Source organism: Halosegnis rubeus, assembly GCF_009184545.1.
GTDB lineage: Archaea > Halobacteriota > Halobacteria > Halobacteriales > Haloarculaceae > Halosegnis > Halosegnis rubeus.
The window spans coordinates 1-57,671 of sequence record NZ_QJOW01000006.1 but is presented as its reverse complement, the minus strand read 5'-3'; the positions used below and the strand labels follow the sequence as shown (position 1 = coordinate 57,671).

Sequence of the window (57,671 nt, the reverse complement as noted above, 5' to 3'; positions counted from 1 at the left end):
GGTACCTGACACGAGGACGTACTTGTCCTCGGCTGCCAGCCGCCCCACTGCCCGCATCACAGCGTCATGTGGGTCGCCATCGATCCAGATCTCGATGTCCTGCATCAGCTCGAGTTCGAAGTCACCCACATCAACCTCGGTCGTGCCGCCACTGAAGCGCCGTTGCAGTTCTTCTTCGACCTCGTCGACCCCCAAGCGATCCACTGTCGATTCAAGGACCAGTGTGGTGTCCTGACTCAGGTTGCGGAACTGTGGCTTGAATTCACTTCCGTCGTGGGCAAGCACTGGCTCGTCTTCCAGCTCGGTCTCGACCGCGTTGACAACGACGTTGATATCACCGGGGATTGGCATCCTGGGGCTCTGGAGGAACTGCTCGTAGAGATCCTCAATCGTCGTCGAAGATCGATTTTCCAAACGGTCCTGCACGACCGCCCAGATGCTCTGTTCAATTTCGAATGGGTCAGCCTCCATCGCCCGTTCGATATTCCGGTGCTTGAGCACTGGCTCTTCGGCAACGATGCTCTCTATCGGCGTCGCCGCCGCGTAGCCGAACTCATTCAGGAGGTCGTTCCCGTCGATCACCTCGCCGTAGGCGCTTGTCAGCCGCGATCGAAGCTCCTCTTTGTATTCATCGTGAAGGTCATCGATCTCCTCTCGGATCTCCTCACTGAGGTTCGGGTCGCCCTTGCGGATTTCGGCACCGAGGACTTCCTTTGCCTTGCCGAGGAACTTGTCCTGCTGGTCGCTCGGGGAGATCTTCTTGTCGTTGTTCGGCTGGATGAACACTAGCGAGTTACGCCATTGGCGGCCCGCTGGCTGGTTCTTGATGACTGCCGCGACGCTGTCTGCGTCCCAGGGTTCGTTCCGGACGACTAGCTTGATATTCTGGCTGTCAGGGACTGATCCCAGGTCTTTCGAAAAGCCCACAGCGTGCGTGCTCCCCCCGAAAATGGATTCTACGTTTTCGCCCAGCAGCTCCATGGCGTCGTCATCAGCGATATCCCTGGCAGCGTTCCGGACGAGCGACCGGGGGTTTTCATCCTCTCGGATGACGTAGCGATCGTCAGTCTCCCAGAGGTGATAGACCTCCCCCTGCAGGCGCTCGAGGTCGACGATGACGTCGTTCACTCGGTCACCCTGATGATAGGTACCTTGGATGATATCTCCCCTCGTCGCCCCCTCGTCCAGTCCGGGCGTGAGTGAGTAGATTAGGACCGTACTCAGGATCTCCCGGCCATAATCGATGTTCGCGTCCGCTAGACGGTCGTTGATATCGTCGTAACAGCGGTCCGGACGGGCGTGCTCGACGTTGATACGGGTGAGCTCGTCGTTGTACTCGACAGCGTCGACGGTCCCGTGGGTCAGAAGGTCCGTCTCCTCGTGTTTGTCCTTCAGGAGCTTGGCGAACAGGAAGAGCATCCCTCGAGTCGCGCCAGATTCGGTTTCCGCGAAGTACCGCGTTTTCAGCGCGTCGATGAGCTCCGGGTGGAAGGGATACGTCTGGTCCATGTCCTCGCGGAGTCCCTCTGGAAGGTCAACGTAATCCGTATCGGCATACGTCTCGATGTAGTCCTCAATGAGCGTCCTGACGCCAGCCTCGTCGGTGATCTCGCCGACAAGGCGGTGGCGGAGCACGTCCCGGATATCAACCTGGTTGGACATGTTCACCGGGACTGTCTCTTGCCGCGAGAGGATATCGTGGACCTCTGACCCTTCCCGGAGTACAGAGACAATGGCGAACAGTTCCGTCCCCGGACGGGACGTCGTCTCTAGGAGCGCCTGGAGAAACCCTTTATTCGCGCGCTTACGGCGCCCTTGAAGCGACCCGAACCAGTCCTCCAGCTCGTCGACCAGGAACGCGACCGTGCGGTCGCCGATGGCGTCCTGAATCATGTCGATGGGAGGGTAGCCACCGTCGTCGAACTCGTCCTCGTCGGGGTCGTAGTCCAGCGCGTCGAAGAACGGTTCCCACAGGTAGTCCGACTGGCTCTTCTGCAGCGAGACGACAATGGGGGTGGCCGAGTCGGGTAGTGCCTCGGCCAGCCCGTCGATGCGTCCTTCGGCCCAGTCGCCGACGGCCTCCGGGTTGGCGAAGGCGTGATAGAGCGCCACCATCTGGTGGGATTTCCCGGTCCCGTAGGGACCGTACATCTCGTGGATACGGTCAGTATCCTCACCGTTGAGTGTGCCCCGCAGACGCTTGAACGAGTCCTCTAGCCCCTGAGTGAGGAGCGTGCGCTGGAAGAACCGCGTGGCGTCGGATTCGAGCGTCTTTTCATCGCTCTCGACGTCGTAGAGGCGAATCTGCCCCTTGATTGTACCACTACCCTCGCGGAGTTCCTGGCTCAGCGTGACGTAGTCGCTGACTGTGTTGGGAGTTCCTTCAGTACTCATATCACCCAACACGACCAGCGAGCTAATATTAAAACTTTGGATACAAACTCAGAAGTAAATACAAAATTGTCGGGATTACGGCTATTCAAAAATTATTAAAGCAGTATAATAGACATAGTAATGTAATTAACTCTCTGAGACAGGCAATTCTCGGTCTACGCAAGTGAATTTCTATGGCGAAGAGGAACTCCCAGTCGGGGAAACCCGCGAGCGAGGAGGGTTTTTAGAACGGAGCGGGACTGGTCGGGGCTAGTCTTCGGTATAGTGCTCCAGCGAGAGGTCGAGCCCGACCATTTTGAGGTAGGTCTCGTCGTCGCTCGCGGCGGCGAGGCTCTCGCATAGCTCCGCGAGTTCGTTGCGGTCCCAGCGTTCGAGGTACTCTGCAGGGGACTTACCCTGTTCGTAGCGATACCGCAGATAGTGGGCTTTGTCCAGGGTGCTGGGTTCACCGTCACCTTCAACGGCGTTCTGGACGTAGGCTTGGCGCTGCTCGTCATTCCAGTCGCCGAGGACGAAGGTGTCGCCGTCCATCCGGAAGAGCTTCTTCTCCCGGAGCTCCTCCTCGGAGGCGTCGCTGCGACGCAGCAGCTTATTTAGGTCGTTGTATCCCGGCTTGTGGGCCCTACGAAGGTCCAGGAAGAGGTCCTGCTCACCGAGCGCATTGTTCTGGATGATGCCGTAGATCTCCTGGACGGCTTCTTTAGCGGTCATGATGTCGCCACCACGGCGGACTTCCCCGTGGTGTTTGGAGTACTCCGCGAAGCAGGCGCCCATCTCGATCACGCCGATGTCACCCTCCGTGAGGTCGCGGTGTTCCTCCAGCCCCGCCTGGATCTTATCGAGCTTGTTCAGGGTCTTGATGCGGAGGTCTCGCCAGGCGATGGGCGTTCGCTCCTCGGTCGGTCGGGCAACGATGACGATGTCGAAGGAGACCGCCTCGCCGCCGATGAACTTGTTCAAATCCGAGTTGATGGGATATGTCGCAGTCACCTCGAACCCGGTGTTACAGAGCGATTCGAGCAGTTCGCCCCAAGACTCCTCGTCGCTATGGTGATATGTGAACGCCAGCGTCCCGTCGTCCTTCAGCGCGCGGTTAATGACCTCCAGGGCCTGTCCCATCTCGTGCTCGAAGTCCTCTGCAGTCTTATCGAGATAGGGATTCGTGACGATTGACTCCGCACGCGGCGTCTTGTCCTGATCAAAACCGGGATACTCGTCTTCGAGCAGAATCTTTTGCCAGACGTAGAAGTAATCCGAGACCTCCGAGTAGATGATGTTGTCGTAGTACGGCGGGTCCGTGAGGACCAGATCGTACTCGTCCTCGTCCTCGATCGTCCGCATGTCGCCCTGGTGGACCTTGGAGTTCTGGCCGATTGGTTGGGCGAATTCGGGGGTTTCTATCGTTTCACCGTCAGTGACATACCGGTCAGTCGGTGCGTTCGCGTACTCCACGCCCTTCAGAATCATATCGAACATCGCGGTGAACGTCCCACTTCCCCACTTCGTTCCCCACACATTGTTTTCAATCGGATATGTGGGAGGAGCAAAAGAGTTCGTGCGGAACAGATCCCCGATCTTGTTATATGACGTGTTGTACGACACCATGAGATTCGTATAGCGCAGCGACTCTGACAGAGCGAGAATTAGATACTCTTTCAGATTTTGATCGCTGATTTTGTCGATAGAGCGCTGGAGTAGAGCGAAGCACAAGAGCTGCCTTTCAGAGAACATATTGCTCCACTGCGCATAATCGTATTCGAACACGTCATTACCGCTGATAGACGAAGAGGCCGTTATCGCTCCTTCAGGAATATCCTCTTGCGGGACATATTCTTTTAAATCGGTTCGAGTAGCCCACGTCTGTTTCGCCTCTTCGTATATGTTCTTATCCGGAGACTCTGCCTTTTTGTAGCCTTTGTACGCCGCCTTTTCCTCACCGCTTTCGTCGCAGTCCTCGCAGTAATATTCAATCGCGTACAGGCGAAGTTCGGGTGTCCCAAGCTGGTCGATTGCTTCAATGATTGATTCTTTCTGTCCACACTCGGGGCAATTATAATACCCGCCACGGGTCACGTTCCCGGTCTTCGGTGTCCATTCGTACGAACATTCGGTACAGGAACTCTCACTCTGCCAGTCGTCAACGAGTGTGACCGAGTCGCAGTTAGGGCACAGGACGTTGTCTTTACCGTCGTTCTCGTAACGCCCGGCGGCGACGCGGTAGTCTTTGAAAAGTGGGACCGTATACCCGCAGGAGACGCAGTCGAGCTCCTTCACCCAGAAGTTGTACATCACGTCCGCATCGTGACCGTCGCCGTGCTCGTGATCCGCGTTGGGACAGGGGGTGCGGTAGTACTGCGTGATCTCGTCGGCGACGTCGTCTTTGACCTGCTCGAAGGCAGCCTGAAGCTTCTCCGGATCGGTTTGGCCGGCTTCGAGCTCCTTCTTCGTGACGAACCACGCCACCGGGTTCAGATCGTAGCCGACTGTCTCCGCGCCAAAGCGGGAAGCTTCGACGAGGGAAGTGCCGCCGCCCATGAACGGGTCTAGAACCTTCTTGTCCTCAATACGGACGTCCTTGGGGTAGAAGTCCCAGAGCGGCTCGGGGTTTTCGATACTCGTCTCCCCGATCGCCGAGATGAGGTCCTCCTTGCTGAGGCCGTTAGCGCCGAGCGTCTGGTTCTCGCCGGGCTCATACACCGACACGTCCGACAGGTCGGTGGTGTCGTCAAGTAGCGAGTACAGCGAGATCGCTCGGAAGAGACAGCCCGGCCGTCGCGCCCACCACTTGTGCATGGTGTACACCGGTCGATAGTGCTGCTTGGCTCGACTCTCTTTCTCCGCGATCTCGTTGATCCGCTCGATTGGGAACCCCTCCTCGATAGGCAAGCCCGGGCGCCCGCGCTCCTCTTCTCCTTCTGGTAACTGTCCTGACATCGAGTGATCTATAGAGCAATTCCTTACCCGGACAAATAAAATACCAGCCTCCGGCGATCTTGAATGTCGTCGACTCGCATGTCTGCGGGTATATAAAGAGCCAAATCACGCCGGGACCGCACCCCACGGCATGGCAGCGTCCGAAGAAGACGAAACTGGTTTGCCCGTCCTTGTGGAGAGTTACTCCGTGGAGCTCCCTGTCGACCCGACCACGATGGATGCATCCGCGAAGGCGGTCCTCCGGGCCGTCGACACGCGGGGGCTTTTGCCGGCGGCGCTGCAGGCGACCGACATCGACGCGGACGGCTCGTGGGAACGCGACCGGCTAATCGCGGAACTCTCCCCAGTCGAACACGAGCGCCTTGCCGACCAAGTTCGCTATGCCGCTCCGCAGACCACCCACTACTTCCGGCTATCTGGACTGGAGCAGGTTTCGGCTCCGATGTTCGACGATCTCGTGGACGGATCGTCATATGGCGTCCAACTCCGTGCCGTCGATGAGCTGTTCGAACGGACCTATCTCGTCTTCAGCGTCCCCGATGGTGGCGCGCAGTCGCAGTTATCTGTCTCTGAGGGAGACCGTCACACGACTGTTGCAACGTTCGACTCGGGCTTCGACGTCTTGGCAGTCCGAGCTCCGACCCCAGAGAGCGCTGCGGCGACCAGCGGCAAGCTGGTTGGCATCGGCTCGATCGATTCAGCGAAGCGGCTTGACTTTCTTGAGCCCGAGTTCTTGGCGTCCTTAGAGTCGAGTCTTGTCCAGGGGTACCACCAGCTCACCCTCGGTGTACGTCGGCCGACTGCCAATACGGATCAGATCGAACTCTCGAGTGACGAACCGAGCGCGGGAGAGGATCTCCTCCAGGACGACGTCGTCCGTTCGCTTCTCGACCGTCCAGACATCCATCGGGTGTCCGGTCGGGGAGTACTCAGTCCAAGTGGTACTGAGTTCGATTCGGAATGCCGCCGATCTACCGTGGATATCGATTTCGCCAGTGGTGTAATTCACTATCGAACTGCGCCGCCCGAATCGACCATGGTGTCTGTTGATCGTACAATTCTGTCTCTATGAACCCGTCATCAGCCTAAGTTCGTCGACCACGGGGTCCTAATGACCGATCGAAAAGACGGCTGAAGATATCGAGAACATAAAGTTGTCAGCTGTAAATGTATTTAAACACCGTTTCTTCTCCAGTTACTCCCGAACATTAATGCCTCGCTCGGGTAACGGATGGAGTATGTCTCGCCGGCTGTTACTTACTGGACCTGATTTACCTGAGCTTGAATCACAGGCATTCGATATTCTTAGTGAGAGTGTGGGAACACAGCCTGAAAGTATTCTCTACATTAGTCAGCCGGAACACCCAGAGGACGCAACGAAAGATCGCTGGATGGAGTTTGGCCCCTCTGCTGGGCTCCGTGTCGACACGTTGGACAATCTTGCTTCACAGTGCTATGAACAGGATCAGTACAAGGGCCGGGTAACTCACGTTGACCGACCGCTCCTCTTCCGACTCGTCGAGCTTGGGGTCGAAGAGATCTCATCGTCTACGAATCCACTCAACACCGGCGACCAGTTCCCCCGAGCAGGGCTCGTCCAGGAAGCCGAGACCCTTTTCACCGAACTAGAGTTCGCTGGACTGCTCTCACCGGACGCAATGCGGCAGCGTCTCGAACAGGAGGGTGTGGGCGACCGCGCGGGCTACGTCGCCGAACTGGCGGAAGAGATCGAATCTGCCCGACAGACACTCCTTGCTGATGAACTCCCGGAAACATACCGTACCGAGCGAATGCACCACGCCACGACAGCAGAAACCTCGCTCACAAACGTATTCCCCTCAGTCGAGGCCGTTGTTCTCAGTGGGTTCACGCGATTCGACGCTCTAGAAGTAGACTTCCTCGAACGACTCGTTGACACCTGGCCGGCGATCGCTCTCCTCCCCAAGCAGATCGACGAGGACTCGGCCCCGGGTGTTGATACAGGCGCCAAACGAGCGCTAGAGACGTATTCCGACCTGGACTTCGTTCGACAGCACCACGATGAGCCTGTCTCGTCAACTCTCGAAGCGCGACGGCGCATCACTCGCAGTCTCTATCGGCATCCCCGCCAGTCGCCGGCAACCAGCGATATCAACGCGGCAGCGCTGGATCTGACGCTCACCGAACCGGAAACAGTCCCCGACGAGATCCGAACTGTCGCTCGAGATATCCGGAGTCGAATCGCGACAGGAACGTCGGCCGACGCTATCGGCGTCGTCCTCACGAATCCGGTGCAATACGCTGACCAGGTACGGGAAGCTTTCGAAATGTACGAACTCCCGTTCAATCTACAAACCGAGATTCCCCTTTCCGAAACAGCCCTAGGCGATGTCGTCCAGGCAGTCTGCCAACTCGCACAGGAACCTCGTAGCATCGACACGCTCCTCGATCTTCTCACGAACCCACTAGTCACCATTACGCGAACGGGAGAGAACCTCGATTACCACGAACTCGCTCGGGTAGCAGCTAGGGCAGAGACAAATCGGCTTGAATCGACTCTCGAACACGTTGACGGCAGTCTCGCGGCAACGGTCACTTCCCTGACTCGGGATGCAGCCGCTCTATCAGAGGTGTCACTAGAGGAACTCCCCGGCCAACTTGACGCCCTCCTTGAGCGTCTCGGCGTCTCAGCGGCACTAGAAGGTGAACAAAAACTCTCATCTCCACTTCGGGACCGTGAACTGCGTGCTCGTGACCGTCTCGACCGGATCCTTGAGACCCTCGCCCTTACAACACCGTTGGCGGACCCCGAAATCGGTGACAGCGTTGAGCGGCTTGAGCGCGCGCTCCATGGCGTCTCGATCCAGCAGAGCACACGGCCATCCGAGGAGAGCGTCGTTGTCTGTAGTCTCGCCGAAGCTACCCTTCGGGAGTTCGAACAGGTATACGTTCTCGGGCTGACGACGACACAGTTCCCCTCAGATCCGGAGCGAACCGCTTTCACACGACCCATCTACGAGTCACATCCAGACTTCGAGCAGACAGATGTCTCTACAGAGGCACGGTATCACTTGAGCGTACTCCTCGGGAGTACAGCATCAATTCATCTCTCCATCCCCCAGCAGAGTGCTAGTGGTGAACCACACGTCGAAGCAGATATCCTGACCGAACTTCGGCGGCTTGTCGATCTCTCGGAGGTGACTATCGAGCCAGCTGACAGCGAGCCAGGATGTCAAGAAGACGTGCAGCGGGCAGTCGGCGACGTGCTTCCCGAGACATCCGAAGAACGAGTCCACGACCTACTCACTGAAGCAGTCGAAGCCGGTTCGTTTAGCACCACCCAACAGGCCCGTGTTCAGGCTGGTATTGTTTGTGCCGCGGCACGAGCCGGTCCCGAACTGACGCCCTACGATGGCCAGCTCACAGAAGAGACCGTCTCCCAGATTCACGATACGCTCGACCGCGAGCCGTACAGTCCGAGTCGGTTGGAGACATATGCTGCTTGTGGGTTCAAGTACTACATGCGCCGCGTCCTCGGTATCGAAGCACCAGATCGCTTAACGCGGGAACCCGACGCGAGCGACCGGGGTTCGTACATCCACGACGTGCTCGAACACTACTACCTGTCGTTACAGTCGGGGGGAAGCGATCCAGTTCACCCAGGTGGCGACTTCGAAACGCGGCAACAACAGCTCCTCGACATTGCCCTTGAGCGGCTTGACGAAGCATTCGACGACCGCGCCCAGACATCGTTCCAAGAAGAATGGTTGACCTCCGTACTCGCGGGACTCGGAACTCCGGACACCAATCCGTACTATGGTCCTCATAAGACACAGGACAGTCGTCCTGTTGCGCGAGGGCTATTCTATCGGTTCCTCGACCACGAGGCGGACGAACCCGCAAAGACGACCGCCCGACCAACGTGGTTCGAAGGCCGGGTCGGTAATCCCTACGACGCAGGCACACCACTCAGCGACGACCCCGCAGAGATCGAGACACCACACGGCTCGGTCCCCATTCATGGACTCATCGACCGCGTCGAGACGGTCCCTGGAACAGACCCAACACAGGTTGTCGTTCGGGATTACAAAACTGGAAGCTCAATCCCCAGCGAAAGTGAGGCGCTGAGCGGGCTGAAATTCCAACTGCAGCTGTACGCGTTGATGGCCGAAGAGGCACTCGACGATGTCGAAGTAGTCGGTGGCGCGTACTACCAGGTCTCGCCTCCGAGTTCAGTCAATTCTCGCAGCGGACTCCTCACCTCACAGGAGATGGCAGTCTACCATGGGAGCGACGACGTCGATACGCCGCTACTCCGTCACTCCTACCCATACTTCGAGACACACGAGGCGTTCCGACGGTTCATCGAGGAGACAACCCCACAACGCCTTGGAGAACTCGCCTCAGGAATCGAAGAGGGTCGATTCCATCCGACAGTCCTCGATCCATCGGACGCCGGATGTCGATACTGTGACTACGCACACGTCTGTGACGTCCGCTCGCACCAGCGGAAGGAAGTTATCGAAGCAATCGACGACACGGGTGCGTCAGCGTACGTGCCGCTGAAAGCCAGGAATCACGATCTCGAAGACGTCGTAGGGGTGGAGTAACGATGGTCTCCTACGAGGACCTGACCGATGAACAGCAACGGGCTGTCGATGCCCTTGACCGGAATGTAACCCTCACAGCCGGGGCAGGAACGGGCAAGACCACCACGCTGACCGCCCGATACCTGGAGATGATCGAACAGTCGCTCGCGGAACAAACCGACGGCGGGACTGGTGAGGCCCAGCTGCTACCTGAGCACATCCTTACGACGACGTTCACCGAACGGGCAGCAAACGATCTCGAGGAGAGCGTCCGAACGGAAATCACAGATCGCATTGAGTCACTCGATGTCGGGGAGTTCGATGCCTGGCGTACGGTTGCGGATGAACTCGAGCAAGGGTACATCCACACGCTCCATGGGTTCTGTGCTCGGCTGCTGCGCGAACACGCGCTGACGATTGACGCCGTGGATCCTGGCTTCGATACGCTAGACGAAAACGAGACGACCGCACTGATCCACGATACGGTTGGTAGCGTCCTCGAAGAATACGAGAACCACGAGGCAACGCAAACGCTAGCCCGGCGGTTCTCTCGAAGCCAGCTCCAGGACGTCCTGACCGATCTGCTGGGCGAGCGACCGGAGAGTCTTGAGTGGGCTGATCGGTGGGCGGACGCCACGGAGGAGGAATACATCTCGTTCGTTGAGTCGGCCCTGCATCCGATCGATCCGGATGAAGCCGCCGAGCGGCTGGCCCACCCCGACTTCGTCGCGGCTGCGGCTACCCTGCGCGAGTTCGTTGAGGACCCCCCAGATATCGAGACCGGGGGACAGACCTGGCAGCGTGCGGAAGGAGTCGTGGATCGACTTGACGCTGGGTTCGATGATGGTGTTTCATCCCGAGCCAAGCAGTCGACGATTGCGGAGCTCAGTATGCACCTCACCAAGGGTAGTGGGGAACGCTACGCAGGCTATACGGGGGCCAACACGCGGTGGGGAGACCATCCCCGAAAGGCGGAGTTCGACAGCGCGTTTGAGACACTGGTCGAAACACTCCAGCCCGAGGAGTACGCCGTCAACGTGGATCTGGAGATCGAATCGAACAGCTTCCCGTTCGTCCAGGCGCTCGCAGAGCTGACCCAAATCGCGGCTGCTGAGTACGAGGAACGGAAAGATCGGCAGAACGCTGTCGACTTCACCGACCAGATTTCCTACACCGTTGACTTCCTCCAAGCACCGGAGAACGCCGACATTCGCGAGGAGTTACGGGAGCAGTTCGAGTACGTGATGGTCGACGAGTTCCAGGATACTGACCCACGCCAGTGGGACCTCATCAAGCTCCTGACGGCCAGCGACGGGGAAACGTTCGATGCCCAGAACGTGTTCGTCGTGGGCGACGTCAAACAGAGCATCTATCGCTTCCGAAACGCCGACGTCACGCAGTTCCGCGAAACGGCCACCACTCTCGAGCAGGTGTCCCAAGACGCTCGAAACACGGGTACAGAAAGCGATGATGACGACCAACTTTCGACGAACTTCCGAACGCTGCCGACGGTGCTGGAGTCGATCAACGAACTCTTCGAGGCCATCTTCGACGAAGACGGTGAGCCCTACGAAGCGGCCCCCCAATCCCTGACAGCCGATCGCGACGATCCAGCGGATCTCGGTACTGTGGAGTACCTCACGGTGCCAACCGATGCCGACCTCAGAGAACATCACTGCGATCACTACGCGGACTTTGCCACAGCCGAGCCGGAACACGACACAGAGTTGGAGGCGATGGCGCTCGCCGCCCGTCTCTCCCAGATACTGGCTGAACCACTTCAGGTCTACCCCGAGGAGGACGAAACAGATGACGATAGTAGCGAGAGTGAACCCGCTCCAGAACGCGGACTGAATAGTCAAGAAGAGACAGAGGGCAGTGATGAACCACCGGAGCCACGGGATATCGAACCGAGCGATATTGCTATCCTCATCCGCAGCCGCACCCACCTCAAAAAGTACGAACGAGCGTTAGAAGAGGCGGACGTCCCCTATTCGGTCGCGTCCGGGATCGGCTTCTACGAATCGACAGAAATCACCGCGCTGTTGAACCTCTTCCGGGCTCTCGCCGATCCAAGTGACGAACGCGCACTCTACGCAGCGCTTCGGTCGCCGTTATTCGGCCTCACCGACGACACGCTCGCCCAGTTGAAACTCCATGACGACTCTTTGTGGGACGCACTCGCGACGAGTGAGCATCAGGAACTCCAAGATGCCTACGAGTATCTCCAAGAGTGGCGTCACTTAGCTGGACTTGGCGACGAGGAACCCGCTGGATTCGACGGGTCGTGGGCCGCGTATCTAACGCGGATCCTCGAGGATACAGGCTACTTGGTGAGTGTCAGCGCCGACGAGCGTCCACAGCAGGCGATGGCGAACGTGGAGAAGTTCCGCGAACAGCTTCGCGGATGGAGCGACGATGGCGTTCGGAGTCTTACGACACTTGTGAGTCGGATCGAACGCCGCATTGAGCTCGGCGGCCGGGAGAGCGAAGCTGACACGACCGGGGAGGGCGCCCAGATTCTAACGATCCACGACGCCAAGGGAATGGAATTCCCGTTCGTCGTCGTCCCGGGGATCGGTCGCGAGTTCAAGGATGAAGCGGCCCTGGGCGGCGGGAAAGTCGAGTTCGAGCAGATTGGTGGCCAGCACGCAGTCGGAATGAAGGCACCAAGCCCGGACGACCCGTTCGAGATGGTGGATACGATCGCCCGTGACACGATTCGTGAGCGCCGTCGCGCCGAAGAACGCGCCGAAGAGAAACGCGTACTCTACGTGGCCTGCACACGAGCACGAGACCATCTGCTCCTGAGCGGCCTCCACGAGGCAGCTGGAGAGACCGAGGAACCAACGATGACGGATCTCGAGGAACCGGACCCTGAGTCAGCATCGAGTTGGCGCGACTGGGTGCAGCCAGAACTCCTCACCGAGGACGTGTGCACTGCCCTCGATTCCGATACCCACGTCCGGCGTACGTACGGTGACGGCACGTACACCGTGTCACTCCCGACACCGCCAGCCAAGCAGGTGCAACCTGATCCCGATATCGACCCCGACGTTGAACTGTCGCCGCGACCGCCCAAGCCAGATGTCAGCTTTCGGTTTTCGGCGACTGACCTTGCGTCACTCTACGGGGAGTATGGCGAACTCCAGTTCGACGAAGACACGGGGACCATCTACGTCGAAGAGACCGACGATAGCGAGACGAGTCCGGAGAATCGACACGGTGAAGAGGACCCAACAACCGGAGAGGCCGAATCGGACAGCCGCTCAACAGAGGAAACGAGTATCGAAACGGACGGCGTCGACGCGAGCGTATTCGGCGAGATGGTGCATCGACTCTGCGAACTGCGGCCGCCGGAAACTCACTGGCCGCATCTTATGGAACAGACGCTTGTTGACGAGGGGGCTACGGTCTCACTCTCACCCGAACTCCAGAACCGCGTGAGTACTCATGCCCAGCGCGGGATAGACTACGTTGACGAGCAAACCACGGACGTCGATGTAGAGCACCAGTACGACGAATTGTATGTTACTGCGGAATTCGAGCGCGGGGAGATATCGGGGTTCATAGACCACCTGATCATCACGCCTGACGCGTACCATATTATCGACTACAAGACAGGTGATGTCACACCTGAGGAACTGGAAGCTGACGCGGAGTATTACGAGAATCAGATGAAGGCCTATGCGATTGCGTTGAACCAACAGGAGACTGGCCGTAGCGTCCGGGTTTCACTCATGTTCACGACGCTCGATGACGCATGGGCCGTTGAGTGGTCACCTGATGAGATTGAGTCGATAAGAAAGGGAATCGGCGAGGAAATCTGGGGGCAATTCGAATCTATTGAGCGATAACGACCGCCAAGAGTGTACTTAAGTACAGGTGCTGATAGCCGCGTGCCGTTGAAGACTTTGCGGACGAAAAAAAAAACGAAAATCGCTCTTCCGTAAGAGATTGTTGATACAACTCTCCGGAGAGGAACCGGAACAAAAACTGCCCGTCTAATTTTCCAACGACCGGGTTCTAGTCTCACTCAGTTCATCAAAGAACCGAAAAACTGCTCGACATCAACAATGTGCTACACAAGAGCGTAGATCCGGTTCTCGTAACCGTCGGCCGACACGCATCGGCTGCCGATGCTCGGGCGGGTGGCGTGTGTTTTAATTAGACGTCCAGCTGCTTTGATATGTATGGGAACGCGGAAATCGCCGGTCGAGGTAGCCAGACAGGAGTTCAGCATCACGCCCGAGAATCCATACTACTGGGTGCGGCTGCTCAAACCCGTTCACAACGAGACGCTAGCGGAGGATCTGGACACGGAAGCAGTACGATATTCGCCGGCGGAGTTCCCGGGACTCATCTATCAGCCATTGTTCGGCGACGAGACGTTTGTCTTCATCAATCGGGGGGCAATCCTCGTCGACCTCACGAGTGCGACGGCTGAGGAGGCCGAAGACAGCATCGACGATCTCCTGTCAACGCTCGTGGCAAGGGGTGTCCTCGATGGGGCGAATCGCACAGAAATCGAGGCGATCTCGCCCGGGCAGTTATCGACGGACGGCGTCGCAGCGACTGAGGAGGAGGACGGAATCGATCTCACGGTTTCAATCCCCAACATCATGCAGTCGATGGTCCGCCGACCGTTGTTCGATCCCCGAGACCGGCTGGTCGTACCGGACACAGATCTGACACTTCTGTTCGACGATCTCGCCGATGGCGAACGTATTCGATACGAATACGCTGGCAATCAAGGGTTCCTCGAGCTGACGGCCTCCCCGGATGGAGCCACTTTCACCGGTATCGACACCGATGAGCACATCGGGCTTGTTTTCACCCGCGACCGACTCCGCTATCAGTTCGAGACGCCGGAGAGTCGCTTCTGTTCGGTATCGAACTCCGGGGCCATGATCCTGACGACCAGCTTCACTGACGCAACCGTGGTCGTCTACGACGAAACTGGAGCTCAGATCTTCGAGACAGACGTGGCGTCGATTGACGACGTGACAATCAGCCCGGACGGCCGGCAGTTCGGCTATGCTGGCCACATGGCGGATCTGAACCAGGAGGTCGTCATATTGTGCGAGCGCCTCGATGATGGAACGGTCGCACAGACGACGGTCACCGACTACGGCTCAATCGAGTACGATTCCGAACGCGGGGGGTTTCGGGTCGCCGAGCAGTCTAAAGACGTCTTCACGGCGCTGCTCGCACCGGACGGAACCGTTATGGAGGAATACGATCACGAGACCTCCCGTGGCAACGTCAACGAGTTGCTGACCCGACTCGCAAAACAGCCAACTGAAGACGACGACATTGTGGCCGACATCAGGGTGGCGGTTCAGGAGGAACCGGCGCTGTTTGCGCCTCACATCCCTTCATTCGTGAAGCGACTCGCGGACAATGAGTTTCCTCAGGGGCCGACGACAGACATTCCTCGCCTCTTCGAGACGCTCGCCAAGGAGACACCATCGGCGTTCGAGCCGACGCTCGACCAGCTTTTTGAACTGTTGGAACGCCCCGACGTGGGCCACCAGCCAGAGAGTGCCGTCGCCGTTCTCCAGCAACTGCTCGAGAACGGCGTAGCACAAGAGCGGATTGTAGAGCGACTGGACCGCCTCGTCGCGACCAACGATGAGGACCGCCAACGCTGGGCGCTGCAGGCGTTGCAGGGGCTCCCCGCAGCCGATCTTGTCGGGTACGAGGCAACTCTCGATCAGTTGCTCGAGTTGCTGGATCGAGAGATGCCACCGAAGATGATGCTACCGGTCACGGCAGTGTTCAGCGTCCACGAGCGTCAAGAGGGGGGTGCAGCGATCGCGGAGAACATCGTCGCCGCCGACAAGACCGACGTGCTGATGACACTCCTCCAGTACGGGCACAACCGGCGTGGAGGCGTCATTGGATCAGGGTTGACAGCCACCGTCTCTGCGTCTCTTGACGACTCGGAGACGAGTTCTGAAGAGCCAGCCGAGCGAAACGTTGACCTCGGTGGGCGCGAACTATACTATCTCAACCAGAGAGTCGCAACTCTTCTCTCGACAGTCGCCTCCAAGCGCCCCGATGCTCTCGTTCCCCACCTCGGTCGCCTGCTGTTGGACGTGAATACGGAAGGGGAGTCGATGGAGGTCGTTCGCAAAAACGCAGTCGACATCGTCGAAACGCTCGTCGAGCAGGACCCCGACAGACTCGAAGTGGCGGCCGAGCGAAACGCCGACCTGATCGTCAAGCTGCTCAACCACGACGAGGCCCGGGCGGGTACGCTCGGCGTCCAGTTGGCTGCGCTCGCCGGTACAGAGCGTACCCAACAGGAGATACGGCAGATCGCCGAGACGCCGTCACATCAGCTCTGGAACGACGCCACCGACGCCCTCGATCAAATCGGGTCTGACACCGATTCCGACCGCGACGCCCCCGACGGCTCTGGCGGTGACAGCGACGCCGTCCCGGAACCGCTGACGCGAGTCGCCCAGTTCCCGGTCGATTCGACGGTGGCGCTGTCTCTTCCCCGTCCCGAGGATATCGAACGGTATCGGGAGGACGCCAACAAGGAGCGAAGCGACATCGAGCGCCGTGGGGAGGAGGCCCAGCGCATCCACCGCAGTTACATCGCGGCACTCGAGAACGGAGCGGTGAGTCCACGGCTATCCGTGCTGGCCGACGTCGTCTTCGCGACGACGCCTGACGAGAACGTCACCGCAGCGTTCCCGACCGGGCCGCGGATTCGGGCACGTCGTGAGGAACTGGACATCCCTCGATCGGAACTCGCCGAGCAGGCAGGGTGCTCGGACAACCGGCTGCGGGCCATCGAGACGAACCAGGCTGACCCGCAGGCCCACGAACTCGACCGGATCGTCGGCGCACTCGAAGGGCGAGATGTGGAAGGGACGTATCCGGTACGAGACACTGTCCGTGAGGCCTGGATCGAATACGGAACCGCACTCGCCGAAGCACTCGGGCGGTTCCCGAAATCCGGCGAGATGGTCCACAGTCAGGATGTCGAGGGCAATCCCACCTTGAGTGAGGCGGACATCGGGTTCAACGGTTCGGAGTCCGTCTACTTGGACGTCGAGATACCCGAGGTCCCCCACTGGTCTGTCTTCGACGGCTGGGGCGAGCTCCTGGCCGCACTCCATGTCGACACCGAGTACCGGTCATCCGGAAGCCCCCTCCGTTCGACACTCATTGAGGAACTCCGAGAGATCGACGAGGTCATTGATGGCCGGCCGACGACGAGCGACATCGACGAACACAGCGAGTACTCCTATCACTACTACAAGAAGGAGTTCGGCGGAATCCGGGACGCGTTCGACGCTGCAGATATCAGTTGACTGTACTGTTCACTGAGGATTAGGTATATCCCCTAATTTCAGGGGCTGGCTGAATTAGACCGCTTGAAGACACGTCCGATGACATGCTTCGGCCTCTGCAACGAATGGACGGTCTCGGTATGGAGTTGACGAATTCTTAAAATGTGCAGTCTCTTTGTCGACATCTACCGGCCAACGATGGTACGCCAGCGACACGAATGGTTGCACCCTCTCAACAACATTATCGATCACTCTTACATATGGGAATTGATGATACAGTTCTTCCCAGAGAACCGTGCTTAGAATTCCACCGATAGTGTATTTTCTGGCTCAGCAACTGACCGGTTCGTACCCTGTCGTTGGCGGACTTGGATTCGCTGATCAGCGCTATCGATTAGTCCTTCGTCGTGGCTAACGACGATAGTTTGTTTGACACCAGCGGTTCGCATTGCTTCGACCACATCATTAAGACGGTCAACGTGACCGTCATCCAGATGCGCAGTTGGTTCATCTAGGATGAGAGGCGGCATTGGGACATCATCTTCAAACCCTTCTGTGAGAAGTCGATAGATTGCACCTCGGAGTGCGAGGTTGAAGACAGCGGATTCACCACCAGACAGTTTGGTTGGTGGAAGTTCGCCTCCACCTTTCTCAATAAGTGTAGCATCGTACTCCCGATCCAATTTGATATCGGCGTACGCGTCGTTGCGGTAGAGCGTGTCGAACATCTCCTGGAGTAAGTCTTCAAGACGGTGGACGTTTTGTTCCCGTAGGTCAGCTCGAAGATTGACGAACATCTCTTCCAACTCGGCGACCTGGCTATTGAGTGCAGAGACAGCAGTTGCTTCGCGTTGCCGGGTATCTCGTTTATCCCGAAGATTGTTCAACTCGGTTAGCTGTCGCCCGAGGTCCCCAAGATGTTCACTGACAGCGCGTTCAGTAGTTCGTAAGTCTTCGAGGTCTTCTTCCAGATCATCGAGATCATTGTCGATGTTAGCGACGGTCTCTTCAGCTTGGTTGAGTTTTTCTGGGTCGAATGACTCAACCGCATCAGAGTGGTCTCTAATCGCATCTTGCAGTTCGGTGTGCGTGTCGATGACCTCGTTAGCTTGGGTATCAAGTTGGTTCTTGGCTAGTTCACGGTCGCGTTCGGCGTTCGTGCGGTTATCTGTAGCCTCTTCGATTTGACTCAATACTTCCTTCCTGGCTAGAGCGCGGGTAAGGTGAGCAAGGGTACGTTCAGCTGCTCGGCTGAGAACGGCGGCAGTCAGGTGCTGCACGACTGCCTGGAACCGTTTTCGTTGAGCTGCTTGACGCTCTTCTCTGGCTTTGAGATAATGGTCGGCAGCCTTCTCGTGCAGTGGAGTCAGGTTCGTATCCGGGTCCACCTGTATTGCGCCAGCAGTCGCGTCAGCCCCTGAGATAGTGACGGTGAGATCCTCTCCGTACAAGGATTGGGCCGTCTCAAGGAGCTCCGCGGCTTTGTCTTGGCGGCTTTGTAAGTTTGTAATCCCCTCTTCGAGCGCTTCAGCCAGGTTTGCAGCGTAGTCACGCTCGTCTTCCCACTGCTCGCGTTGTTCGACGTTTGGTGCGCCCTCAACTGGTCGTCCACATTCGGGACATTTTCCCTCTTCGAGTAACCGGTCAGCCTGTTCGATTCGTTCACCGAGCCTGGCTACCTCGTCACGGTAGTGAGCCTGTTCGGCTTTCAGCCGCGCTATTCTGTGTTCTAGCGTATCGATTAGTGCCTCCAAAACTGCATCAGGATCGGTGCGCTCGGATGCAACGTCGAATGGTGAGTCTTCGATTTCGGCATGGAGCTGCTCGCGCTCGTCCGCTAACTCATTTCGGCCTTCTCGAACGTTAGCAATATCGGATAGTTTCGAGGAGGCATCAGTAAGAGCCGTCTCGACCGCGCGGTTGTGCTCTTGTGCATCCTGTTCGAGGCGATTGGCTTCCGAACGGGCGTCCGCCACGGCATCCTCGAACGCTTGCAGCCGATCCCGAATCTCACCGACAGTGGCTCTAGTTTGGTCTTGTGCAGCCGCAGCCACGTCGACTTCAAACGTTGCTGGATCAACATCGAGCCCGGAGGTGGGGACCCGAACTCGCGAAACATCAATTTCTACATCCGGATTGATCAGTGGGTCAACATCCTCTTCATCGACCTCCTCTGTGGTTTCGATCGTTCCACCGCCGTCACGAGATTCGCCAGTAACTGCGGGCGTAAGCGGTGCCGTTGCCGTTGAGATGTCTTCCAGCAGGTCATCAGTAGTTTGGGCTGTTCCCACCTTGGCCTCGTCATTTGCTCCGTCTACGATGGCAGCTGCTGTGTCGCGGGCTTCAGTTTCTGATTGTCGTAAACGCCCGTCCCCCGTTGCGTCCTCTAGCGCGTCTGTGGCGGCAGTACCGGCTCTCTCTGCGATCTCGTCGACGATGTCCTCGACCGCACCGAACTCCCTGCTGAGATCGCCTTTCCCAACTGATAAGAGGCGTTTTAGTTCGTCCTGATGTTGTTCGACTTTTGCCTCGGCAGATGTGAAATCCTCCTGTAGCGCCTGGTAGTCAGAAATTTCAGCCGCCAAGTCCGTCATATTCGTCTCTACAGCATCTTCTGTTTCTTCGACGTCTTGTTTGAACGCCTCCTGGTTTGTAACAATCTCCTCGGAGTCTGCTCGTTCGTTTTCTAATTCCTCGATTTCGTCTGTGATAGCTTCGCGCTCGTCTTCGATGGTTGATTCAAACCCGTGCAGTTGCTGTTTTCTGGATCGAATTCGAGGTTCGTTGTACTCGGCGATTTGGGTGGTGAGTTCTTCGACCTGATCATCTTTAGTATCAACAACGCGAGAGACGCCAGTTTCGATGCTATCCATACGTGCACGATACCGCTCCAATTTACTCATTTGGAGCAGGTTATCGATGATTCGCTGGCGTTGTTTTGGCGTAGCTTCAATAAGACGGGATACGTCTCCTTGTTGAACGTAAGCGCTGTTTAGAAAGTCTTCAGCGTTTAACCGGAGTTCTTCTTGAATCAGCTCATCGATAGCACTTATTTGATCAAGATCGGGTTGCCCAGGTGGAGTTGTTAAATCAGCGGACTGCGTCGTAGAGGCACGAATCCGGATTTCACGTGTTACTTCGTAGGACTCACCCCGATGGGCAAAAGACAACGTTACCTGTGCAGTATCCTCATCAGTTGTCACAACATCGTCCATAGTCGTTCCGGTTTCTAACGCATCGCTACCGTACAGTGCGAAGAACGCAGCTTCTAATAATGACGATTTCCCGGAGCCATTATTCCCGTACAGGACCGTGACGCCGTCTTCAAAACGAACTGATTCATCGGTAAAACAACGCCAGTTTTGAACGCGGATTCGTTGAAATTGCATGGTATTTTTGTGGAGGTTAGCTTAAAAACTAATTTCAGTCGTTGAGTTCCTCAAGCGCTTCTTCGAGCAGTTCTTCGTTACCGACATCGTCACTGTCGCCTGCGGCACGCGATGTCGTTCCAGATGCATAATCAGCGGGGCCGCTCTCGATGGCGTCATCGGGTGCATCGGTCTTGTCGACGTGGAACGCCTCAGGTGATTCTCGTTCAAGAAGTGCCGTGACTGTCTCTTGAGCGGTGTCAGCCATACCGCTATCAATGAATTGGTCAGTATTCATAGCCATCTCGAGAAGCTGGTCAGCAGCTTCAGTGACGACGATATCTTGACGTCGTTCTTCGACAGCAGCGTCGACATCAGCGAATTCGACTGCTTGATATTCCCGTTCGTCCTCGAGCAGGTCTCGACGATCGCTGACTCGCGTGACTAAGGCACCGAGCTCTGTGCCTAAGTTTTCGATTGGCCCAACAGGAATTCGCTCCTGAACGGCCTGTTCAGCCGTGTCGTCGCTGGCATCTATTGGCTCGGGGACTGGAGGGTCATCCTCGGCAGCCATCAGAGTCACCTTGAGAACAGCTCGATCGAGCGTGTCGATTTCCTCTCGAATCGTTCGTTCGACGGTTTCGATCCCGTCCCCGCGCTCGAGTGGAACATCAACATACACGAATTCGCGAGCACTTTCGATTACTCGGCGATCGATATGTTCTTGCGCATCAACATCTCCGTCCGCAGGAACCGTTACTAGCGAGTAGGTTCGTGGATCACGTTGGTCAGCTTTGGTTCGTTCAGTAGAACCAGCGTAGCTAATCGGAATGCGTTCCCGGGATGAAGAAGTGGCTGCGCCCTGCTCCGAATTAGTATCCGTCTTCGAATTGGCCGAGCCGCGGTCGGAATCTACGTCGGAAATATTCCTGCTAACTAGCCTGTAGTCGGCACCATGGTCGTCCCCGACGAGCATGAGATCGAAATCAACAGGACTCTCGGCGAGAATCCGCTGTGTACTCCAGTCACCGTGTCCGAAAGGCTTGAACAATCCGTGTCCGACCAAAATTGCGCTATCTGTCTGAGGAGCGTCAAATTGATAGTCGAGACGGTCACGTTGGCCAGGGGGGACGTAGTCGAGTCCATAGATTGTTGTGTCGTCGATGCGGGTTCCTTCGGCGTCCAGCCGAGTGGCTAGGTCGACTTCGACGAGCAGTTCCACCCAATTCCGATCGTGCGTGCGTTCGTGATTGCCGACGATCAATAGAAACGGGATATCGGCACGCTGTAGACGTTGAAGTTCCGTTAAGAGGGTCTGTAACGGTGTGATACCAGGTCGACTGGTGTGAAAAAGATCACCAGCATGAACCACGGCATCGACATCGTGCTCAATAGCAGACGTGATCACTTCGCTAAATGCGTCGGCGAAATCTTGGCGGCGGTCGTCAAGGTGATATTGTCGGAATCCCAGATGAGTGTCACTCGTATGTAACAGATATGCCATCTGTACAGCCATTCCGAGCCATATCGGATAAATACAGGGGTGAGATCCGCCTCAATCCACTCTTGTGTAGTACAGAAGACCGACCGAGCAACTGACTCGATGCATCCGATTCGGTTTCTAAAGTCACTACGGAACACCCCCGCTGAGCAGGTCAGAGAGTGGCGTAGACAACTAGCTCGACGATCTGTTCGGTCCAAAACTGATCCGAATAGATGGTTTCGCAAACACGCTTGATATGTCGATCGAGAATATCGAAGAGAGGAAACGATAGTTTCCGATACGGCTGGGACGCTAGCTCATTTCGTCGCCTCGTATTCAGCTGTGACTGCACGATCACGTCGCAGTTTCTCACGAACGTTCTCGCTTCGACAATCGACATCCAGACGTCGGCGTTGCCAATCCTCCCCAGATTTGCCGTTCCACACCCCGTATAGTGTTACCTTTGGGAGTCGCAGAACGCCGAACAGCACTGAGAGCGTGTAGAGCGCATCCTGCAGTTCGTCCCATGTAACGGTCACCTTCCGTGGAATATCAACTGGGAAGCTCACATGTTGCGCGAGTACCCCTTCCTCACGAGCCAGCTCGACGAACCCGTGGTCATTGCTAAGGAGAATTACTCGCTTTCGACTATCTTGGTCGTACTCCGCGTAGGCGTCTACGATGGCTTCGTCGCCCGTCTCACTCTCGATCGTATCCGCATACCGATGGTCGCGGAGACGGCGGTACTCGTAGAGCCCGAGGAATCCTTCACGGTTCGCCCCAGCCGGCTGATTGTCCAGCCGCGCGAACTCGGAGCCGAACGCATCCTCGAGGGTTCGCGTCTCGTAATGGTTGTAATGCCAGTTGAGTTCCTCGTAGATACCTGTCGCGAGGGCAAAGCCATTGACTGGGCTTCGTCCCTTGTCGTCACTGTAGCGCTCCGGATCCAGTCGGAGCACATCCGGCATCCGCCAGGCGAGGAGGTTCGTATCGATGCCCAGTGCCACAGGCTGATGGCCGGCGTCAAGGTCAGGATGTCCCTGTCGGCGGAAGAACGTCTCCACGTCCTCGCGATTTGCGATATTGACGAGGCCACCAGCAACGAGCGCTCGAATGTAGGTATCCTTGTCAGGCAGGTCGTCGTATGCCTGTTCGCCGTATGTCGTGTGGAGTTCCTCGCGGGAATCCTGGTACGTGAGCGCGCCCTGCGTGAATCGGACCGTGGTTGCGACGGGATCGGAAAGGTCGATCTCAAGGAGTTCTCCGATCTCCTCACACGGGTGCCGAACACTAACCGACGTACTGCCCTCCGTGTACAGCGCGTTGAGGAGATGCGTGATGTGGTGGCGAGCAAGTTGCATTAGAAGACCTCCTGAAAGTCGACGAGTTCGACTACTGGTCTGGGGACATCGGGGTACAAACGGCCGTAGAAGCGGTTGTTCGAGACGTAGAGATAGAAGACGTGGTCGGCCTCGAACTGAATCCCCGCTTGGAACGCGATCGCTGACATGAACTTTCGACCGGGAGTGACGTCAACCGCCGCCGTACCCCCTTCATCCTGTATCTGGGCAATCGGTTCACGGAAGTGCTCGACGATACCCCGAAAATCAGTCTCCGTCTCGAGGTGCGTCACGGAGAGGTCCGGGTCGTCACCGCCGTATTCGACGACCACACGCTCCATCATAGACGTGATGTCGTCGAACTGGTCACCGACGCCAGGATTATCCAGCACGTACAGTTCGTCGGGGAGGAATCCCTCTTCACAGGCCGCGATGAGAGGATTAATGACCGCCTCCAGGTTCGTGCTCATGGTTGTGAGCCACGCATCGACCATTACTCATCGACCTCCCGACTGAGCGGTGTTGGCTTTCCATTTCTCGTGCTCGATCTCCGGATGCCGGACTGCTACTCGTCGAAGCGATTCGGACATGACGTGGAGTTCTCCGATCATCGTGTGGGCCTTCTCACGGAGGTCTGTAAGTTGATCCTCTGGACTGATGTCCGTCAACGTCCGTTGCTGCTGCGGGAGGCGAAGCTGTGTGAGGTAATCCAGAATAGCTCCCGTGCCGATTGCTAACTGTGGGAAGATCTCTGCAACCTCATAGACGGCGCGTGGGTGGTCAGCAGTGATCTCCTGGGCGCTCTTGAATTCGACCGGTCGACCGAGTGCGTCGCCACAGGCGAGACCGAGTAAACAGGCTTGTGCGTTCGCTCTCTCATTCATCGGCCGTCACCAAGAGTTCGTCAGCGTGGTTCTCGATCAGCGTGAGGAAGGTCTCAACCTCGTCGTACTGAGGGCCCTTCATAACCGTTCCAGTTTCTCGATTCCAGTCGATATATCCAGCCGCCTCTAACTGTGGGAGGTGGACGTGATACAGTTCGATATCTGTGTTGTCCAGAGCGTCTGATTCCTGGAATGGCTGCAGCCTATCGTCTCGCTTCAGCCTGTACAGAATCACGCGTCGCTGTTGCTTTGATAGGACTTCCATGAGACGGTCCATTCTCGAAGACGTGAAGACGTCAGGCGGTTCGTTGTCAGTCATCGCGTTGGTCCCCGTTGTTGATCTGAGCGAGCGCCCACGATGCCCTCGTGCGGACATCGGCGTTGCCATCATCGCGTGCTCGGTCTTTCAGGGCCGAGGTCGCGTCTCGAGCACAGAGGTACCCGAGCGCCCAGCACGCGTTCTCACGGACGAGCGGATTCTCGTCCGACAGCAGCTCCACGAACGTCGGCGTGACGTGTTCGACCGACTCCGGGAAGTCCTCGGCTACGCGGCTGAGAGCACCGCTCGCATTGATTCGCGTGTAGGTGTCCTCAACCGTCAGTAATGCGGTGATCTCCTCGGTGTACGGCTCGACCACGTCGGTGTGAACGATCGCCACGTCGCCGATTAGTCCGATTGCGTTGTTCCGGAGCTTGGGGTTATCGGCGTCGAACAGAGTTGCAACATCGTCGACGATATCGACGGCGATGCTCGGGTACTCGCCCACGATCCGTCCAAGCCCAGCGGTCGCGTTCAACCGAACGCTGTCGGACAACGAGTCACGGAGGGTGACTTCTCCAAGTGTCTCGGCGACCGGTTTGACTTCCTCCGGATACTCGCGCGTGATCCGCGAGAGTGCGTACACCGCGTACTGGAGTCCGTCGGCGTCGTCCTCAATGATCGTTGCAAGCGACGGTACGGCGTCCACAGCATCCTCGGGGTCTTCCTCAGCAATCGCAGCGATACATCTGGTCGCTTCACGCCTGACGGAGACAATGTTCGACTGCAGATACGGTACGAGTTCGTCGGTGAGCGGAGCGATCGCCCCCGGATCGGCATCACCAATGGCGCGGAGAGTGGCCAGCACGTCGGCCCGAGCGGGTAGCTCGTCACGTGCCAATAGTGACCGAAGGATTGGAATCGCCGGCGTACAGTCCTCTGGGCGCACCACCGCCACCCGACGGAGTGCCTGAACTGCGTCCTTTTCCCGGAACAGATCAACGTCTCCGCGATCCAGAAGAGCGAGGATCGATGAGATACGGACCGCCTCTGGATTCACATCCGCGAGTCGGCGGAGCCCAGTTGCCTCCTCGGCAGGCGTCTCTGCGCTCGCCGTGTAGAGATTCGGTGGGGGATCGACCACGGAGAGCAACTCGATTGCGTCGACGGGAACGGTGAATTGGTCACTATCGGGGGCGAGCGGCGTGCATTGGAGCGCTGGCGCTGCCGAAGGCCGTTCGAGTGTCACCGCGTGGAGGGAGACGTCGTGGCACAGCTGCGTTCGTTCGGCCCCATCATCGATGTACGTGAGTTCGAATCCGGGCGCATCGGTGTGGTCGTCGAGAAACGACGATAGCATCGACGCGTTCGCCGGCATGATTCCGGCAGACGTCGGGAGTCCACCGTCGGTCATTAGGTCACGAACCCACGGGAGATCAGGATGGATGTCTCCCCGTTCGACCGCGGGAACAAACTCCCAGGCGTGGTAGTGCTCCCACCCGTCGACATCACTCAAATCGAGGTCGTCGACAACGACGTAGCCGTCCGCGTCCGGGTGCAGGTCGGCGATAAGTGATAGCCGCTCGCGCCGGAGTGGGAACTGCTCGTACCGACCATCGGGCTGTTTCTCGCCGAGCCACTCGTCCCAGTCGTCGGGGTGGCGGCCGACGATGTCGACGACACCCGGAATTGCGGCCTCCTCGGCCAGCGTCTGATTCCCGATAGCGTAGACCGCGTGCGGCGTCTCATGTGCGAGATGACGCACCCACTCCAGTGGGACGGCGTCGTGGCGGGGATGTGGATTCACGTCGACAGTCCAGTCACGGTCGAACGCGAACACGAGCATTAGTCACTCACCTCGCGCGGCGTCGCGGGCGCCTGCTGACACAGTGTTTCCAGGAGTTCCACCTCCTGCCGCATCGACTCATCATCCACAGCCGCCATCTCATCTGCGAGGTAGCTGCGAAGCTGGTCGAACCGCTCGGTATATCGATCAGGAACGACCAACGGCACGGACTCGCGCTCGTGCTGGCCGCGCTGGTCGGGGAGCAACCAGTCGTCGACGCCAGTCGCGGCGTCAGCGCGGTCGTGGAGGTCAGCTGCCCACGTCCGGAGTTCGCGAGCGTACCTGGCGAGCGCGACGGCCTTCCGGACGCCCTCATGGGCGTATGTGCTGGACTCGTCGGGAACGTCGACGGTGACGCGCTCGGTGTACTCACCACCGTCCCGTTCCGTCCACGAGGCGACCAGATCGAGATCGGCGTCCGAGCTCGTCTGTTCGAGGCGGACGAGGACGACGCCGCCCCGAGCTTCGCCATCCTGCTTGGCGGAGGGAAACAGCGTCCCGACATGCATCAGGCGGTCGGTCGCGGCGTCCGCGGACGGCGATCCGTGAACCGCCTCGATCTCGTAGCCGTCTGCGTCAAGGTCGAGGTTCAGGTCGTACACCAGCGGGGTAACCATGTAGTCGAACTCCTCTCCCAGCCGACGCTCGAACTCCGCGGCCGAGTGGATGAAGTAGTGGTTCGCCCCACGGATGCCCGACAGAGTGTCCGCTAGCTCCGCATTCGCGTCCAGCCCCATCCCGACGAACGTCGTGTGGACGCCCTCGGCGGCCGCGTCCGCGAACAACTGCGTGAGTTCGCTGTCCCCCGTCGTCCCCGTGTTCGGCATCATGTCGGTCATAAAGACGACACGGCGCTCGACATCAGGACTGGGCGTCCCGCCGACCAACATGTCGACAGCCGCCTCGAACCCGTCCGCGAGGTTCGTACTGCCGCCAGCAGCGATCTCACGGATGTGGCGACGGATCGCCGGCATATCCGTCGTTCCGACATCACGGAGAGGTTTCGCGACGTGGGCGCGGTGGTTGTAGAGGACGACGCCCAGGCGGTCCTCATCGTGGAGCTGCTCGGTAAGCGCGCACAGCGACTGGGTCGCCGCTTCGAGTTTCGTCGCCGCATCATCCTCGGCCTCGCGCTTGCGCCCGTGTTCGTCGTAGTAGTACGCGTCGAAGGAGCTGTCCATCGACCCGGAGACATCGAGGACGGCGACGAGATCCAGCCGCGGCCGTTCGAACTCGTCGACCGAGAGCGTCGAGTCCAGCCCCACCGACAGGTAGCGCTCGGTCTCCCCACTGATCGGGTGGTCGCTCGCGGCAGCCGCGTAGCGCGGCGCGAACAGGGCCTCCGATTCGGTCCGCGTCCCCGTCTCGAAGTGATAGTCGTAGAACAGCCCCTCGTCGCTGATCGCCTCCGGCTGTGGCGTATACCCGTTCGCGACGTTTTCCCGAAAGTTGGCCACGTCTTTCGCCCCGCCAGCGGCGAGTCCGACCGTCTCCGGGCTCGCCATGTCCGCACTTGCTGGCGCCGGTGATGCGCTCTCCATCACCTGGTTTTCGAGCATCTGATCGGCCTCGGCGGTCTCCCGAAGTTCGTACGCGTCGACGTGGCGCCCACAGGACTCACAGACGTAGTCGGGTGGGGTGACCGACCTGTCGTCGTCCATCGGCGTCCAGTCGTCGACGAGCGAGCGGTCATCCCGAACGCGACGGACGGTCGCTCTGGCATCGATGATTCCGAACGGTTCGTCAAGGGAGAGCTGTGACGCAGCCTGCGTGACGGCTGCTCCAGCTGCATCGACGACCTGTCCGGGTCGAAGCCATCCCCCGCAATCAGGACACTCAGCCCTGGTGTCGTCTGCGGAGGTGACAGGGGCAGCGCCCAGCAGCCCCGAGATGCGGTGGGTTGCCCCGGTTTTCAGGCCCAGGAGTGCCTCGCTGTCAGGAGTGGCGAGTACCGTGAACTGCTTCCCCGATTGATCGGCGACCAGCAAGCGGTGGACGTGTTCTCCGTCGCAGTCGATGGTTCGCCGAGTGATGAATTCGACTGCGATATCGTGACGCTTCCCGTCCTCTATGTCCGCGTACATCGTATCCATGGTGTCTGTGTGGCGTGCCATTCCCCGGACAGCCAACGGGTGGTTGACGACAGTGTGTGCGCTCGCCCCGGAAACGAAGGGGGAGAAACCATCATTACGATGCGTCTTTATCCACCTTCACACTCATCAGTGTGCGCCAAGATGTGATAAATGCTTCGCCAATGAGCAAGATAGAGCAGATATTAGGGAATGAAGACTCATCGTAGTGTTCCTTATATCGTGATTGGTGGAGTATCATACTCTAGAAGATGGATTATGAGTATGTAACCACCGCTACACTGTTGGGTATTGAGCCGAAACAATCATTGCGAAGGAGGTCATGGGTTAGTCAACAAACCCATGCCTATCGACGCTGGTGACGCTCTCGTTCGGGCGCTTCACGACCATAATCCGTGGTGGGAACACGGGACAGAAGCATTCTCACTCCCGGCACGGCAAAAGAGCGATTTCTATCATCTCGCCCGTCCCGACAAGTCCGACAGCCAGTTCGAGGACCAACCGCTTCTCGGCCTCGTTGGACGACGGGGCGTCGGGAAAACCACGCTCCTCCACCAGTTCATTCACCATCGCATCGAGACTGGCGACGATCCGGAACGATTCCTCTATCTGCCCTTCGACGCCGACCCGCTCTACCAACTCCAATCGGACGAACAGCTGCGACGCGCAGTTCGGTACTACGAGAGCAGGGTTCTCGGCCGCATTGAAGCAGACCACCCACACTTCATCCTAATCGACGATGTTCACCAGATCGAGCATCCGAACAAGCCGACCATCGACGGGTGGGGCGTCCCCGTCGCAGAATTGCTCGAGGACGTCCCGGGACGACACGTCGTCTTGACCGCCAGCGCCGGTATTCAAGTCGAACGGGAACTCGAAAGCGTCGCGATGCCGGCCGAAGACTACGATATCCAGCCCATTCTCCCCGAGAAGTTCCGGGACTACCTCTTCACGCTGTATCCGGATCTTGAGGAAGAAGACAGTCGCGTGAGCCCCACCTCACTCCGGACCGGGGAGAACAGCCTGCCAACGGCTCTCCAGAGTGGCGAGATCGAGTCACTCGTCGCAGAGCTTCGAGAGAAGTACGAGAAGGTTGCAGACGTCGAACGACGCATCCAGTCACAGGTCGTCGACTATCTCGCGATGGGCGGGACCATCAGCTACGACCTTGACGGCGCCGCCGAGTCGGCAGCAGACCTGACGCCGGATGACTACACGCAGCTGCGCGAGGACGTTCGCGATGCCCTCTACCAAGAGGTCCCCGGCTTCGAATCGATTCAAACGATCGCGGATCTCGAACGCCTCTGTGCGCTCGCCGCCCGGAACCGGGGGGCCGAACCGTTTCGGTATCAGGACCTCGTCGAACTGTTCGACGTCGACCGGCGGACGATCGCCGATAGCTATCTTCCCGCCCTGGCAGAGCTATACCTGTTGACCGGCGTTACCGAGTACGACAACAGCCGCCCCCGGTCGGTGCGACTCTACCTCCGTGACACAGGGCTAGTGACCGCGCTCGCCGACGGCGACGCCTCGACCGTCCGCAACGATTTTGACCGCGAGGCCGACCTGGCCCGCGTCGCGGCGTTCGACCACACGATGCGGTTCGCCTACGGGATCAACGCCATCCAGGGCAATGACGAGACGCCAGCCGTCCAGTACTGGCGTGGGCGAGAGGGTGAGGTCGACTTCGTCTTCGAGGTGGACGGAACCCCCGTCCCGTTCGGGCTAGCGTATCGGTCACGCGAGCGTGAGGAGTCACTGGAAGCCGTTCGAGAATTCAAAGAAGCGTACGACGTGCCACTTGGATTCATCCTCGCTGGTGATACGGTTCGAGGCAGACAACCTATTGAGGATCTCGGTGAGGGAATCATCCAACTTCCGTACTGGTTGTACTTGCTCCTATGCTAGGTCGCTACCTAATCGGTTGTGAGGTCGGACCGAGGAACCAAGCTGTGAGAGCGATGACGAGGCACACCGACTACTCGATAGCACGAGAGACCTTGCGGTGATTGAATGTGGATCACAGCCACCAATAGAAGCGGATTCGTGACTGGAGTGAGCTGAGGACATAGCATACTCACAAATATGCCATATCTTGGACTGTCTGACGGTGACGAGGTACTTCCTCCACAGGTCCCGGACGGATCGACAGTTGCGTGTCCAGTTTGCGGCGAGGAGATGTCAGTGGTCCGGTCCTACAACCGCGGGAGCACGTTCGTCTCTCGGCACTTCAGTCACAAGGGCGGCGGGAAAGGAGATGGCAGCGGAGCCGGTAGTGGTGATGGTGACTGCCCAGGGGAGTCCGAAATCCATCACAAGATGAAGGCTATCGCATACGCGCGCCTGGAAAACGACTACCCGGAGGCGACTATTGAACTCGAGTCCGACCTCGAGGGACGCATTCCTGACGTGCTATTGGAATTCCCCGAGCCGTGTGATCCATACGGCAAGGGAATTGCAGTTGAAGCCCAGTACCGGAATAAGGGAAAAGACAAGGAAGCAGTCGTAGCGCACTATCTTGATCGGGAGTACAGCGTTGCCTGGCTCGAGGAAGACGACTTTACGACTCACGATGTTGACCTCTCCGGCATTCTCTCGGTGTGGCCGTACGCCCTCCCGGACCGATACGGGACGGAGGGGTATCCCGACGTGACGCGGTGGCTCTGGCAGAAGAAGAACCCAACTGTAGAGATTGAAGTCCCGATTCCTGCAGACTACTGGATGTCGTTCGACAAGTCGGGAGAGTGGGTTACTATCGCGGAGAAAAACATCAAGCGACGAGGAAGCGCTCGAATTTCCAGAACGCCAGACGGGCATCTAACGTTCTCACTTGGGAAGGCAAAGAGCTGGGGCGAAAGCGAGTCGCTTTCCGTACAGGTTGTTCCTAATGACGTTGTGAAACTCAGGTCCTTTGCCGATGATTTGGAGCGAAAGGCGTTCGGGGAGGACCGACCGTCACCGGAAGAGTGTGATCCAGAGTGGCATGAACTCAGTAAGAGATGGTTGGAGGGATCGCCAACCGTGACGGCATGGATAACAGCTGCACTACCGGACCCAGATGGAGACTCCGATGTCGTGGTGACGCTGTGGAAGAAGCAGAAGGAAACGGAGCGTGTGGCAATGCGAGTAGAATCGTATGCTGCGGAAAATCTACGTGATCTCGCAGATCTCCTTGACCGAGCCTTCGAGATTGAGAAGAGCTGATCGCTGCCATCCCAAGTGTAGTTATGGATGTCAAAGCCGCTGAACGGGATTCGTCTCAGAGTGGAAGACTCCCACCCCAAGACAGTATCACCTCTACAGGAGAGCCGCCCCCCAATACCTATGCGGTTGACAACAGACCAGGGTAATATGCCAACTAAAGCTATTGTTGCGTACGAAACTGACAGCGAGGGATCGTTCGACCTACATTTCAGTATGAACGGTGGTGAGCGGTTCCATCTGAAGCCGTATCTCGAGCACTATCTCGAAGGAAATCTGACCAAGACGCTACTCGAAATTACAGCCGAGAAACCTGGCGATTTTAACGATGAGTTAGTAGACTGGGTAGAAGGTCACGATAGAGCGGTTCAGCCCCGGGCCCGTAGTTCGAATGTTCCTCTAGAAGAGATCGGACAGCACATCAATTTCCTTCATATTGAAGCGTTGTATCTCGTCCGTGAGGGCGGTGTGGAGGCGTATGTCCCCGTTTGGATCTACCCGAACGTACTCCGAGCACTTAGATCGATGGTCGAACTCACGGTCTATCCACTCGAATCGTTCGACCCACAAACGGGAATCGACGAGACTGCCGACGTCATCACCGAGATTTCTGGTGACGATTTCTCCTCTGCTTCACTCGAGGATCAACGTCTGCGACGATTCATCGAGGAGAATCACCAAGGTATACTCCAGACAGTCGTCAGTCAGATCAGAGATGCGCATTCGCAAGAAGATCTTGAACGAACTGGGTTGGTGATGAATGAGGTAGTACAGATCGACCCAGTCACGGCAGAAGGATCACTCCCAGGTAACGATGGAAGGGGGGTTTTCGTCAAAGTACCGTACGATGACGAAGGGGAAAGACCAGTTGATCAAGATGCGGTTATGACAACGGGCCAGATACAACGGGTTGAGAAAGCAAGAAACTCGGAAAGAGAAGAAGCAGAAACTCCATCGAGTGAGGAAATCCTAAGATCAGAGCTCTCCATCGTCGCTGAACTTATTCGTCGGTATGGTTCCCGAGTTGCAGAATTCTCTCCATCTCCCTATGATGAATACGTTGATTCGTATTTCGACCGGTTAGGAGTTCGTGCGAAATCGGACGGGTCTCAATATAGGGTAACGGAGATCGGCGGAGAGATTCTCACGTTGGCTGAACATAATTCTGGAATACCTGAAGGGCAAGGAAACCTAGGGGGTAGACCTAATTCATCATACGAGGTACGCCGATCCGGTGGTTCCTCACACGAAGAGAGGGTTTTTGACCGACTATCGAGAGGTGACGTCGTCAGAGCGGTTCTGGATCGTGCTGAATCACCTGCACGACTCGAATCGCTCTCGTTTGAGCATCACTGCCCGATGGTGGTCAGTAGAGCGGACGTTCAGCTAGATATAGTCGAAAGCATCTACGATGATTCGTTAAGTAGTGAGAATACAGATGATGAACAGGAGTTCTCCGGAGTGAAAGCTGTCGTACCTAGCTCGTACGAAACACTGGCTGGAGAGAAAACTGCCGTGGCGGAACTGTTCCTTGCCGAGGAACCCAAGGGCGAAGACCGGTGGACATCTGCGGTTCGAGGCGAGATGCCTGTAGTCTTCTCATTCGCCCAATTCGAGGGGGAGCCCAGAGAGATTATCGCGTGTAATCCACCTTCGACAGCCTACTGGTATGCCTTGTCATTCGCTTTCGAATGTACCGGCCTAGCGAGCGAAATCCGTGAGAGATTGGATATGCCGTATGAAAATTTATCCGAGAAACTAGGGTAGGGGTTTTGTAGCGCGTGCGGTGATTTTGAGTCTCATTTGATTCGACCGAATCAAGCCACGTAGTCGCTTCAAACAAGAAATATCGCACTCTTAGACAACTATTGACGGAGTGCCGCATCAAAGCCGGTCATGCCGTCGTAATCAAATCCCGACCGTAACCTGCCAATCAATCGAGCCAGCATCGTAGACGAACTCTTCCTCTTCCCGTCCCCCTGGACTGTTTCCGATTGCGACCATCTCCGTTATATCACCCCAAGCATCACCATAGTGGTTGGCAGGCTCTTGAACTCTGAAGAATTGGGGGCGATTCCTTTGATCCGTAGAGCGAAAAGATATCGGATGGTCGGGCGGAGAGGTTTTCGCCCAAGAGCTACCTTCGGTATCGAACGCCTCGTTGTACATAATCTGATCTGGTTCGACATCCGTCCTCCAGAGCGCGTCGAACATCAACGTACTGTCGCCGTATCTGGAACCGAAGAGGGTCCCGGGATCGTCAATCTTGAATATCAGAGTATCCTGGCAATTACACTCGTTCCTTCGCTCAACGAATATCAGGGCAGAGCGTTCCGGCGGCGTGATTGTTGGTTCTGAAGGTGGTGTGTTTTCCCCGTGCTTGATCTTAGTGAGGTTAACGTCGCCGCGGAGCTGCAAGACAATCTGATTGCGTAGATAGGCACGCTGTCCCAACACTGGATCTACACTCGGGAGGTCTTCTGGGGGGTCTATAACCTCTACAAGCGCCCTCAGCTCTCCATCAACCGACGATTCCATCAGGGCGTATATCTCGTCAATAACACTCTCGAGTTCGGATTCGAAATCAGTCGCACCTCGGAGCCGCGGAACGGTATCCGTCGGTAAGAGTCGAAGCCAGTTTCGGAAGTGGCCTTCCATCGCAGGGTGCTGGGGGACGTAATAATTCAAATCACGAGTATCGAGCCCTATCTTCTCCATGTACCGCACTCGGATCTCCTCCCACTCTGACCACGATACAGAGCCAGCCTCCTGTATCCACTCGTCCAGAATCGACATACTACGAGTACTCTACATCACGAGAAAAGAGTTGGCAGTCGCAATTACGCAGGCTCCAGGGTAACTGTCAGTGGCTTCTCGCCGCGCTGAGCATCTGTTCTCAGTGAACCGATAATAGACCAAAGCCGGATATCGCTATGCGCTACACTTTAAGTGTAAAAACCTATGCACTGTGTAGTAATAGAAACCCTTCCATGAGCAGTTCGTGACCGACTAGCGCTGTCAATTCAGAACGACCGGCGACATCTACCACCGGGGGAGGAGATCAACAGAGCCAAAAAATTGTATATGTCGATTCACCAATTAACACCTGTCACTACCCAGAAACCGATGTTTCCTGCACCAATCCTTTGGCCCAGAGTGTCACTCTCTGCCAAAGTTTGCTTCATCAGATCCACGTCGCCCCATTTGTCGCCAAATGTGTTCTCGGGTGAATCTATTTCGTAGTAGTATCCGTCGCCGTTGGGTTCAGTTGTAACGACTGAAACAGGACGTTTTGGTGGTGTGACTCCTGCTACAGACTCAGCCTCCATTCCACCGTCTTCTAGGGTGAATGCAATATTTTGAATAACATGCTCTGGTTCGAGTTCGGCTTCGAGAATCGAATGAGAAGCTTGTGTCATCGAGTGCAGAGTAGGTCCGAATATGTCAGTGGCATCCTCAACAACGTACACGTACCAGTCTTCGAGGTTCTTCGAATTTGTACTGGTAACGACGACTGACATACCATCATAAACAGAATTCCCGCCCTCACTGCGTGCCTCAAAATCAGCATCATCACGAACTCGTGAGAAGTCAAAGTCGCTACTCCCTTTGAAACGCGTGATGATCTTATTAGAGATCAAATAGAGGTCGAGTGGCTTAGGTTCTGCTCCGCCAAGTGTATCCTCCGCGGTTTCTTGGACAATTTCTTTGAATGCCTCGTATGGACGATCTGTCTCTCTCAATCGGAGAACTGAATCCTCGGGCATCAGAAGGGGCCAATTATTATTTCCTAAAAACGCTGTTTCGTTCTGAAAGATTTGGCTGTCGGGGAGACGAGATCTGTAATCTGGTTCCTCGCTAAATCCTAAATCGGAGACATACCGTTCTCGAAAATTTTGCCAGTCATCGTCAGAGATTGCTCTTTTTTGAGGAAGCCAAGGGGGATCCTTAGTCAAAGTCACACACAGACTGAGAAGACGGCGCGTGATAAATATCCCACTTTCCTATCATCTGGCGAGTCACCACGGCCACTGATGCTTGGATGCGAGTATGTCCCAATTTGTTTGGGGAAGCTCAACCACCTCAAACGGCTCGATCCCACTTTCTTCGATTCGACGTAACATACTGGCATCATCGGCCCAACAACCGTCGAAGAACTCACCCGCATCCTCTATCCGATAATACTTGCGCTGAGTCCGTTCCGGCTCTCTTATAATCCCAACTGTGACAGTTTCAAACGGGGGAGAGTTATCGACATTATTGTGCTCCAGCTCTCGATTAAAATCTTCAAGCGATTCCCAACTTGACCGATCCCGACCGATATCTCTCTCTGAATCGAACTCATATTCTGACCAATCCCGCCCTGGTTCATCTTTGTCAGCTACAACCAGCCCGCAGCTTTCACAGATAGTCTCTCCTTGTTTCTCGTTGGCAACGAGATCCATTGAACCGCACCCGGGGCACTCCTGTATCTCATCTCCGTCTGGTCCTTGGTCTTGTGGCCCTCCATACTGTGTAGCGCGACGGCTTTCGTCGTCGCTAGGGTCGGCCCGAACCTGGTCTACACTGTCGTCCTCGCTTTCGCTTGTTGTCCCATCGTCGGGTGAAATTAGTGCTTCAGCTTCCAAGCTCTCTGGAAGACTATCGATAGAAATCCACGACTGGTATGCACCCGGTGGAACACCGTACCGTTCCCGAGTGACTGTATGTCGGTCTGTGTTTTCCGGTTGGAATTTCTTTTCGAAACGTCTCTCGATCTCGTCGAGAGCCTCCATATTTGAATCCGAGTCCGGGAAGTACTCCGAGTAGATGTTGTAGTCATCGATACGTTCCGGATAGAGACCGTATTCCTCAAACAAATTCTCAACAAACTCTACTATCGAGTCTGGAATTTCGTAGCCTTCAGTCTCAGCAAATTCAAAGTATACACACAATCTGGTGGCCTCTCCTTCCATAGTATACGTTTTAGCTGTCAGCAGGGCTTAAAACCACTCGTACTATAGAAGGCCGATGAAAGTGAGACAAGTTTGTTGACTTGACAATTAGTGGCGTATTTGAGCGGCCGTGCAAAACGACGTTTGTATCGATCACCCTCTCATCGATATCTCTACAATAATCTTATTTATAAACACAGATGTAGTTTAGATATGGGCCAATCAGATACTCCCTCCGCTTGTTTGGAGTGCGATAGTGAAGATGTTGAACCAGTCGATAATAAGTCAGAGAAAAGTCAGTTTATCTGTTCAGATTGTGGATTGGTGATGGATAAGCGAACCAGTTCAAAACTAGATACGGATGTGGATTGGCGAGAAAATTACGGTTCCAAATCCTCTAATCAATTCGTCCGTGCTGACTGGCGCGAACAAAGCAGACCGGCTATTGTTGGGTTAATTAGAGAACCAGACCGTACACATCATGAATACTATAAAATTGAGAACCCGAGAAAGTTTTTCGAAGAATGTTCTGGCGAGCAGGACGAATTAAAGAAAATCAGAGAAAGCGATCTTGAGCCGTTTGAAACATTAGAGCTTCCTCATATTGAATGGAGATACTCAACGCATTAGTCGCTGAGCTCACTCTTTGCGTTCAACGAATCACCCGTCATTTGCTGATGGTTTCAAACGAGCGGGAGAATTGAATCCGGCCTCGGATTTATTTCAGTTGGTGACTCAGTAGAGTTGTATGGACGGTGAGCACACCTTTCGAGTTCTTTCCATCGACGAAGAACGGGGACAAATCCAACTGGATCCAATCGAAGAATCAAACGACGAATTTCTCGATGGCAGCGGTGATGTACGAACCGTCTCGACGGAGAGCAATGCGGATGTTGAGACCGTTATCTCGTTTCTATCACCTGGGCACGTAGTTCGGGCTACGCTAGAGGACGGTTCCCCTGGCAGAATAACGAGTATTGAACATAGAGGTGGGGCGGAGCTGCGAGACTTGGATCCGCGAACAGTACCCCTGGTTATCAGGTCATTTGCTGATGGCCACGACGACGTTCCGGATATTTTCGAACCGCAGCCCCAGGAGTCAAGCCTAGTTGCCGCGCGGTTACGCGATCAATCTGTCGTAGATCCATTAGCTGAGAAGCCGACTATCGGTGAGATGTATGTCTGTGTCCCTTCGAAGGATGGTAACCGGTCGTGGGGGGCATTCCGAGGAGGTGAGCAAAGCGAATCGATTTACGGCTCATTCCGAAGTATGGACGGGAGCCCTGCTGAGATTCTTGTTGGGAATCCACAGGATCGGTCGTACTGGTACGCGCTGATCTTCAAAGACGAAGGTTCGACGGTGGCCCAGAAAGTACTCGCTCAGTTCGGGTCCCTCGATAATGGCCACTATACCCCTGATCCATCAATCAACCTTACTCGTGCGCTGGAGGAGGAGCATCTCCCCGCAAATCCAGACGAAAATCCGCGAGATCTGTTAGGTGAATCGTACCAAGGGATGCCAGATTCGTTGATCCCAGAACAAGCGGGGCAGGACACTATCGATATGCTCGCCGAGTTCCTGCTGATGGTTCGAGAGGTAGATTTCTTCGGATCGTTCGACTCATTTGAACCGAACCAGGTAACCGTGGACGAATACGAGTCTTACAGCACGACATTATACAATCTATTCCACTTTCACGTTCAAATGATGAAGGCGATCTACCAGTCCGTATCCGACGGAACTGAAGCAGATGATCTTATGACCGATGGTGAGATACCATCAGCGGAGTTATTCGCCAAGTCCTCATTCAGGACCGCGTCTCGTATTCATCGTCTTGAATCGTATCTTGACCGGATGGAGCAAGTTGAGATTGAGATGTACGTTCACGACCTCTACACAGGAGGTGGTCGGGAACTGAAAGAAAAACTAGCAAAGAACGATATTCACGGTAGTGTACCGAATCGGATGCGTGCGTCGATGGGTGAAATGAGGGAGTTGGTCGAGGACTTCCAGAAGGCATTTGAAATGTGCGAGATGGTCGTTCAATCAAATGTATCCAATGGAGAGGTAGAGTACGACTTCCGTCTCAACGAAGACGCGTTCGACTACGTGAACGACTTCATGTCCGGACTTCTCGAAGACAGTATGGGGATGACACCCGGAGGTGAACACGATCCCGAAGAGGCGAATCTTGACACGGCAAGAGTACTGGGCGGTCAGATAACGCAGCGGTACGATTGGTTAGACCCTGCTGCCTCGGGACCGATGGGTGAAATGTGGAAATCCGCGGGTCCATACGGGTAATAGCGAAGGTCTCGGTAGACACTTTCCAACGTGAATATATGTCTTCCCGTCACCACTGAAAATAGCATGTCCACTCTCCCCGATGGCTGGATGGTTGATGAATCGGTCCGCGAGACAACGCATAATGAGATGTCCCGGGAGTTCCCTGAATACATCGAAGACCAATCAACGCCGGCGACGAAAACATTCGCTGGCTATGTGAGCCCCGATGAGTCCACGATCGTTGCTGTGGGAGAGCTGAACCGTCCCGGTATTCCGGACAACAGCGGCCTATACATCTATGTCTACGAGGTTGCAAGTGGTATGGACAAAGCGCCTTTCTGGCTATTCAGCGGCGGCGACGATGTCGATACTGCGCGAAGCTTGGCTCGAAAAGTCGTTGTTGCACGAGACGAGACGCCGTATGACCCGGGAGACATCAAATTCCTCAGTGACCTGCGAGAGCGTGTTCCTGAATTAGATGTTCATACGGAATTCACCGCTGAGGATTACGGGCAGGAGTGGGTTGAGGAACAAGGAATAACGTTTGAGTCTCCTGGGCCAACCGGCCACCCGCTTGAATCGTACCTTTCGGGATACGTCGCTGGAATCCAGTTTCAGAAGTATTGGCCGAGTCTTGAGTGTGACGAGCTAGAGTGCTCAGCAGAGATCGAAGGAGGGAACCAATCTAGCTGGGAAATGAATTCAACACTTTACATCGGGGAAACTGATGAGGGTGTGTTCGTCCCGGTTGGTTGGCGCTGTGTGAAGCATCCAGTTGAAAACCTGGACTCGTTCATGGCGGATCTACCCAGTTCCGATGTCGTCTCAGAGTGGGAATCCCGCTTAGACGAAGAACAGTCACTAGTTAACGAGCGGGTTGAAGAACTCGAAGCAGCTGGAGCCTTCGACGATGGCGATGATGATGATGAAGATGGTCCCGAGTGGAGACGGAATGTAGGTAAGAACCATCAGGCCCGGAAGGAACTGGAAGAAGAAGGAGTCCTTGAGGAATATACTGAAACCGAACAGGAAGAACGAGCAAAAGTAATGGGCTTGTCGATGGGCCCGAATATTGAGCGGTATTTCCTCGTCCGGTGTAACCTCGACTGTCTGTGCTTCGGTGGGTATTACCAGAACCTCTCGTACATTCGGGACCCTGCTGTCCTCGACGAACAGGAGTACGTTTAGTAGACTCTATGGGAGCTGTAGCTTGAAAATCTAGCACTCCCTATTAGCATCGACGTTTATTGCCAGCCCTCTGGTTACGAAAGTCAACGATTCGGAGTCAGGACAGAACGTCATAGTCCCCGGTTGACTCGGTGTCTCAAACTGCCAGACGATCTCCCCATCCTGCTTGTCTACCGCGTATACTGTGTCATCGGCACCGATATAGACTGTGTCCTCGTCCTGCGTAGGTGGTGAGAAAATCTGGACTGCAAGCCATTGAGTGTCACCCACGTGGTCGGTTAGGGATTCCCAGATGATTTCTCCCGAATTAGGGGAGATTCGCAAGAGCCCTTTGTTTGTCGGCGCGAAAATATCGTCGTCAATTATCGGTTGTTCAGCGAATCCTGTTCTTGATTCCTCTTCTTTTGGACTGTCTCGTTGGGAGGAAGAGTCGAAGGCCCGCCAGTCACCACTCTGCTGTCCGTCGTCAGTCGTGGTTCCAAGGTCCCTTTCATCGCCCGGATCAGGGTCTATATTCGGTTCTACCCACGCGACGTCACCTGACTCGGCTTGTAAGGCGACGATTTTGTTGTTCGTGCTGACGAGTGCGTGATCCGAATTTGCAATCATTTCAGACGTTAGAGACTCTTCGGGAGAATATGTCCAGATTTCGTCGCCAGAATCTTGAGCTATTTTATGCACACTCTCAGGAGTCGTGCCGCTCTTCCCGTCTCCTCTCTTCAGAGCATACACGTGTTTCTCGGTTGGATACACTGCGATAATTCGCTCGTTGAGTTCTCCCACCGCTCGATACTCGCCGTCCGAAGAGAGTTCCCAGACCGTGCCCTCGAAATCGCCGAAATAGCAACTATTGTTCAACGGAACATGCCGTGTAGTCGTTTTTGTAGGCGTGTCCTCCAGATTCCACAGATTATCACCCGATCTAATGTGATACGCTCTATGACTTCCTTTGGTTTCAACAATTACCGTCTCACCAATGAGTGTCGGGCTACGGTTTGTTCGCTCGGGGAGCTGGGTTGACCAGATGACATTACCGGTCTCTGAGTTCAGTCCGTACAGTTCCTGTCCATCCGTCAGTGCGATATAACCGTTCGTAACCGCTCCAGGTGGGGTTAGTTGCTTCCCGTAAATGTTATGTCCGAACTGCCAGCGAATAGGTGGGCTCTTTGTTCTGACGTTTGCTATGAGAAGGACAATGTCTTCGTTGTATTCCCATTCGGGGCCTTCTCTATCGTACAATTCAGCGTCACTACGTGTACGAAGGACGTCTGCAGACGGATACAGGTCGCGGAGTTTCTCCTCTAACTCGTCTATCTTAGCTAAGTTGTCCTCTCGGTCCTCAAATATCTGTGAGACCTCCTCAGTTCGATTATCTCGTAGTGACGCGTAGCCTGAGCGTCGGAAATACTCCCCGAACAAGCGCTCTACGGCGTGCTCGCCTAATTCTTCATCAGTTTCCGGAGCAATCACTCCATCTTCATCTTCCGGTGGCAATACACGCAGCCGAAGAGTCTTAGTCATTGATCGTGATTAAAACGCTACTATCAAAGTCGTTTCCCGAATAGATAGATAGGTGACTGGATCTAGTATACATTTAATCAAACAATCTTGAGATTGAGAAAAGCGGAGAGATATGACGAACCCTCCATATAGCAACATACGGTTTACCGCTTGTATATATGATCCTATTCCAGGTTTAGAAGTTCTAAGCGCCCCAATATCTCGGTTTTAGCATTTCCGTTTATTCTACTTGTGCTTACTCGAATAAGCACAAGTGGATTTTAGTGGGTCGCCGCCCTCGGGTCAGCCACCCCAATGCCCGAACGCCGGCCAACCGATACAGAGGCCCACAAACCCCTGGAAAAAGCCGTTGAGGAGTGGGTACAGAAGAAAGCCAAGCCTGGTGGCGGCGGGAACTACGCCCGCGAAGCCGACCGTGTCCTCACGGCGTTCATCGACTGGACGCCCGACTCCGTCGAGACCGTACGCGACATCTCGCGACGAACAATGATGCAGTACGCCGAATACCTTCACCGTCGAACCGACGCACGCGTCGCGGATCAGGACGATGAGGCAGGTATCACAGGACGGACTGCCCAGCAATATTACGCTCTTGTCCGCGCGTTTTTCACCTACTGCGTAAAGTGGGGATACCGGGAAGAGAACCCCGCCGAGCACAAGCCGGCTCTGGAGGAATTGCCCGATGCGTCGCTCGGCGCGAACGGTAATCGCCAGCAATTCTGGAGTCCGCAAGAGCGAACGGCCTTCGTTCAGTACGTGGATGAGCGTGCACACGACGCGATCTCCGAACGAGGGAGCAACGCTGTAGAGGAAGCGCGGGACCGAGCGCTCGTCTACCTATTCGCGTACTCTGGCGCGCGGAGCGCTGAACTTCTCCGTGATCCCAATGATTCGCGCCGGACAGGTGTCACATGGGCGGACGTGGATCCCGAAGCGGGTGTGATTCGGGTACTGGGGAAGAGTCAAACAGCCGGTGAGGAGGTGCAGTTACCAAGTCAGGCCCGCTCGGCCGTACAGCAGTATCGCAAGATTCTGGACCCACCGACGGAGGAGTGGCCGGTGTTCCCGACACAGCACGCGCCGTCATTATACGAGTGTGCGCGTACGGAGCTTGGCAATCGCGTAGATAGCTTGGAAGCCGAACTCGAGGCAGACGGTCCAGACGCAGTTCTACGTCGGTATGAGATTTCCCCACCATCGATCACGACTGAGACCGTTCGGAATATCTTCCGCCGACTCTGCAAGGAGGGTGAGATCCCTGTTGAGGGCGAGCACGAGTACTTGAAACCGCACGGAGCGCGCCGCGGTGCTGGCGAGGCCCTCTATCGGGCAGAGGGTGCTTCAGCGGCTCAACGTGCGCTTCGCCACGAAGATCCGTCCACTACATCAAAAATGTACAGTCACATTGAGGCGAGCGAGCAGGCGGAAGTCGCGAGTGACGCATTCGAGAAAATCGACGAACAAACCACGACCGCGGACGATGTCAGCTGAGAACTTCTCGTTTACCCGATTAAGTCCAGAACGAGCGAGTAACGCCTTCACCTCCCACAACCGGGGGAGCAGACGGGAGACCGTCGATATCTCGGCAGTCTTCGAGTCCGGTGATTTGGAGGCGTACGCAATTCAGTACGAAACAACGGCCCAGAAACACTGGGTCCGAATGCACGAGCAGCGTTCAAACGAGAGTTTCGAGCACCTACGGTTGAAGGTTGTACTCGCGGATTTTCTCTACCAGCTCGGGCACGATGTTGCTCGCCCGCTTGAGGAGTGGGAGCAGAATGAGTGGCGAGTTATCGATCGGGACGTAGTGTACACGTGCTTCGAACGGCAGTACTCAAACGGCCGTGCCGACATCGCGTATTTCGAAAATGGCACCCATATTATCGGTGAGGCCGGGAACTGTCCAGCAAAGAAACTCATAAGGGGTGGTGTAGATGCGGATAATGCGGTTTTCTTGCTGTTACCGTACGGCTGGCTGGAATTCGAAACCGAGCGATCAAAGCCAGTAATAGACATCGATGAAATTGATGAGCAGATCTCAGCGGCGGACGCGTTCCCGGCGCGGTTCGATATCACTGCGGAGATTGTGGCCTTCATTCGTCCCGGTGAAAATCTTGCTGACTGTCTCTATCCCTGACTGATTTATCGTCGACATTAGCGAGGAGACATTAGTGTCAGGGGGGGGTGACTAGGACCATTCCGCCCCAAACCCGCTCTCGACCCAATCTACGTCCGTATTGCTAGGGTCCACGGGATCGAGGTAGTCTATATTACTAAGTCGTAGAGTCCATGAGTCACAGAGTCATTGAATCATAGATTCAGTGAATCAGTGAATCTAAGATTTTTTGAGTGGTTGATTCCAGGATTCAGTGGATCACAGAGAATCTCGGAGCCAGCGACTATTTGAAACACTGAATCAATGAATCAGTGAATCCAAGAGATAGAGATTCAATGAATTACCCACCACGGGAAGTACAGAGTCACTGATTCAGTAACTGCCAGTAGCAAGCTCCATTCCTCGAGGAACCAGCAAAGCGAGAATTCCATAATGCGTTGAGTCAATGAATCAGTGATTCACTGATTTTCAGCAAATATAATACCGTGATCGCTTATTAGCACCATATACTACGGAATACAGCACTTTATCGGTTCAAAAGCGGTATTGGATGTCTGACGTGGATTTATGAGTCATTGAATCAATGATCGTACTATGACCGAGTCACCTCGTGGCTGGGGCGTCACACCATCGACTGGCATTCCCACGATCGCCTTCGGTAATCAGAAGGGTGGGACTGGGAAGACAACGGCGACAATAAACAGTGCAGCGGCACTAGCCTCGCGAGATCACGATGTTCTTGCGATCGATATGGACCCACAGGCCGACATGACGAAAGGGCTTGGACTGGGTCCGGGCGATGACAACGATCCATCAAGCCCGAAGAACGACATTCCAAATACGCTCGCTACGGATGATGCAAATCTTCTCGACGTCCTCGTCGACAATCCGCGCACGGACGACACGACTCTTTCAGAAATCATGATCCACAGCGACGATTACGAACACCTGAATTTCGATCTCGTACCGAGCCACAAGGACATGGGGCTTGCCCGGGATTGGATGGACGACGCAGGCGCTCGTCTCTCGTTGAAAGTTGCTCTCGAAGAGTTGGTCGACGACGGCTACGACTACGATTTTATTTTGATCGACTGCCCCCCTGATCTCTCGGTCCTGACGGATGCAGCGTTCATCGCGGCGCAAAACGTCTTCCTGGCTGCGCAAACCCAAGCGACATCCCGGGATGCTCTAGACGATCTCTGGGATCAGCTGGAATCCATCGAGGACAACCAACAGATCGAGATTGCGATCGTGGGACTGCTGGCAAACATGTATAGAGACGATGGGCAGTCACAGAAGTTCCTGGAGGCATTTGACGAGTCATATGCGTCACTAGCGCCGATCTTCAAGCTTCCAATGCGGGTGGCGATACAGCGCGCGTGGGACAACGGCTGCGATATTTTCGAATGGGAGGACGCGAACGACCAGCAAGTCGAGCGCGACCTCTTCCTGGAGGTTGCTGAGACGATGGAACGGGCGTTCGACAAAACGCAGGTGGAGGTGTAACTATGCCCCGAGGAATGGACGAGCGATTTGAGGACCCATCAGAGGAAGCAGAAGACGAAGAAGTCGTGGACGACGAAACGACGGAGGCGACGTCGGAAACAGAGAGACAAGACCGCGAATCTGCAGCCGCCACAAAAGAGCAATCTGGTCAGCAGAGGAGTGCTGACTCGGCGGATACTAAATCCTTCACTGAGGAGACAACGGAAACGGATGATAAGCCGTTGAACATCCGCGAGGACTGGGACTCGGCCACGATATACGTTGAACCGAAACAGAGCGAGGATATTGAGGTCACATTCACGCGGCTGAAGAAACAGTTGAAGCGAGAGGACGTCACGCTCGAGAAGAACAAGCACTTCTACCGAGGGATTTTCGAAGTGGCGTTCGGCGAGCACCGCGAAGAGACGAAGGAAAAGATCCGCGAACTAGCAAAAGAAGACGGTAATCAATGAATCACTGAGTCTTGGATTCAACGAAAGGAGATCAACGTTGTGACCCCTGAACTACAGGAGTGAAAGTTACTGTCTGGTTCAGCACCTCCTCAGCTGGATTTCCTCCGTTGAGAGCTTGGTTCGGTCGTTCCTGGTTGTAGTTTTGACGGGAGGGCGAAGGAGCCGGACTCGTACAACAAGGCGTATCGACCCTACCTTTTATTTAAGTGGGGAAAGACCGCACAGGCTACAGGTTTAGAGTTTCAGTGAGTGGCTCAGGGTCCCCAAAGCAGACGGTCGAAGAATTATGTCGCACTGAACATCAAGACCTCCTCGGTGCATTAACGAACGAAAGCCGATGGAGCAAGGAGGCGGATCTTGGCGTCGGCAATCAAGTCGTCGCCTCCACGCACGAGAGTCGGACGGTTTTGGAACTCATCCAGAATGCGCGGGACGCGATTCGCGACGGATCCGACGATGACGGACGAGTGGCTGTTATCGTCGGCCCAGAATCCTTACTCATCGCGAACACTGGTCGGCCGTTTGAACTCAACGATGATGATGTGTTCGAGGCGGTCACTGGACTCGGCCGATCGGAGAAACTCGACAACAGCGACTCGATCGGTGAAAAAGGGGTTGGTCTCAAATCGTTACTCCAGCTGAGTGAGCGGTTTTCCGTCCATTCGGTCGTCGATGACGATCAGCTCTCGGCACAGTTCTCTCGCTATCGCGCGAGCCAGATGCTGTTAGCAGGGTACGACCATTACCTCAAGACAAATCTCAGAAATGAACTCGATGTCGAGAGTTCCGTCATCGAGTCGTATCAGTCTATTCTCGACGAAATCCTAGATGAAGAAGCATGGTCGAGACTCCCATCAACGCCGGATATCGACACCATCGCTGAGCGGGAGTCGACCGAGGAGCAGGCGCCGCCAGCGCCAAGCGAGTTCCTCACCGATTTGCCTCGACTCTCTTTATTCCGGTACCCATTCCTCATCAGTACCGACCGCAAGGAGTCGGATGCAACAGGCCGGCTCGTTGACGCCCTCCTCAAGACAGGTCAATCCTCTTCATCAACCGCAACGCCGGACAATAAATGGCTCGAGGACCATGCCGACACTTACCAGACGGTCGTCCGGCTTGATTATGATGACCCGGAATGGACCGGGTTGCTCGATTCTGTTCAAAACGCACTCGCCGAAAGTGGTCGCGATATCGTCGACGCCTTTGAGACTAACCGGCGAAGCGCAAACGTTGGCGGACTGTCCAGCGACAAGACACCCCAAGCGCAATTCTGGGATGAGTGTACCGACCTCTCTGCGTCAACGCTAGTCCTCCTTGGGGAACTCGACGAAATCGATTTCCTCAAGCTCGAGGGCGATGACACCGAGGAAACCGGTTCGCTTGAGATTAGTGACCGCCGGGAAGTGACTATCGAGACCGACAGTACCCACCAGTCGTCCATCGGCGATGATCCCGAACTCTCCCGAATTCCGCATACAGTCACAGAGGAAACGACCACTACTGCCGGCACAACCACCCATGAGCGAGAGTTCCTTCGATACTCACAGACACTGACCCCAGAGGTCCATCAGTGGTTGACGGATGAGGACCGCGACATCGACGTCGAATCGGCAACGATAGATATCCTGCTGGAACAGCCGCGCCCCGAGGCAGCCGATTGGGAACCAACGCCAGAACCTCTCCACCTTTACTACCCGATTTCGGATGCTTCGACGCCGTTCCCGTTCGTAATTCATGCTCCCTTCGAGGTGAGTTTCGATCGCCAACATCTCGCGACTGCTGAAAAAAACCAGACGCTCCTCAAGGAGCTCCCGACGCTCATCGCGACCGTAAGCGAAGACCTCATCCAAAGCAACGAGGCAACTCACGCTCCACCGTCGGGATATCGATCGTGGATGCCGTGGCTTGTTGCCCCCGTCGACGTCGCCGAGACTGACGCCGAGACATCGCTCGCAAATGGAATCGCTGACACCCTCAGTCGACTCCAAGACACCGCGATCGTCCCGACTGACTCCCAGGAACCGTTGCAGCCGACGGCGACACTGCTCGACCCGACGCGGTTGGAAGCCTTCGAGGCATTGCGTGGGCGGGATGCCGCGCCGCCGATCCCTGCTACAGAGGTCATCGCGAATGGGAAAGCGTGGAAAGCCGACCTCCCCGAATCGGGGGCGAGTGACCAATCCCAGTTCAACGGGTTCCTTTCCCAGATCGGGTTGACCACGATTATCGAGACGATTGCAGCAGATGCATCGGAGGATGACCTCGTGACGGTCCTCTGTGACTTCTGGAAACGAGCCAGTACAACCACACCGGATGGTGGGTTCGATGCGTGGCATGTGACTGTCGAGCAGCCAACCCACGCAGAGCTGTACTTCGAGGCCATAGCGGAGGCGCTAGCCGGCCACGGCGCAGATGCGGATGACGACGATGAAAACGATGCAGAAGTCGATGCAGCGACCCGCCTCGGTAGACATGGTGTCCCCCTATTGCCGGCAGAGAAACACAAGGAAGGCACATCGACGACTGAGTCGGAGGAGGCAACCGTAACCAGATTAGTTCGCGCGAGGCCTAGCGAGGGGCAATCCGATGATGGATCCCGCCAACGGAGTGAACGCATCGTCTTCCGCCGCCAGGAGCCCGGTGAGTCACAACAATCCATGGCGGAACTCCCCACTCCACCCCAACAATTACCGGTCTATATCATTCCGTATCAAAACGAGTGGGTCGGCCCGCTCAAGCGGCATAACCGACGCTGGGGAACCCGAGAGCTGGAAGGACAAGCAGCTTTCTATCGCCGTGTCGGCGCCGAAGCGGGTGGGTTCTCGGGCGACGAAAATGGCGACCCAGACGTCGTCGGCTACCTAGCCGATCTATACAAGCAATCCACAGCCGGACAAACTGCCGAGTGGGTGACCCCCCAGCCGTTCCACAACAAGCAGTTCGACGACGTCGAGGAAGTCTTCGCGTATGATACACTCACCGGTACCCCAACGGACTACGATGCGTTTCTCGAGCGACGATACGTGCAGACGATCCCGCTTCCGACCGACGACGGCAACCAACTCCCAGCCGAGCGACTGGTGTTCGGCCCCGAATGGGCGGAGAGATTCAGCGCCGTTGCGGATTCGCTCGCAAGTGAAAATGGCGTCGAGTATCCATTTTCCGGGACTGATGATGGTGAGGCCGAGCCGGCCGCGAAGTTCCGACGATGGGCCGCAGCAATCGAGTGCCGCCAAGACTTCGAACCCACGGACACCCCAACCCTCGCGCCGCCCAGTGACGAGCAGTGGGAGGCCATCCATGCACAGATGGACCTCTCAGAGGCAGAACGCAAGCGGTGGGAACTCTACTTCTTGTTGCATCTGGGCGTCCAGGTCGGCCCCCACATCGATTGGGGATGGCTCTTCCCTGGCCGAGGCACCGACGACCGTCGTACGGGCGCGCTATCACTCTCGGAAGTGCAGTCCCTCGCGGATGCCGATCCCGAGTTCGAAGCCAATCCACCGATTTCCCCACCCGAAGACCTGCTGGAGCGGTACCAAACGATTAGTTGGCGCTCAGAACACCATCCAGCGTTCAGTGCCGGCCACTCGGGTAGCTGTCAAAAAGATTGGTTAGACTGCGATATTGAGGAGTGGGAGTACAACAAGGACTTGGCGATCCCAACGTGGTGGCATCTCACGGAACTCAATCCAGACGCTGACCGGGGTCATCGGGAGGCAGTTCGGGATGCGACGGCGCTTATCTGGCCAGAACTCACGGCGACCATCACAGACACTGCTTGGTACTGTGATGGTACGCATTACAGTCACCAACCGAATACACACGACGCCACGATTCCAGCGCTCGGGGTCGTCCAACTACAGGATGCGGCACTCTGGCCGGTCACGGAACCAGATACAGATGACGATCCTGCGGAACCGCCCGGTGGGTTGATGCCAGAGGACCTCCACACAGCAAGGCCACTAATCACCGCCGATGAGCAACGCGGTGCGGCCAGCTATCTGCCACGACTCGATCTCGACAAAGTTATCGCAAGCATCGAGTCGCGGTTCGATTCGGATGGAGAACTGCCGAACGTCGACATTGCATCGCTGCCGACAATGCTTGGTGCACGGCCGCTTGATGGACTAACCCCGGCCCAAGCGGCCGATCGACTCAACGAGTTCTTAACCAGCCGTGCGGTTGCCGATACACATCGCACATACGACCATCAAGCGCTTTCGGCGATGGAATCCACATGGGATTCCCAGTCGAATACAGTGCCCACCTATGGATTGTTACGGCGGCTCACGGCGACCTCGCAAGTCAGTCGAAAACTCACTGATGAGGAACCCAAGCGCCAGTGGATTCGTCGAGATATCTGGCATACTGGCGTTCGACTCCCGGTCCGATGGGCCGACGACTCGCTCATCCTCCACGTTGAGGAGGACGTCCCACAAGTCGAGGAGCCTGAGCTACGAATCTACACGCAGCAAATCCCACAGCATGCACGCGAGCAGTTCGCCAATGACGAGTCCATTGCGATCGTCGAACGGCCCAGTCGAGAGGCACGAGCCATTGCATACCTGCTCGGGGGTGCCCCCGATGGGCCAATACCTCCGTTTGGAATTCAAACAGAGACGGAACAACCGGACCTCGGAGTTCCCGAAGACGAGTCCGAGCCAACAGCGCAAGAACAAGATGCGATAGAGGATCTCAAATCCACACTGAAGCCCCGGATAATCTATCTGCTAGCCGCATACGATGCAGATGTATCTGAGCCCGACCATAGATCGGTCTACAACCAGCTTAATGCGATCATCAACAATCCAATCGGGATTATCGAGAACCCAGAAGGTACGAGTTCGAGACGATCAACGCAGTGGTCACCGCCAACCACTGCTGAGGAAAAGCCTAATCAGATCGCTATCTATCGGAGCGCAATCGACAAGCACAGTGACGATTCGACAGAGATCCCGCTATACCTCGTAGCAGATGGCCTTGCCCAAGTTATCGACCAATATTCGCTTAGGGATGTCTTCGAGAACATCCTCATCAAGCCAGATTACGCACTTGATTACGATTACGCCGAACAGAAAGAGAATGTCCGCAAAGAACTCTCTGAGCTCCGAGAACAGCGATTCAAGCTGGTTCAAGCGGCACTAAGAACACTGCTTTCGAACATCGACGAGACGGCAAGCCCACCGGAGTTGCATATCGATCCGGACGACGATGTCGAACCCACGTTGGAGAAAATGGCGAACGCACCGAACGAGACGGAGGACACTGTCGTCAATGCGTGGGTGGAGGCATTCACGACTGCGGGGCTTGCCGAACCGGTCACCCGGCATTGTATTGCGGCCGCAGCGACGGAGGAGTTCTACGCACGACTCCAATATATTGCTACAGCACTCCAGAACGCCTCAGAGCTTCATCACGATGACTTAAGAGGCCACCAAGTTTGGGATGAACTCGATTCGTGGCCGACCGACAGCGACGTCGAGCCCCTCCGAAAGTACCTCACTGCCGTCGCCAAAATTGACGCCTTCTGGGCGACGTACACAGATAGCGAATCAGATGTAGAAACCGCCTTCGCCCTGGCCGTCGAAACAGCTGCCAACCCAACAGCGCCACCGGCGCCACTGACACCAGTCATAGAGGGCATTCCCGCAGGCGACCGCGTGGCGACAGCGCTCAGGGACCGCTTGCTGATCGAACTCCCAAAACAAAGTGACGGGCCCATTCCCGAGTCCATTATAACGACCGTCGCCGAGTGGCACGCAACCCGCCACGAAACGTTCGCCGCCTCACTAAGTGAGGACGATGACACCAGCAAGCTCCTCAAGGCGTTCACAACGGCGCTCGAGAACCCCACCGAGTCGCTCGCGACTGTTATTGACGCACTGAACGGGTATCGTGAGGACACTGGTGGCGGTGGCGGCACTACGAGCCACGCCAAGCGACGGGAGCTCACCATGCAGTGGGTGTCAGCGTCGGATGCCGAGCTGGATGACGCGGTTAACTCATCTCTCACACTGGAGGATGCACCTGAAGATGGGGGCGCTCCCAGTATTGGATCGACTTCATCTAGCACCCCGACATCAAATGCAGAGATTGCTGATGACCGAGGGCGTGAAGCCGAACTGCTGTGTCTGGCGCGTACGTGGAACCAGTTCCGGACGCAAGACCAATCAACACGAGAGCGAATCCTCAAGGAACTCACTCGATGGCGGAGCGCCGATATCTGGCGAATGAAACCGGTTGAAGCCATCGCCGATATCGAGGCAGATGAGCCAGCAATCGTGGGCGAACGGCCGGAAGTGGTCCTTCGACAGGCAACAATCCCAGATGAATCAGCGTATCGGACTGCATTCCGCCTGTTGTTCGACGTCTCTGACGAGCGTGGGCCCGGATTCGATTATATCGACCCTTTCGCCGGCATGGACGAAAAAGCGAACTCTGACTGGCGTCCGGAACATATGAGACGGGTCGAAGTCAAGGCCGTTACACCGGATCGAGCGACTAATGGCCGCGTCAAATTGACCGGAAACGAATTCCGGATGGCCCGCCGGCGAGGTCCCGAACCATTGGCGAGTGAGTTACCGAAGCAAATCCGTGAATCAACAGACCGCTACCTGCTCCGCTTAGTGAGTCTCCCGCGTGCGTGGCGCAGTAACAGTGCGAATGGCATCACAGTTAGAGACATTCAGGACTTCATTGACTACGGGAAATTTGAAGAGGATGATGAACCCCTCTGGGAGAAGCTGCGGGGTGGAGAGTTCTACGTGAGCTTTGGATCTGGGGACTGACATCCCCCTCGATACATTCGGCGACTCGTCTACAATCCAACCCCTCACCCACACCACTACACGTTCGGCGCTATCGACAGAGTTCCTTTCTCAGCCTCCATTCACTCAATAGATCGAGTTCGTGCGTGTCTGTCAAAGGTGACTCAAGACATCCTCCTGGAAGCAGACGGATTCAGCCGAGATTTGGAATACACGGTCGTCGACCAACTACCCCACATACTCGCTGATCAGGGTAATTAAGGAACTGATAGGTCGTGTTTTGTTGAGCGTGAAAGTGTACCAGTACTTTGGAAAGGTCGCCGCGACAACGACTTCAAGATCAGAGGCATCGAAGTCTGGCAGCGCTCAACCCCACCCTTCGTCAAGGACGTCCAGCGAGACTGTCTTGACCGGCTCGATGCCACGACCGGACGCGGTGCTCGGACGGCTCGAACGAGCAATCGACGAACTGCAGGCGGGCAACGTAGCAGTAGAGCGGCTCGTCGAGCGGAACCGTGTCTCCAAGCCGTTGGAAGGCTACTCACAGAATACCCAGAACGTGGCCGCCTTGAAGCGAGCGCGCGAGCAGGAACTGGCAGTCCAGCCGGGCCAGGATATCGAGTACGTAGTCGTCGACGACGAGAAATCCTCGCGAGATCGGGTCGCCCTCGCCCACGAGGAGATCGAGACCTACGACGCCTCGTACTACGAAACGCAGCTGGTCAGAGCGGTCGAGAGCGTGCTTTCACCGCTCGGGTGGGATCGGACAGACATTCGACGGAGACTCGCAGAGACACGAGAGCTGGAGCTGACGGAGTTTACAGCAGCCCGGAACGGATGAGTAGTCTCAAATGTCTTCTGAGGTGAGCAAAATCACAAGTGGGCGACGAGGTCGATCCCATTCACACTCCGGGGGGTCCTGCTCTCTGGAACACCCCCCAGAGTGTGAATGGAGGCAAATCAATCACACCGAGGGTGGACAACCTATATGTGAATGGGGCGAATTGGTCCGCTCATGCCAAACAACGATTCCACACAAACCACCGTCGACGAGATATTAAATGTCGACGAGGAGGATAGCGAAGATGAATCGGATATTTTTGAGAAACCGTGGTTGCTCGAGATCGATAACGTTCCTGACGCCAATCGAATTGTCGGACGAGACGACCATATCACGTTCTTGGCCAAGAATCTCCGAAAAATGCGGACAAATAGCGTCCCGGATAACGTCCTGGAGTGGGGCGAAACCGGGACGGGGAAGACACTAGTTGCAAGACACGTCTGCGAGCGGCTTGAAGCAGCAACTGCAGGAACGGACTCCCCCATCGTTACTGCCTACATTAACCCAGACCCCATCTCTACGTATACCTCCACCTTCCGAAAGATTGCAGAGCAGGTGAACGCGAAAGCAGAGAATCCGCTTGATGTCCCCTATCAGGGCCTCTCAGCCGAGCATTATCGGGATCAGAAATTGTGGCCCGTTGTTCAGCGGGAGTTTTCTGGCGGTCTTGTCGTCATTATCGATGAAATCGACAAGCACGGAGAAGTGAATGAAGTCCTCTACACGCTATCACGGTCACAATCAAAAGACGACGTTGACTTCCCAGTCCTTACAATCGGGATTTCGAACGACATCGAATTCAAAGGAGAAATCGAGTCACGGGTTCAATCGACTCTCCAGCCAGAACACCGAACGTTCACACCGTACGAAGAAGACCAGCTCATTGCAATCCTCGAAAATCGACGGGACGCATTTTACGACGGTGTCCTCGATGACGAGGTGATTCCAACCACGGCTGAACTCGCAGCTGAAGAACACGGTGACGCTCGACGGGCAGTCCGATTGTTCCGGAATGCGGGCGAGATCGCCGACGAAGAAGGCGACGATATCGTGACCGCGAATCACGTTCTCGAAGCTGACGAACTCGTCGAAGTTGAACTCTTTATGGAGATGGTGAAAGGGACTCCGTTGTCCGGGAAATTACTCCTGTTTGCTCTCACGCGTCTTGACCGGAATAACCCGGAAAAAGAATGGTTCCGGACATCAGAGATTCACGAGGTTTACCAAACAGTAGCACGGGACGTCGAAGTAGAGCCCAAGGGGTACAATCGTGCGCTTGAGCTTCTGAACAAGCACGTGACGACAGGAGTTCTCGAATCGAAAAAGAAGGAAGGCGGAGATCAGGGGAAGTTCAGGTCGTATTCCCTCCAAGGAGATGTTGAGAGTACGCGAACTGGACTGATCAACTCAACGCCGGAACTCCAGACGTTGATGGGATGGTGACACCCCCACCCCTCGGTGTGAATGGTCCCCCATAGGATACGACGGTTGTAGAGATAGAGCGGCAGTTGGGGAAGCAGGCTCGGTCGTCTGAAGAACCTAGTACGGCACGGAGAGCGGCTTACACGTTCTGCCACGGTAGCTGCCCCGAACCGCTACTGCACCGCACCGCAGTTGTAGTTATCTTTATTATACTACAGTCTAAACAGTCCTCCGAGTAGATGTATTCTGAAAGGCGAGGCCTTGTGCCGAAGCCGAAGGTTCGCCACTGAGGCGAGAACCCTCTCTACGGCGTGAGGACTTTTGCTGTTAATGCCTTCTTAATCGCGGTACCCTGGGTGGTGGACCATTCACACTGAGGGGTGTGGGGGTAAACGAGGCGTAATCTATCCGCGTGTTGCTCTGTCTTCTCTAGGAGTGAAGTCTCGTTAGAGATCGGCGGTTGGTAGCCCATTCACACCGAGGGGTGTCGGGTAAACCGATCCCATTCACACTCTGGGGGGTGTCATCTGCTACGCTACGAATCACGTTGAAACGAACATCAGGCTACAGTTCCATCTCGTCTACTCGTCGGGATTCACCGGCCCTTTGTACTTCGACGTCACCGAATCGCCTTCCCGCCACTGCCAGTAGTAGTAGCGGTTGTCGTTGATCTCCTTGATCGTGATCGTCGCCTTCGCCGGCACGTCGTCTGGGAGGTCATCGGGGCGCTCCTCGACGTCGGCGTCGTCCGCTTCCTCCTCGAGACGAGCTTCCCGCTCTTTGTGTTCGGCCAACGCCTCGGCGTAGCTGGCAACATCCCGAAGATGCTCCGGTGTGGCTTCATTGAGCGTGTTGACGATCTCCGTCGGAAGGTTCGCCGGTGGGGTCGGGGGTTCGTAGGACATCGGCTCTTTTCGTGTTAACCAACACGCCCCACGAACCCATAGTTTTGTTGGTTAAGTCGATGGAGACGGTTCTCGCTATTGCTTGTTGTAACACTACTCGAAACTTCTTTATACACAAGTTTCGTACTATGTTACGTCGTGCTCCGGCGCATCGAACTCGAGGTCCTCGCCACGGTCGAGCGCGGCGACACGATCTCCGAGCTCGCGACGAAACTCGACCACAGCGAGAGCTACCTCTCTCGTGCAGTCGCCGACCTCGTCGAGAAGGGACTCGTCTACACGGAACGCGATGGCCGCCGAAAACGAGTCGTCCCGTCGGATGCTCGCGCCGTCGAACTCTATCGGGACCTCGTCCGCCAGCACTCCCACATCGAGTTCCCCGAGCTGTTGACTGGGAAAGCTCTCGAGGTGCTGTACTACCTCGACCAGCCACGAACCGTCGCCGAGATCGCCGACCGGAGCGACAACTATCGCAATACGGTCAACCGCGTCCTCAAGCGGTTTCGCGACCGTGGGCTCGTCGGGACGGCCGACGGCCGCTATGACTTCAACGCCGAGTTCGCCCGCCTCCACGAGTTCGCCCGTGAACTCGCCCACCATCTGCATCGCCAACGCCTCGAAGCCGTCGCCCCGAAGGGCACGATTCTCTGGGAGGACTACGACGAATTCCTCACCCAGACCGAGACGGAGATCGACGCGGAGGCGTTCCACGAAACCGGCCTCGCTCGATTCGCGGCCTTCGACCTCCAGTTCCTGCTTACCGGCCACCGCTACTACGTCTACTCTGAGGACCTCGACGCAGTCTCACCGGCGGAGCTCTGCTGTCACACGCTGCTGATCGACGACGGCAGCCGCCACCGCTCGTACTGTCTCCTCCTGCTCAGCCACGTCGACGTCGACGAGGCGGACCTCCGAGAGCAAGCGGCGAAGTATGGCCTCGAAGACGAAATCGACGCCTTGCTCCGCTACCTCGAGACGCACGGCGAGGTCGACGACGACCGGCTCCCGGAGTGGGACGAGTTCCAGGAGTTGGCGGCTGACTACGAGGTGCCACTACCATAATGAGACCAACATTCGGACGCGAGTACACCGAGAACGAATTCCAGCGCATCGGGGATGGCCTCTCAGCCCCGCTCACGGTCTACCTGATCGGTGGTGGCGCGATGTCGCTGCGCGACCTCAAGGGGGCGACGAAAGATATCGACCTGGTCGTCCCAGATGGCGACGCATACGGGCAGTTGTGGGCCGTCCTGATGGACCTCGGGTATGCGGAGGTCCAATCGCTGGATCCAGATTACCGGGCGCTGGGGGCGACGAGCTGCGTCGAAAACGACGATGGGTGTCGCCTCGACATCTTCAACCAGCAGGTCGCGAACAAGCTCGTGCTCACCGACAGGATGCAAGAGCGCAGCGAGCCGTTCCTCGACACGGATCGACTGACGGTCCGGCTGGTTAGCAACGAGGATATCTTCCTGTTCAAGGCGATCGCCGGCCGCGACGACGACATCGAGGACATGAATATGCTCGTGCAGGCCGGCCTCGATTACGACGTCGTCCGGGATGAACTCGAAGCCCAGATCGATCGCCTGGGTGACGATCAGTTCGCCACGTTCGCGAACGAGGCCTTGGTCGAACTCGAGGAGCGATACGGGGTGACCACGCCGATCGAGGGCCGCGTCCAGGAGCTCACGAATCGGTACTACCGGGGGCTCGAAGTCCTCCAGGCACTCGATGAACCGATGACCATCGACGAACTGGCCGCGGAACTGGAGCTGGATACCGACGAAGTTCACGACCGGATCGCGTATCTCTCAACGTTCGACCGGATCCAACGAGATGGCGACACAGTCCGTCTCGTGGAGTAGCTCAATCGTTACCCTACGGGGAGGGAAGGCGGCCGTCTGGTCGGGGTACACGGCCCCGTTTGATCTCGTGATCGACGCGACGCAGGTGTTTGCAGCCGCCCTCGGGTGAGCGCTGCTGCCAGTCGGGACAGGTACACGATTCGGTGTCCGGAAGCGTCTCGCGCCACGCCACGTCGTCGATTGT

Annotated in this window: 32 protein-coding genes and 2 pseudogenes (1 of these 34 running past the window's edge); 19 read left to right on the top strand and 15 right to left on the bottom strand. The window is 56.3% G+C overall.

Features of this window, described 5'->3' with window-relative positions; all coding sequences use genetic code 11:
• Both DMP03_RS12320 and DMP03_RS12315 read right to left on the bottom strand, forming a co-directional pair.
• Positions 1–2,394 carry the 5' portion of a DUF499 domain-containing protein gene (locus tag DMP03_RS12320; RefSeq protein ID WP_152120851.1) on the bottom strand. 822 nt of this gene lie to the left of the window's left edge, so the window shows 2,394 of its 3,216 coding nt (coding positions 1–2,394); its start codon is at positions 2,392–2,394; its stop codon lies beyond the left edge, outside the window.
• A gap of 249 nt (positions 2,395–2,643) precedes the next feature.
• Positions 2,644–5,328 carry a DUF1156 domain-containing protein gene (locus DMP03_RS12315; protein WP_152120850.1) on the bottom strand — a complete coding sequence of 895 codons (2,685 nt, stop codon included), beginning with the start codon at positions 5,326–5,328 and terminating at the stop codon, positions 2,644–2,646.
• Positions 5,329–5,458: 130 nt separating this feature from the next.
• Between DMP03_RS12315 and DMP03_RS12310 the strand changes: the two genes are divergently transcribed.
• From DMP03_RS12310 to DMP03_RS12295, 4 genes are all read left to right on the top strand, one after another.
• On the top strand, positions 5,459–6,400 hold the full coding sequence (locus tag DMP03_RS12310) for a hypothetical protein (RefSeq protein ID WP_152120849.1): 942 nt from the start codon (positions 5,459–5,461) through the stop codon (positions 6,398–6,400).
• A gap of 166 nt (positions 6,401–6,566) precedes the next feature.
• Positions 6,567–9,917: a PD-(D/E)XK nuclease family protein gene (locus DMP03_RS12305; RefSeq protein WP_172967151.1), complete on the top strand. Its 3,351-nt coding sequence runs from the start codon at positions 6,567–6,569 to the stop codon at positions 9,915–9,917.
• A gap of 2 nt (positions 9,918–9,919) precedes the next feature.
• Positions 9,920–13,753 (top strand): UvrD-helicase domain-containing protein, encoded by a 3,834-nt coding sequence (locus DMP03_RS12300; RefSeq protein WP_152120847.1) that lies wholly within the window; start codon positions 9,920–9,922, stop codon positions 13,751–13,753.
• A gap of 336 nt (positions 13,754–14,089) precedes the next feature.
• Complete coding sequence (locus tag DMP03_RS12295) at positions 14,090–17,227, top strand: homing endonuclease associated repeat-containing protein (RefSeq protein ID WP_172967150.1); 3,138 nt, start codon at positions 14,090–14,092, stop codon at positions 17,225–17,227.
• Between the two features lie 278 nt (positions 17,228–17,505).
• On the opposite strand, the gene DMP03_RS12290 is transcribed toward DMP03_RS12295, so the two are convergent.
• The 8 genes and pseudogenes from DMP03_RS12290 to DMP03_RS12255 form a co-directional block, all read right to left on the bottom strand.
• Positions 17,506–20,595 carry an AAA family ATPase gene (locus DMP03_RS12290; protein ID WP_152120845.1) on the bottom strand — a complete coding sequence of 1,030 codons (3,090 nt, stop codon included), beginning with the start codon at positions 20,593–20,595 and terminating at the stop codon, positions 17,506–17,508.
• Between the two features lie 34 nt (positions 20,596–20,629).
• Positions 20,630–22,078: a metallophosphoesterase family protein gene (locus DMP03_RS12285; RefSeq protein WP_172967149.1), complete on the bottom strand. Its 1,449-nt coding sequence runs from the start codon at positions 22,076–22,078 to the stop codon at positions 20,630–20,632.
• A gap of 296 nt (positions 22,079–22,374) precedes the next feature.
• On the bottom strand, positions 22,375–23,418 hold the full coding sequence (locus DMP03_RS12280) for a hypothetical protein (protein ID WP_152120843.1): 1,044 nt from the start codon (positions 23,416–23,418) through the stop codon (positions 22,375–22,377).
• A complete protein-coding gene (locus tag DMP03_RS12275) occupies positions 23,418–23,891 on the bottom strand; it encodes a hypothetical protein (RefSeq protein WP_235908751.1) in 474 nt (157 codons plus the stop codon). Before DMP03_RS12275 ends, DMP03_RS12280 begins: the two co-directional genes overlap by 1 nt.
• Before the next feature lie 276 nt (positions 23,892–24,167).
• Positions 24,168–24,281: pseudogene (locus DMP03_RS14675) on the bottom strand (ADP-ribosylglycohydrolase family protein); the annotation flags it as partial.
• Positions 24,274–24,600 (bottom strand): DUF7344 domain-containing protein, encoded by a 327-nt coding sequence (locus DMP03_RS12265; RefSeq protein ID WP_152120841.1) that lies wholly within the window; start codon positions 24,598–24,600, stop codon positions 24,274–24,276. The pseudogene DMP03_RS14675 and the gene DMP03_RS12265, both read right to left, overlap by 8 nt.
• Positions 24,593–26,386 (bottom strand): HEAT repeat domain-containing protein, encoded by a 1,794-nt coding sequence (locus DMP03_RS12260; RefSeq protein ID WP_152120840.1) that lies wholly within the window; start codon positions 26,384–26,386, stop codon positions 24,593–24,595. Before DMP03_RS12260 ends, DMP03_RS12265 begins: the two co-directional genes overlap by 8 nt.
• Complete coding sequence (locus tag DMP03_RS12255) at positions 26,386–28,500, bottom strand: vWA domain-containing protein (protein WP_152120839.1); 2,115 nt, start codon at positions 28,498–28,500, stop codon at positions 26,386–26,388. The genes DMP03_RS12260 and DMP03_RS12255 overlap by 1 nt, the downstream gene beginning before the upstream one ends.
• Before the next feature lie 318 nt (positions 28,501–28,818).
• Between DMP03_RS12255 and DMP03_RS12250 the strand changes: the two genes are divergently transcribed.
• The 3 genes from DMP03_RS12250 to DMP03_RS12240 all read left to right on the top strand — a co-directional run bounded on the left by DMP03_RS12250 (position 28,819) and on the right by DMP03_RS12240 (position 33,444).
• Positions 28,819–30,384: an ATP-binding protein gene (locus tag DMP03_RS12250; protein WP_152120838.1), complete on the top strand. Its 1,566-nt coding sequence runs from the start codon at positions 28,819–28,821 to the stop codon at positions 30,382–30,384.
• A gap of 270 nt (positions 30,385–30,654) precedes the next feature.
• Positions 30,655–31,680, top strand: a complete 1,026-nt coding sequence (locus tag DMP03_RS12245; RefSeq protein ID WP_235908769.1) for a hypothetical protein — start codon at positions 30,655–30,657, stop codon at positions 31,678–31,680.
• Between the two features lie 147 nt (positions 31,681–31,827).
• The gene (locus tag DMP03_RS12240) at positions 31,828–33,444 is read left to right on the top strand and encodes a hypothetical protein (RefSeq protein WP_152120837.1); all 1,617 of its coding nucleotides are present in this window, start codon (positions 31,828–31,830) and stop codon (positions 33,442–33,444) included.
• A 141-nt stretch (positions 33,445–33,585) separates the two neighbouring features.
• On the opposite strand, the gene DMP03_RS12235 is transcribed toward DMP03_RS12240, so the two are convergent.
• The 3 genes from DMP03_RS12235 to DMP03_RS12225 all read right to left on the bottom strand — a co-directional run bounded on the left by DMP03_RS12235 (position 33,586) and on the right by DMP03_RS12225 (position 36,632).
• A complete protein-coding gene (locus DMP03_RS12235; RefSeq protein ID WP_152120836.1) occupies positions 33,586–34,473 on the bottom strand; it encodes a hypothetical protein in 888 nt (295 codons plus the stop codon).
• Positions 34,474–34,769: 296 nt separating this feature from the next.
• Positions 34,770–35,444: a hypothetical protein gene (locus tag DMP03_RS12230; RefSeq protein WP_152120835.1), complete on the bottom strand. Its 675-nt coding sequence runs from the start codon at positions 35,442–35,444 to the stop codon at positions 34,770–34,772.
• 252 nt (positions 35,445–35,696) lie between these two features.
• On the bottom strand, positions 35,697–36,632 hold the full coding sequence (locus tag DMP03_RS12225) for a TFIIB-type zinc ribbon-containing protein (protein WP_235908749.1): 936 nt from the start codon (positions 36,630–36,632) through the stop codon (positions 35,697–35,699).
• 192 nt (positions 36,633–36,824) lie between these two features.
• Here DMP03_RS12225 and DMP03_RS12220 point away from each other — a divergent pair, with 192 nt between their 5' ends.
• The 3 genes from DMP03_RS12220 (at position 36,825) to DMP03_RS12210 (ending at position 40,086) form a co-directional block, all read left to right on the top strand.
• A complete protein-coding gene (locus DMP03_RS12220; RefSeq protein ID WP_152120834.1) occupies positions 36,825–37,241 on the top strand; it encodes a hypothetical protein in 417 nt (138 codons plus the stop codon).
• A gap of 118 nt (positions 37,242–37,359) precedes the next feature.
• On the top strand, positions 37,360–38,916 hold the full coding sequence (locus tag DMP03_RS12215) for a hypothetical protein (protein WP_152120833.1): 1,557 nt from the start codon (positions 37,360–37,362) through the stop codon (positions 38,914–38,916).
• A 66-nt stretch (positions 38,917–38,982) separates the two neighbouring features.
• Positions 38,983–40,086, top strand: coding sequence for a hypothetical protein (locus DMP03_RS12210; protein ID WP_152120832.1), 1,104 nt, complete (start codon positions 38,983–38,985; stop codon positions 40,084–40,086).
• Between the two features lie 30 nt (positions 40,087–40,116).
• Here the strand turns inward: DMP03_RS12210 and DMP03_RS12205 are convergent, their stop codons facing one another.
• Entirely contained in the window at positions 40,117–41,607 is a 1,491-nt protein-coding gene (locus tag DMP03_RS12205) for an outer membrane protein assembly factor BamB family protein (RefSeq protein ID WP_152120831.1), read from the bottom strand.
• A 294-nt stretch (positions 41,608–41,901) separates the two neighbouring features.
• Between DMP03_RS12205 and DMP03_RS12200 the strand changes: the two genes are divergently transcribed.
• From DMP03_RS12200 to DMP03_RS12165, 7 genes and pseudogenes are all read left to right on the top strand, one after another.
• Positions 41,902–43,098 carry a site-specific integrase gene (locus tag DMP03_RS12200; protein ID WP_152120830.1) on the top strand — a complete coding sequence of 399 codons (1,197 nt, stop codon included), beginning with the start codon at positions 41,902–41,904 and terminating at the stop codon, positions 43,096–43,098.
• A complete protein-coding gene (locus tag DMP03_RS12195; RefSeq protein ID WP_152120829.1) occupies positions 43,088–43,744 on the top strand; it encodes a hypothetical protein in 657 nt (218 codons plus the stop codon). The genes DMP03_RS12200 and DMP03_RS12195 overlap by 11 nt, the downstream gene beginning before the upstream one ends.
• 573 nt (positions 43,745–44,317) lie before the next feature.
• A complete protein-coding gene (locus DMP03_RS12190; RefSeq protein ID WP_152120828.1) occupies positions 44,318–45,229 on the top strand; it encodes a ParA family protein in 912 nt (303 codons plus the stop codon).
• A gap of 14 nt (positions 45,230–45,243) precedes the next feature.
• A complete protein-coding gene (locus tag DMP03_RS12185) occupies positions 45,244–45,681 on the top strand; it encodes a hypothetical protein (RefSeq protein ID WP_172967155.1) in 438 nt (145 codons plus the stop codon).
• A gap of 407 nt (positions 45,682–46,088) precedes the next feature.
• Positions 46,089–52,475: a sacsin N-terminal ATP-binding-like domain-containing protein gene (locus DMP03_RS12180; RefSeq protein ID WP_152120826.1), complete on the top strand. Its 6,387-nt coding sequence runs from the start codon at positions 46,089–46,091 to the stop codon at positions 52,473–52,475.
• Positions 52,476–52,755: 280 nt separating this feature from the next.
• Positions 52,756–53,295 (top strand): annotated as a pseudogene (locus DMP03_RS12170) (DNA polymerase domain-containing protein); the annotation flags it as partial.
• Between the two features lie 174 nt (positions 53,296–53,469).
• Positions 53,470–54,738 (top strand): orc1/cdc6 family replication initiation protein, encoded by a 1,269-nt coding sequence (locus tag DMP03_RS12165; RefSeq protein ID WP_152120825.1) that lies wholly within the window; start codon positions 53,470–53,472, stop codon positions 54,736–54,738.
• Positions 54,739–55,298: 560 nt separating this feature from the next.
• On the opposite strand, the gene DMP03_RS12160 is transcribed toward DMP03_RS12165, so the two are convergent.
• Complete coding sequence (locus DMP03_RS12160; RefSeq protein WP_121598787.1) at positions 55,299–55,622, bottom strand: hypothetical protein; 324 nt, start codon at positions 55,620–55,622, stop codon at positions 55,299–55,301.
• A gap of 138 nt (positions 55,623–55,760) precedes the next feature.
• Between DMP03_RS12160 and DMP03_RS12155 the strand changes: the two genes are divergently transcribed.
• Entirely contained in the window at positions 55,761–56,684 is a 924-nt protein-coding gene (locus tag DMP03_RS12155; protein ID WP_152120824.1) for a helix-turn-helix transcriptional regulator, read from the top strand.
• Positions 56,684–57,487 carry a DUF6036 family nucleotidyltransferase gene (locus DMP03_RS12150; RefSeq protein ID WP_152120823.1) on the top strand — a complete coding sequence of 268 codons (804 nt, stop codon included), beginning with the start codon at positions 56,684–56,686 and terminating at the stop codon, positions 57,485–57,487. Before DMP03_RS12155 ends, DMP03_RS12150 begins: the two co-directional genes overlap by 1 nt.
• Positions 57,488–57,671: the final 184 nt, after the last annotated feature.

Coding starts and splice junctions, on each gene's coding strand:
- DMP03_RS12315 (WP_152120850.1), bottom strand. CDS start 5,328: ATGTCAGGACAGTTACCAGAAGGAGAAGAGGAGCGCGGGCGCCCGGGC.
- DMP03_RS12310 (WP_152120849.1), top strand. CDS start 5,459: ATGGCAGCGTCCGAAGAAGACGAAACTGGTTTGCCCGTCCTTGTGGAG.
- DMP03_RS12305 (WP_172967151.1), top strand. CDS start 6,567: ATGTCTCGCCGGCTGTTACTTACTGGACCTGATTTACCTGAGCTTGAA.
- DMP03_RS12300 (WP_152120847.1), top strand. CDS start 9,920: ATGGTCTCCTACGAGGACCTGACCGATGAACAGCAACGGGCTGTCGAT.
- DMP03_RS12295 (WP_172967150.1), top strand. CDS start 14,090: ATGGGAACGCGGAAATCGCCGGTCGAGGTAGCCAGACAGGAGTTCAGC.
- DMP03_RS12290 (WP_152120845.1), bottom strand. CDS start 20,595: ATGCAATTTCAACGAATCCGCGTTCAAAACTGGCGTTGTTTTACCGAT.
- DMP03_RS12285 (WP_172967149.1), bottom strand. CDS start 22,078: ATGGCATATCTGTTACATACGAGTGACACTCATCTGGGATTCCGACAA.
- DMP03_RS12280 (WP_152120843.1), bottom strand. CDS start 23,418: ATGCAACTTGCTCGCCACCACATCACGCATCTCCTCAACGCGCTGTAC.
- DMP03_RS12275 (WP_235908751.1), bottom strand. CDS start 23,891: ATGGTCGATGCGTGGCTCACAACCATGAGCACGAACCTGGAGGCGGTC.
- DMP03_RS12265 (WP_152120841.1), bottom strand. CDS start 24,600: ATGACTGACAACGAACCGCCTGACGTCTTCACGTCTTCGAGAATGGAC.
- DMP03_RS12260 (WP_152120840.1), bottom strand. CDS start 26,386: ATGCTCGTGTTCGCGTTCGACCGTGACTGGACTGTCGACGTGAATCCA.
- DMP03_RS12255 (WP_152120839.1), bottom strand. CDS start 28,500: ATGGCACGCCACACAGACACCATGGATACGATGTACGCGGACATAGAG.
- DMP03_RS12250 (WP_152120838.1), top strand. CDS start 28,819: ATGCCTATCGACGCTGGTGACGCTCTCGTTCGGGCGCTTCACGACCAT.
- DMP03_RS12245 (WP_235908769.1), top strand. CDS start 30,655: ATGTCAGTGGTCCGGTCCTACAACCGCGGGAGCACGTTCGTCTCTCGG.
- DMP03_RS12240 (WP_152120837.1), top strand. CDS start 31,828: ATGCCAACTAAAGCTATTGTTGCGTACGAAACTGACAGCGAGGGATCG.
- DMP03_RS12235 (WP_152120836.1), bottom strand. CDS start 34,473: ATGTCGATTCTGGACGAGTGGATACAGGAGGCTGGCTCTGTATCGTGG.
- DMP03_RS12230 (WP_152120835.1), bottom strand. CDS start 35,444: ATGCCCGAGGATTCAGTTCTCCGATTGAGAGAGACAGATCGTCCATAC.
- DMP03_RS12225 (WP_235908749.1), bottom strand. CDS start 36,632: ATGGAAGGAGAGGCCACCAGATTGTGTGTATACTTTGAATTTGCTGAG.
- DMP03_RS12220 (WP_152120834.1), top strand. CDS start 36,825: ATGGGCCAATCAGATACTCCCTCCGCTTGTTTGGAGTGCGATAGTGAA.
- DMP03_RS12215 (WP_152120833.1), top strand. CDS start 37,360: ATGGACGGTGAGCACACCTTTCGAGTTCTTTCCATCGACGAAGAACGG.
- DMP03_RS12210 (WP_152120832.1), top strand. CDS start 38,983: ATGTCCACTCTCCCCGATGGCTGGATGGTTGATGAATCGGTCCGCGAG.
- DMP03_RS12205 (WP_152120831.1), bottom strand. CDS start 41,607: ATGACTAAGACTCTTCGGCTGCGTGTATTGCCACCGGAAGATGAAGAT.
- DMP03_RS12200 (WP_152120830.1), top strand. CDS start 41,902: ATGCCCGAACGCCGGCCAACCGATACAGAGGCCCACAAACCCCTGGAA.
- DMP03_RS12195 (WP_152120829.1), top strand. CDS start 43,088: ATGTCAGCTGAGAACTTCTCGTTTACCCGATTAAGTCCAGAACGAGCG.
- DMP03_RS12190 (WP_152120828.1), top strand. CDS start 44,318: ATGACCGAGTCACCTCGTGGCTGGGGCGTCACACCATCGACTGGCATT.
- DMP03_RS12185 (WP_172967155.1), top strand. CDS start 45,244: ATGGACGAGCGATTTGAGGACCCATCAGAGGAAGCAGAAGACGAAGAA.
- DMP03_RS12165 (WP_152120825.1), top strand. CDS start 53,470: ATGCCAAACAACGATTCCACACAAACCACCGTCGACGAGATATTAAAT.
- DMP03_RS12160 (WP_121598787.1), bottom strand. CDS start 55,622: ATGTCCTACGAACCCCCGACCCCACCGGCGAACCTTCCGACGGAGATC.
- DMP03_RS12150 (WP_152120823.1), top strand. CDS start 56,684: ATGAGACCAACATTCGGACGCGAGTACACCGAGAACGAATTCCAGCGC.